65 protein-coding genes and 1 pseudogene (2 of these 66 cut by a window edge) are annotated in these 54,151 nt (G+C 68.9%); 57 read left to right on the forward strand and 9 right to left on the reverse strand.

Annotated features, from left to right (window positions below; all coding sequences use genetic code 11):
• From rpoB to truA, 37 genes are all read left to right on the forward strand, one after another.
• On the forward strand, positions 1-947 hold the end of the coding sequence (rpoB, locus tag CP975_RS20915; protein ID WP_030782595.1) for a DNA-directed RNA polymerase subunit beta. Its footprint begins 2,539 nt before the window's first position; the window shows 947 of its 3,486 coding nt (coding positions 2,540-3,486); the start codon falls outside the window, past its left edge; it ends in the stop codon at positions 945-947.
• Positions 948-1,045: 98 nt separating this feature from the next.
• Entirely contained in the window at positions 1,046-4,960 is a 3,915-nt protein-coding gene (locus tag CP975_RS20920; protein WP_030782593.1) for a DNA-directed RNA polymerase subunit beta', read from the forward strand.
• Positions 4,961-5,301: 341 nt separating this feature from the next.
• Positions 5,302-5,673 (forward strand): 30S ribosomal protein S12, encoded by a 372-nt coding sequence (gene rpsL / locus CP975_RS20925; RefSeq protein WP_003948652.1) that lies wholly within the window; start codon positions 5,302-5,304, stop codon positions 5,671-5,673.
• Positions 5,674-5,675: 2 nt separating this feature from the next.
• Positions 5,676-6,146 carry a 30S ribosomal protein S7 gene (rpsG, locus tag CP975_RS20930; RefSeq protein ID WP_003974303.1) on the forward strand — a complete coding sequence of 157 codons (471 nt, stop codon included), beginning with the start codon at positions 5,676-5,678 and terminating at the stop codon, positions 6,144-6,146.
• 39 nt (positions 6,147-6,185) lie between these two features.
• Entirely contained in the window at positions 6,186-8,312 is a 2,127-nt protein-coding gene (gene fusA, locus CP975_RS20935) for an elongation factor G (protein WP_030782590.1), read from the forward strand.
• A gap of 143 nt (positions 8,313-8,455) precedes the next feature.
• Complete coding sequence (gene tuf / locus CP975_RS20940) at positions 8,456-9,649, forward strand: elongation factor Tu (RefSeq protein ID WP_055527121.1); 1,194 nt, start codon at positions 8,456-8,458, stop codon at positions 9,647-9,649.
• A 569-nt stretch (positions 9,650-10,218) separates the two neighbouring features.
• Positions 10,219-10,527 (forward strand): 30S ribosomal protein S10, encoded by a 309-nt coding sequence (gene rpsJ / locus CP975_RS20945; protein ID WP_003948644.1) that lies wholly within the window; start codon positions 10,219-10,221, stop codon positions 10,525-10,527.
• Positions 10,528-10,541: 14 nt separating this feature from the next.
• The gene (rplC, locus tag CP975_RS20950) at positions 10,542-11,186 is read left to right on the forward strand and encodes a 50S ribosomal protein L3 (protein WP_030782583.1); all 645 of its coding nucleotides are present in this window, start codon (positions 10,542-10,544) and stop codon (positions 11,184-11,186) included.
• An 8-nt stretch (positions 11,187-11,194) separates the two neighbouring features.
• Positions 11,195-11,848 carry a 50S ribosomal protein L4 gene (rplD, locus tag CP975_RS20955; protein ID WP_030782581.1) on the forward strand — a complete coding sequence of 218 codons (654 nt, stop codon included), beginning with the start codon at positions 11,195-11,197 and terminating at the stop codon, positions 11,846-11,848.
• Positions 11,848-12,267, forward strand: coding sequence for a 50S ribosomal protein L23 (gene rplW, locus CP975_RS20960; protein WP_030782579.1), 420 nt, complete (start codon positions 11,848-11,850; stop codon positions 12,265-12,267). The genes rplD and rplW overlap by 1 nt, the downstream gene beginning before the upstream one ends.
• Before the next feature lie 39 nt (positions 12,268-12,306).
• Entirely contained in the window at positions 12,307-13,143 is an 837-nt protein-coding gene (gene rplB, locus CP975_RS20965) for a 50S ribosomal protein L2 (protein WP_030782576.1), read from the forward strand.
• Positions 13,144-13,155: 12 nt separating this feature from the next.
• On the forward strand, positions 13,156-13,437 hold the full coding sequence (rpsS, locus tag CP975_RS20970) for a 30S ribosomal protein S19 (RefSeq protein ID WP_030782571.1): 282 nt from the start codon (positions 13,156-13,158) through the stop codon (positions 13,435-13,437).
• 42 nt (positions 13,438-13,479) lie between these two features.
• On the forward strand, positions 13,480-13,827 hold the full coding sequence (gene rplV / locus CP975_RS20975) for a 50S ribosomal protein L22 (protein WP_004571827.1): 348 nt from the start codon (positions 13,480-13,482) through the stop codon (positions 13,825-13,827).
• Entirely contained in the window at positions 13,827-14,669 is an 843-nt protein-coding gene (rpsC, locus tag CP975_RS20980) for a 30S ribosomal protein S3 (RefSeq protein WP_030782566.1), read from the forward strand. The genes rplV and rpsC overlap by 1 nt, the downstream gene beginning before the upstream one ends.
• Positions 14,670-14,674: 5 nt before the next feature.
• Positions 14,675-15,094, forward strand: coding sequence for a 50S ribosomal protein L16 (gene rplP / locus CP975_RS20985; RefSeq protein ID WP_030782563.1), 420 nt, complete (start codon positions 14,675-14,677; stop codon positions 15,092-15,094).
• Positions 15,094-15,318, forward strand: coding sequence for a 50S ribosomal protein L29 (gene rpmC / locus CP975_RS20990; RefSeq protein WP_030782559.1), 225 nt, complete (start codon positions 15,094-15,096; stop codon positions 15,316-15,318). Before rplP ends, rpmC begins: the two co-directional genes overlap by 1 nt.
• Positions 15,318-15,602, forward strand: coding sequence for a 30S ribosomal protein S17 (rpsQ, locus tag CP975_RS20995; protein ID WP_030782556.1), 285 nt, complete (start codon positions 15,318-15,320; stop codon positions 15,600-15,602). Before rpmC ends, rpsQ begins: the two co-directional genes overlap by 1 nt.
• A 97-nt stretch (positions 15,603-15,699) precedes the next feature.
• Positions 15,700-16,068, forward strand: a complete 369-nt coding sequence (gene rplN, locus CP975_RS21000) for a 50S ribosomal protein L14 (protein ID WP_003974257.1) — start codon at positions 15,700-15,702, stop codon at positions 16,066-16,068.
• A gap of 2 nt (positions 16,069-16,070) precedes the next feature.
• A complete protein-coding gene (gene rplX, locus CP975_RS21005; protein WP_016645174.1) occupies positions 16,071-16,394 on the forward strand; it encodes a 50S ribosomal protein L24 in 324 nt (107 codons plus the stop codon).
• Positions 16,394-16,951 carry a 50S ribosomal protein L5 gene (rplE, locus tag CP975_RS21010; protein ID WP_030782553.1) on the forward strand — a complete coding sequence of 186 codons (558 nt, stop codon included), beginning with the start codon at positions 16,394-16,396 and terminating at the stop codon, positions 16,949-16,951. The genes rplX and rplE overlap by 1 nt, the downstream gene beginning before the upstream one ends.
• 5 nt (positions 16,952-16,956) lie before the next feature.
• A complete protein-coding gene (locus tag CP975_RS21015) occupies positions 16,957-17,142 on the forward strand; it encodes a type Z 30S ribosomal protein S14 (RefSeq protein WP_003956452.1) in 186 nt (61 codons plus the stop codon).
• Between the two features lie 219 nt (positions 17,143-17,361).
• Positions 17,362-17,760, forward strand: coding sequence for a 30S ribosomal protein S8 (gene rpsH, locus CP975_RS21025; protein WP_018528360.1), 399 nt, complete (start codon positions 17,362-17,364; stop codon positions 17,758-17,760).
• Between the two features lie 21 nt (positions 17,761-17,781).
• The gene (gene rplF, locus CP975_RS21030; RefSeq protein ID WP_055527119.1) at positions 17,782-18,321 is read left to right on the forward strand and encodes a 50S ribosomal protein L6; all 540 of its coding nucleotides are present in this window, start codon (positions 17,782-17,784) and stop codon (positions 18,319-18,321) included.
• A 3-nt stretch (positions 18,322-18,324) separates the two neighbouring features.
• Positions 18,325-18,708 (forward strand): 50S ribosomal protein L18, encoded by a 384-nt coding sequence (gene rplR / locus CP975_RS21035; RefSeq protein ID WP_030782545.1) that lies wholly within the window; start codon positions 18,325-18,327, stop codon positions 18,706-18,708.
• Between the two features lie 68 nt (positions 18,709-18,776).
• Positions 18,777-19,385, forward strand: coding sequence for a 30S ribosomal protein S5 (rpsE, locus tag CP975_RS21040; protein WP_007384078.1), 609 nt, complete (start codon positions 18,777-18,779; stop codon positions 19,383-19,385).
• Entirely contained in the window at positions 19,385-19,567 is a 183-nt protein-coding gene (rpmD, locus tag CP975_RS21045; RefSeq protein ID WP_005481207.1) for a 50S ribosomal protein L30, read from the forward strand. Before rpsE ends, rpmD begins: the two co-directional genes overlap by 1 nt.
• Position 19,568: 1 nt before the next feature.
• Positions 19,569-20,024: a 50S ribosomal protein L15 gene (gene rplO, locus CP975_RS21050; RefSeq protein WP_055527117.1), complete on the forward strand. Its 456-nt coding sequence runs from the start codon at positions 19,569-19,571 to the stop codon at positions 20,022-20,024.
• Positions 20,025-20,249: 225 nt separating this feature from the next.
• Entirely contained in the window at positions 20,250-21,563 is a 1,314-nt protein-coding gene (gene secY / locus CP975_RS21055) for a preprotein translocase subunit SecY (RefSeq protein ID WP_030782537.1), read from the forward strand.
• Positions 21,563-22,216 carry an adenylate kinase gene (locus CP975_RS21060; protein WP_055527115.1) on the forward strand — a complete coding sequence of 218 codons (654 nt, stop codon included), beginning with the start codon at positions 21,563-21,565 and terminating at the stop codon, positions 22,214-22,216. The genes secY and CP975_RS21060 overlap by 1 nt, the downstream gene beginning before the upstream one ends.
• Before the next feature lie 109 nt (positions 22,217-22,325).
• Entirely contained in the window at positions 22,326-23,162 is an 837-nt protein-coding gene (gene map / locus CP975_RS21065; RefSeq protein WP_030782531.1) for a type I methionyl aminopeptidase, read from the forward strand.
• 280 nt (positions 23,163-23,442) lie between these two features.
• Positions 23,443-23,664, forward strand: coding sequence for a translation initiation factor IF-1 (gene infA, locus CP975_RS21070; RefSeq protein WP_003948620.1), 222 nt, complete (start codon positions 23,443-23,445; stop codon positions 23,662-23,664).
• Between the two features lie 58 nt (positions 23,665-23,722).
• Positions 23,723-23,836 (forward strand): 50S ribosomal protein L36, encoded by a 114-nt coding sequence (gene rpmJ, locus CP975_RS21075; protein WP_003948619.1) that lies wholly within the window; start codon positions 23,723-23,725, stop codon positions 23,834-23,836.
• Between the two features lie 188 nt (positions 23,837-24,024).
• On the forward strand, positions 24,025-24,405 hold the full coding sequence (gene rpsM / locus CP975_RS21080; RefSeq protein WP_030782528.1) for a 30S ribosomal protein S13: 381 nt from the start codon (positions 24,025-24,027) through the stop codon (positions 24,403-24,405).
• A 65-nt stretch (positions 24,406-24,470) separates the two neighbouring features.
• Complete coding sequence (rpsK, locus tag CP975_RS21085) at positions 24,471-24,875, forward strand: 30S ribosomal protein S11 (protein WP_003948617.1); 405 nt, start codon at positions 24,471-24,473, stop codon at positions 24,873-24,875.
• A gap of 122 nt (positions 24,876-24,997) precedes the next feature.
• Positions 24,998-26,020, forward strand: a complete 1,023-nt coding sequence (locus CP975_RS21090; RefSeq protein WP_016645160.1) for a DNA-directed RNA polymerase subunit alpha — start codon at positions 24,998-25,000, stop codon at positions 26,018-26,020.
• A 112-nt stretch (positions 26,021-26,132) separates the two neighbouring features.
• Entirely contained in the window at positions 26,133-26,633 is a 501-nt protein-coding gene (gene rplQ, locus CP975_RS21095) for a 50S ribosomal protein L17 (RefSeq protein ID WP_055527113.1), read from the forward strand.
• 77 nt (positions 26,634-26,710) lie between these two features.
• Positions 26,711-27,565, forward strand: a complete 855-nt coding sequence (gene truA, locus CP975_RS21100; protein WP_055527111.1) for a tRNA pseudouridine(38-40) synthase TruA — start codon at positions 26,711-26,713, stop codon at positions 27,563-27,565.
• A gap of 30 nt (positions 27,566-27,595) precedes the next feature.
• Here the strand turns inward: truA and CP975_RS21105 are convergent, their stop codons facing one another.
• Positions 27,596-28,462 (reverse strand): hypothetical protein, encoded by an 867-nt coding sequence (locus tag CP975_RS21105; protein WP_055527110.1) that lies wholly within the window; start codon positions 28,460-28,462, stop codon positions 27,596-27,598.
• A gap of 74 nt (positions 28,463-28,536) precedes the next feature.
• Here CP975_RS21105 and CP975_RS21110 point away from each other — a divergent pair, with 74 nt between their 5' ends.
• The 4 genes from CP975_RS21110 to glmM all read left to right on the forward strand — a co-directional run bounded on the left by CP975_RS21110 (position 28,537) and on the right by glmM (position 32,446).
• Complete coding sequence (locus tag CP975_RS21110) at positions 28,537-29,742, forward strand: glycosyltransferase family 87 protein (RefSeq protein WP_150477219.1); 1,206 nt, start codon at positions 28,537-28,539, stop codon at positions 29,740-29,742.
• Between the two features lie 244 nt (positions 29,743-29,986).
• The gene (rplM, locus tag CP975_RS21115; protein WP_030782512.1) at positions 29,987-30,430 is read left to right on the forward strand and encodes a 50S ribosomal protein L13; all 444 of its coding nucleotides are present in this window, start codon (positions 29,987-29,989) and stop codon (positions 30,428-30,430) included.
• Between the two features lie 42 nt (positions 30,431-30,472).
• Positions 30,473-30,994 carry a 30S ribosomal protein S9 gene (rpsI, locus tag CP975_RS21120; protein ID WP_055534112.1) on the forward strand — a complete coding sequence of 174 codons (522 nt, stop codon included), beginning with the start codon at positions 30,473-30,475 and terminating at the stop codon, positions 30,992-30,994.
• A 93-nt stretch (positions 30,995-31,087) separates the two neighbouring features.
• Positions 31,088-32,446 (forward strand): phosphoglucosamine mutase, encoded by a 1,359-nt coding sequence (gene glmM / locus CP975_RS21125; RefSeq protein ID WP_055534111.1) that lies wholly within the window; start codon positions 31,088-31,090, stop codon positions 32,444-32,446.
• Here glmM and CP975_RS21130 read toward each other — a convergent pair.
• On the reverse strand, positions 32,443-33,414 hold the full coding sequence (locus CP975_RS21130) for a DUF389 domain-containing protein (RefSeq protein ID WP_055534110.1): 972 nt from the start codon (positions 33,412-33,414) through the stop codon (positions 32,443-32,445). The genes glmM and CP975_RS21130 overlap by 4 nt on opposite strands.
• Positions 33,415-33,449: 35 nt before the next feature.
• Complete coding sequence (coaA, locus tag CP975_RS21135) at positions 33,450-34,448, reverse strand: type I pantothenate kinase (RefSeq protein WP_425474265.1); 999 nt, start codon at positions 34,446-34,448, stop codon at positions 33,450-33,452.
• A gap of 89 nt (positions 34,449-34,537) precedes the next feature.
• Here coaA and CP975_RS21140 point away from each other — a divergent pair, with 89 nt between their 5' ends.
• From CP975_RS21140 to CP975_RS35880, 6 genes are all read left to right on the forward strand, one after another.
• Positions 34,538-34,906 carry a holo-ACP synthase gene (locus CP975_RS21140; RefSeq protein ID WP_055534108.1) on the forward strand — a complete coding sequence of 123 codons (369 nt, stop codon included), beginning with the start codon at positions 34,538-34,540 and terminating at the stop codon, positions 34,904-34,906.
• 94 nt (positions 34,907-35,000) lie between these two features.
• The gene (locus CP975_RS21145) at positions 35,001-36,440 is read left to right on the forward strand and encodes an NAD(P)H-hydrate dehydratase (protein ID WP_150477220.1); all 1,440 of its coding nucleotides are present in this window, start codon (positions 35,001-35,003) and stop codon (positions 36,438-36,440) included.
• A 272-nt stretch (positions 36,441-36,712) separates the two neighbouring features.
• Complete coding sequence (gene alr, locus CP975_RS21150; RefSeq protein WP_055534106.1) at positions 36,713-37,873, forward strand: alanine racemase; 1,161 nt, start codon at positions 36,713-36,715, stop codon at positions 37,871-37,873.
• 33 nt (positions 37,874-37,906) lie between these two features.
• The gene (locus CP975_RS21155; protein ID WP_055534104.1) at positions 37,907-39,121 is read left to right on the forward strand and encodes an alpha/beta fold hydrolase; all 1,215 of its coding nucleotides are present in this window, start codon (positions 37,907-37,909) and stop codon (positions 39,119-39,121) included.
• Between the two features lie 10 nt (positions 39,122-39,131).
• Entirely contained in the window at positions 39,132-39,644 is a 513-nt protein-coding gene (gene tsaE / locus CP975_RS21160) for a tRNA (adenosine(37)-N6)-threonylcarbamoyltransferase complex ATPase subunit type 1 TsaE (protein WP_055534103.1), read from the forward strand.
• Between the two features lie 132 nt (positions 39,645-39,776).
• Positions 39,777-39,983 (forward strand): hypothetical protein, encoded by a 207-nt coding sequence (locus tag CP975_RS35880; protein WP_150477221.1) that lies wholly within the window; start codon positions 39,777-39,779, stop codon positions 39,981-39,983.
• On the opposite strand, the gene CP975_RS21170 is transcribed toward CP975_RS35880, so the two are convergent.
• Positions 39,955-40,500 carry a hypothetical protein gene (locus tag CP975_RS21170; RefSeq protein ID WP_150477222.1) on the reverse strand — a complete coding sequence of 182 codons (546 nt, stop codon included), beginning with the start codon at positions 40,498-40,500 and terminating at the stop codon, positions 39,955-39,957. The genes CP975_RS35880 and CP975_RS21170 overlap by 29 nt on opposite strands.
• A gap of 111 nt (positions 40,501-40,611) precedes the next feature.
• Between CP975_RS21170 and tsaB the strand changes: the two genes are divergently transcribed.
• From tsaB to CP975_RS21190, 4 genes are read left to right on the forward strand one after another with little or no spacing between them, the layout of a single operon-like run.
• Positions 40,612-41,268, forward strand: a complete 657-nt coding sequence (gene tsaB / locus CP975_RS21175; protein ID WP_055534100.1) for a tRNA (adenosine(37)-N6)-threonylcarbamoyltransferase complex dimerization subunit type 1 TsaB — start codon at positions 40,612-40,614, stop codon at positions 41,266-41,268.
• A 50-nt stretch (positions 41,269-41,318) separates the two neighbouring features.
• On the forward strand, positions 41,319-41,804 hold the full coding sequence (gene rimI / locus CP975_RS21180) for a ribosomal protein S18-alanine N-acetyltransferase (RefSeq protein WP_051819517.1): 486 nt from the start codon (positions 41,319-41,321) through the stop codon (positions 41,802-41,804).
• Complete coding sequence (gene tsaD, locus CP975_RS21185) at positions 41,797-42,915, forward strand: tRNA (adenosine(37)-N6)-threonylcarbamoyltransferase complex transferase subunit TsaD (protein WP_055534099.1); 1,119 nt, start codon at positions 41,797-41,799, stop codon at positions 42,913-42,915. Before rimI ends, tsaD begins: the two co-directional genes overlap by 8 nt.
• Positions 42,912-43,214, forward strand: coding sequence for a hypothetical protein (locus tag CP975_RS21190; protein ID WP_055534098.1), 303 nt, complete (start codon positions 42,912-42,914; stop codon positions 43,212-43,214). Before tsaD ends, CP975_RS21190 begins: the two co-directional genes overlap by 4 nt.
• A gap of 380 nt (positions 43,215-43,594) precedes the next feature.
• Here CP975_RS21190 and CP975_RS21195 read toward each other — a convergent pair whose 3' ends face one another.
• The gene (locus CP975_RS21195; RefSeq protein ID WP_055534097.1) at positions 43,595-44,182 is read right to left on the reverse strand and encodes a class I SAM-dependent methyltransferase; all 588 of its coding nucleotides are present in this window, start codon (positions 44,180-44,182) and stop codon (positions 43,595-43,597) included.
• Between the two features lie 22 nt (positions 44,183-44,204).
• Positions 44,205-44,930 (reverse strand): TetR/AcrR family transcriptional regulator, encoded by a 726-nt coding sequence (locus tag CP975_RS21200; RefSeq protein ID WP_055534095.1) that lies wholly within the window; start codon positions 44,928-44,930, stop codon positions 44,205-44,207.
• Positions 44,931-45,051: 121 nt separating this feature from the next.
• On the opposite strand from CP975_RS21200, the pseudogene CP975_RS21205 reads away from it, so the two are divergent.
• Positions 45,052-46,502, forward strand: a pseudogene (locus CP975_RS21205) (MFS transporter); the annotation flags it as partial.
• Here CP975_RS21205 and CP975_RS21210 read toward each other — a convergent pair.
• A complete protein-coding gene (locus tag CP975_RS21210) occupies positions 46,495-47,769 on the reverse strand; it encodes a class I SAM-dependent methyltransferase (protein ID WP_150477223.1) in 1,275 nt (424 codons plus the stop codon). The pseudogene CP975_RS21205 and the gene CP975_RS21210 sit on opposite strands and share 8 nt — an antisense overlap.
• Before the next feature lie 82 nt (positions 47,770-47,851).
• On the opposite strand from CP975_RS21210, the gene CP975_RS21215 reads away from it, so the two are divergent.
• From CP975_RS21215 to groL, 3 genes are all read left to right on the forward strand, one after another.
• Positions 47,852-48,778 (forward strand): polysaccharide deacetylase family protein, encoded by a 927-nt coding sequence (locus tag CP975_RS21215; protein ID WP_055534114.1) that lies wholly within the window; start codon positions 47,852-47,854, stop codon positions 48,776-48,778.
• 497 nt (positions 48,779-49,275) lie between these two features.
• A complete protein-coding gene (groES, locus tag CP975_RS21220) occupies positions 49,276-49,584 on the forward strand; it encodes a co-chaperone GroES (protein WP_010471835.1) in 309 nt (102 codons plus the stop codon).
• Between the two features lie 137 nt (positions 49,585-49,721).
• On the forward strand, positions 49,722-51,350 hold the full coding sequence (gene groL, locus CP975_RS21225; RefSeq protein ID WP_055534094.1) for a chaperonin GroEL: 1,629 nt from the start codon (positions 49,722-49,724) through the stop codon (positions 51,348-51,350).
• Positions 51,351-51,535: 185 nt separating this feature from the next.
• Here the strand turns inward: groL and CP975_RS21230 are convergent, their stop codons facing one another.
• The gene (locus CP975_RS21230) at positions 51,536-52,309 is read right to left on the reverse strand and encodes an SDR family NAD(P)-dependent oxidoreductase (RefSeq protein ID WP_055534093.1); all 774 of its coding nucleotides are present in this window, start codon (positions 52,307-52,309) and stop codon (positions 51,536-51,538) included.
• Between the two features lie 111 nt (positions 52,310-52,420).
• Between CP975_RS21230 and CP975_RS21235 the strand changes: the two genes are divergently transcribed.
• Positions 52,421-53,329 carry a LysR family transcriptional regulator gene (locus tag CP975_RS21235; RefSeq protein WP_055534092.1) on the forward strand — a complete coding sequence of 303 codons (909 nt, stop codon included), beginning with the start codon at positions 52,421-52,423 and terminating at the stop codon, positions 53,327-53,329.
• 60 nt (positions 53,330-53,389) lie between these two features.
• Here the strand turns inward: CP975_RS21235 and CP975_RS21240 are convergent, their stop codons facing one another.
• Complete coding sequence (locus CP975_RS21240) at positions 53,390-53,719, reverse strand: WhiB family transcriptional regulator (protein WP_055534091.1); 330 nt, start codon at positions 53,717-53,719, stop codon at positions 53,390-53,392.
• Between the two features lie 398 nt (positions 53,720-54,117).
• Between CP975_RS21240 and CP975_RS21245 the strand changes: the two genes are divergently transcribed.
• On the forward strand, positions 54,118-54,151 hold the beginning of the coding sequence (locus CP975_RS21245) for a response regulator transcription factor (protein WP_003948568.1). 578 nt of this gene lie beyond the right edge of the window; the window shows 34 of its 612 coding nt (coding positions 1-34); the start codon lies at positions 54,118-54,120; its stop codon lies off the right edge, out of view.

Below are 54,151 nucleotides of genomic sequence, written 5' to 3' on the forward strand. Positions count from 1 at the left end.
TGCCGCCGGGCGTGAACCAGCTGGTTCGTGTCTACGTGGCGCAGAAGCGCAAGATCACGGACGGCGACAAGCTCGCGGGCCGCCACGGCAACAAGGGTGTTATCTCGAAGATCCTTCCGATCGAGGACATGCCGTTCCTCGAGGACGGAACTCCGGTCGACATCATCCTCAACCCGCTGGGTGTGCCGTCCCGAATGAACCCGGGACAGGTCCTGGAGATCCACCTCGGCTGGCTCGCCAGCCGTGGCTGGGACGTCTCCGGCCTCGCGGACGAGTGGGCGCAGCGCCTCCAGGCCATCGGCGCCGACAAGGTCGACCCCGGCACGAACGTCGCCACCCCCGTCTTCGACGGTGCGCGTGAGGACGAGCTGGCCGGTCTGCTCCAACACACCATCCCGAACCGCGACGGCGAGCGCATGGTGCTCCCGACCGGCAAGGCGCGCCTGTTCGACGGCCGCTCCGGCGAGCCGTTCCCGGACCCGATCTCGGTCGGGTACATGTACATCCTCAAGCTGCACCACCTGGTCGACGACAAGCTGCACGCCCGTTCGACCGGTCCGTACTCGATGATCACCCAGCAGCCGCTGGGTGGTAAGGCACAGTTCGGTGGTCAGCGCTTCGGTGAGATGGAGGTGTGGGCGCTTGAGGCTTATGGCGCCGCGTACGCCCTTCAGGAGCTCCTGACGATCAAGTCCGACGACGTGACCGGCCGCGTGAAGGTCTACGAGGCCATCGTCAAGGGCGAGAACATCCCCGAGCCCGGCATTCCCGAGTCCTTCAAGGTGCTCATCAAGGAAATGCAGTCGCTCTGCCTCAACGTGGAGGTGCTGTCCTCGGACGGCATGTCCATCGAGATGCGCGACACCGACGAGGACGTCTTCCGCGCGGCGGAGGAGCTCGGCATCGACCTGTCCCGGCGCGAGCCGAGCAGCGTCGAAGAGGTCTGACGGGTCTGGTCGGGGCCTCCTCGTGAGGCCCCGGCCCTGCCCCGGACCCGTACAGACCATGATTGAGACTCGACCCCGAAAGAGGGATTGACGACAAAGTGCTCGACGTCAACTTCTTCGACGAGCTGCGGATCGGCCTTGCCACCGCGGACGACATCCGACAGTGGTCCCACGGCGAGGTCAAGAAGCCGGAGACCATCAACTACCGCACGCTCAAGCCGGAAAAGGACGGGCTCTTCTGCGAGAAGATCTTCGGTCCGACCCGGGACTGGGAGTGCTACTGCGGCAAGTACAAGCGTGTCCGCTTCAAGGGCATCATCTGCGAGCGCTGTGGCGTTGAGGTCACCCGCGCCAAGGTGCGCCGTGAGCGGATGGGCCACATCGAACTGGCCGCTCCCGTCACCCACATCTGGTACTTCAAGGGCGTCCCCTCGCGCCTCGGTTACCTCCTCGACCTCGCCCCGAAGGACCTTGAGAAGGTCATCTACTTCGCGGCGTACATGATCACGTTCGTGGACGAGGAGCGTCGTACCCGCGACCTGCCGTCCCTGGAGGCGCACGTCTCCGTCGAGCGTCAGCAGATCGAGAACCGTCGCGACTCCGACCTGGAGGCCCGCGCCAAGAAGCTTGAGACCGACCTGGCCGAGCTTGAGGCCGAGGGCGCCAAGGCCGACGTGCGCCGCAAGGTGCGCGAAGGCGCCGAGCGCGAGATGAAGCAGCTGCGCGACCGTGCGCAGCGCGAGATCGACCGTCTCGACGAGGTGTGGAACCGCTTCAAGAACCTCAAGGTCCAGGACCTCGAGGGCGACGAGCTGCTCTACCGCGAGCTGCGTGACCGCTTCGGCACGTACTTCGACGGCTCCATGGGTGCCGCTGCCCTCCAGAAGCGCCTGGAGTCCTTCGACCTGGATGAAGAGGCCGAGCGGCTTCGCGAGATCATCCGTACCGGCAAGGGCCAGAAGAAGACCCGTGCGCTCAAGCGCCTCAAGGTCGTCTCCGCGTTCCTCCAGACGAGCAACAGCCCCAAGGGCATGGTGCTCGACTGCGTGCCGGTCATCCCGCCGGACCTGCGTCCGATGGTGCAGCTGGACGGTGGCCGCTTCGCGACCTCCGACCTGAACGACCTGTACCGCCGCGTGATCAACCGCAACAACCGCCTGAAGCGGCTTCTCGACCTCGGCGCGCCCGAGATCATCGTGAACAACGAGAAGCGCATGCTCCAGGAGGCCGTGGACGCCCTCTTCGACAACGGTCGTCGCGGTCGCCCGGTCACCGGTCCCGGTAACCGCCCGCTGAAGTCCCTGAGCGACATGCTCAAGGGCAAGCAGGGCCGTTTCCGTCAGAACCTTCTCGGTAAGCGTGTGGACTACTCCGCGCGTTCCGTGATCGTCGTCGGTCCGCAGCTGAAGCTGCACCAGTGTGGTCTGCCGAAGGCCATGGCGCTGGAGCTCTTCAAGCCGTTCGTGATGAAGCGCCTGGTCGACCTGAACCACGCGCAGAACATCAAGAGCGCCAAGCGGATGGTCGAGCGCGGCCGCACGGTCGTGTACGACGTCCTCGAAGAGGTCATCGCCGAGCACCCGGTTCTGCTGAACCGTGCGCCCACGCTGCACCGCCTCGGCATCCAGGCCTTCGAGCCGCAGCTGGTCGAGGGCAAGGCCATCCAGATCCACCCGCTCGTCTGCACCGCGTTCAACGCGGACTTCGACGGTGACCAGATGGCCGTGCACCTGCCGCTCTCCGCGGAGGCGCAGGCCGAGGCCCGCATCCTGATGCTGTCCTCGAACAACATCCTGAAGCCCGCCGACGGCCGTCCGGTGACGATGCCGACCCAGGACATGGTCCTCGGTCTGTTCTTCCTCACCACCGACGGCGAGCTGCGGGACACCAAGGGCGAGGGCCGCGCGTTCGGTTCCACCGCCGAGGCGATGATGGCGTTCGACGCCGGCGAGCTCGCTCTCCAGTCGACCGTCGACATCCGCTTCCCGGTGGGCACCATCCCGCCCCGCGGCTGGACCCCGCCGGTCAGCGCCGAGGGCGAGGACTTCGGCGACGAGCGTGCCTACCAGCCGGGTGACAGCTTCCGGCTGCGTACGTCGCTGGGCCGCGCGCTCTTCAACGAGCTGCTGCCCGAGGACTACCCCTTCGTCGACTACTCGGTCGGCAAGAAGCAGCTCTCCGAGATCGTCAACGACCTCGCCGAGCGCTACCCCAAGGTCATCGTGGCGGCGACGCTCGACAACCTGAAGGCGGCGGGCTTCTACTGGGCGACCCGTTCCGGCGTCACCGTGGCCATCTCCGACGTCGTGGTCCCCGCGGCCAAGAAGGAGATCGTCGCGGGCTACGAGGCCCAGGACGAGAAGGTCCAGAAGCAGTACGAGCGCGGTCTGATCACCAAGGACGAGCGCACGCAGGAGCTCATCGCGATCTGGACCAAGGCGACCAACGAGGTCGCCGAGGCGATGAACGCGAACTTCCCGAAGACGAACCCCATCTTCATGATGGTTGACTCGGGTGCCCGAGGAAACATGATGCAGATGCGTCAGATCGCCGGTATGCGTGGTCTGGTGTCGAACGCGAAGAACGAGACCATCCCGCGTCCGATCAAGGCCTCGTTCCGTGAGGGCCTGACCGTTCTCGAGTACTTCATCTCCACGCACGGTGCCCGTAAGGGTCTGGCGGACACGGCTCTGCGTACCGCCGACTCCGGTTACCTCACCCGTCGTCTGGTCGACGTCTCCCAGGACGTCATCATTCGCGAGGAGGACTGTGGCACCGAGCGCGGTCTGAAGCTGAAGATCGCGGTCAAGGGCGAGGACGGTGTGCTCCGCAAGACGGAGAACGTCGAGACCTCGGTCTACGCCCGCATGCTGGCCGAGGACGTCGTCATCGACGGCAAGGTCATCGCGCCGGCCAACGTCGACCTCGGTGACGTGCTCATCGACGCCCTGGTCGCCAACGGCGTCGAGGAGGTCAAGACCCGCTCGGTCCTGACCTGTGAGTCGGCGGTCGGCACCTGTGCCTTCTGCTACGGCCGTTCGCTCGCCACCGGCAAGCTGGTCGACATCGGTGAGGCGGTCGGCATCATCGCCGCCCAGTCCATCGGTGAGCCCGGTACGCAGCTGACGATGCGTACCTTCCACACCGGTGGTGTGGCCGGTGACGACATCACCCAGGGTCTGCCCCGTGTCGTCGAGCTCTTCGAGGCTCGTACGCCGAAGGGTGTCGCCCCGATCTCCGAGGCCGCGGGCCGTGTCCGCATCGAGGAGACCGAGAAGACCAAGAAGATCGTCGTCACCCCGGACGACGGCAGCGACGAGACGGCGTTCCCGATCTCGAAGCGTGCCAAGGTCCTGGTGCGCGAGGGTGACCACGTCGAGGTGGGCCAGAAGCTCACCTTCGGTGCCACCAACCCGCACGACGTGCTGCGGATCCTCGGTCAGCGCGCGGTCCAGGTCCACCTGGTCGGCGAAGTCCAGAAGGTCTACAACAGCCAGGGTGTGTCGATCCACGACAAGCACATCGAGATCATCATCCGGCAGATGCTGCGCCGTGTGACGATCATCGAGTCCGGCGACGCGGAGCTGCTGCCGGGCGAGCTGGTCGAGCGTTCGAAGTTCGAGACCGAGAACCGTCGTGTCGTGACGGAAGGCGGCCACCCGGCCTCCGGCCGTCCGCAGCTGATGGGTATCACCAAGGCCTCGCTGGCGACGGAATCCTGGCTGTCGGCCGCCTCCTTCCAGGAGACGACCCGAGTCCTGACGGATGCGGCGATCAACGCCAAGTCCGACAGCCTCATCGGCCTCAAGGAGAACGTCATCATCGGTAAGCTCATCCCGGCCGGTACGGGCCTGTCCCGCTACCGCAACATCCGGGTGGAGCCGACCGAGGAGGCCAAGGCCGCGATGTACTCGGCCGTCGGCTACGACGACATCGACTACTCGCCGTTCGGCACGGGCTCCGGCCAGGCCGTGCCGCTGGAGGACTACGACTACGGTCCGTACAACCAGTAAGCGGTAGTACGTCCCTTTAGGGGCGTATCAGGCGCCCACAGGGCGGTCTCTCCTCGCGGAGCGGCCGCCCTGTGTCGTATGTTGCGGGCCGGTGTGTCCCCCGCGTGGGCATTTGTTTTGACCAGAGGCGATGAGGTAGGTACGCTCAGACCTTGTGCCTGGGGTGTGCCTGGGCTCGTGCGCGTGTCATCAGCCGCATCGCGAGTCCGTCAACGGCCACCGCAATCTGCGCTTCTTCCCGCCTTGCGGCGGGAGTCCGCAGGATTCGACACACCCGACCGCGTGGGTCGGCGACGTTCCAGGTTAGCTTTACTATTCGGCACACAGAAACCGGAGAAGTAGTGCCTACGATCCAGCAGCTGGTCCGTAAGGGCCGGCAGGACAAGGTCGAGAAGAACAAGACGCCCGCACTCGAGGGTTCGCCCCAGCGCCGTGGCGTCTGCACGCGTGTGTTCACGACCACCCCGAAGAAGCCGAACTCGGCCCTCCGTAAGGTCGCGCGTGTGCGTCTGACCTCCGGGATCGAGGTCACGGCTTACATTCCGGGTGAGGGACACAATCTGCAGGAGCACTCCATCGTGCTCGTGCGTGGTGGCCGTGTGAAGGACCTGCCTGGTGTTCGCTACAAGATCATCCGCGGTTCCCTCGACACCCAGGGTGTCAAGAACCGCAAGCAGGCCCGCAGCCGCTACGGCGCCAAGAAGGAGAAGTAAGAATGCCTCGTAAGGGCCCCGCCCCGAAGCGCCCGGTCATCATCGACCCGGTCTACGGTTCTCCTCTGGTGACCTCCCTCATCAACAAGGTGCTGCTGAACGGCAAGCGCTCCACCGCCGAGCGCATCGTGTACGGCGCCATGGAGGGCCTGCGCGAGAAGACCGGCAACGACCCGGTCATCACGCTGAAGCGCGCGCTTGAGAACATCAAGCCGACCCTCGAGGTCAAGTCCCGCCGCGTCGGTGGCGCCACGTACCAGGTGCCGATCGAGGTCAAGCCCGGTCGTGCCAACACCCTGGCGCTGCGCTGGCTGGTCGGTTACTCCCGCGCCCGTCGCGAGAAGACCATGACCGAGCGTCTGCTCAACGAGCTCCTCGACGCCTCCAACGGCCTCGGTGCCGCTGTGAAGAAGCGCGAGGACACCCACAAGATGGCCGAGTCCAACAAGGCCTTCGCGCACTACCGCTGGTAGTCGCTCCCCACATCGAGACCGAGAGAAGACTGAGCCGACATGGCTACCACTTCACTTGACCTGGCCAAGGTGCGCAACATCGGCATCATGGCTCACATCGACGCGGGCAAGACGACGACCACCGAGCGGATCCTGTTCTACACCGGTGTCTCGTACAAGATCGGTGAGGTCCACGACGGCGCCGCGACGATGGACTGGATGGAGCAGGAGCAGGAGCGTGGCATCACGATCACCTCTGCTGCCACCACCTGTCACTGGCCGCTGAACGACGTCGACCACACCATCAACATCATCGACACCCCGGGCCACGTCGACTTCACCGTCGAGGTGGAGCGTTCGCTCCGCGTGCTCGACGGTGCCGTGACGGTGTTCGACGGCGTCGCCGGCGTTGAGCCCCAGTCCGAGACCGTGTGGCGTCAGGCGGACCGCTACGGCGTCCCGCGTATCTGCTTCGTCAACAAGCTCGACCGCACGGGTGCCGAGTTCCACCGCTGCGTCGACATGATCGTCGACCGCCTCGGTGCGACCCCCCTCGTCATGCAGCTGCCCATCGGCGCAGAGGCTGACTTCAAGGGCGTCGTCGACCTCGTCACCATGAAGGCCTTCGTCTGGTCCGCCGAGACCAAGATGGGCGAGGCCTACGACATCGTCGACATCCCCGACACGCACACCGAGGCTGCCGAGGAGTACCGCGGCAAGCTCCTTGAGGCCGTCGCGGAGAACGACGAAGAGATGATGGAGCTGTACCTCGAGGGCCAGGAGCCCTCGGTGGACCAGCTGTACGCGGCGATCCGTCGCATCACCATCGCCTCCGGCAAGGGCGGCGACACCACCGTCACCCCCGTCTTCTGCGGTACCGCGTTCAAGAACAAGGGCGTCCAGCCCCTGCTCGACGCGGTCGTGCGCTACCTGCCGTCCCCCCTGGACGTCGAGGCCATCGAAGGCCACGACGTGAAGGACCCGGAGCAGGTCATCAAGCGCAAGCCGTCCGACGACGAGCCGCTGTCGGCCCTCGCGTTCAAGATCGCGAGCGACCCGCACCTCGGCAAGCTCACCTTCGTCCGGATCTACTCCGGTCGCCTGGACGCCGGCACCGCGGTGCTGAACTCCGTCAAGGGCAAGAAGGAGCGCATCGGCAAGATCTACCGCATGCACGCGAACAAGCGTGAGGAGATCGACTCGGTGGGCGCCGGCGACATCGTCGCCGTCATGGGCCTGAAGCAGACCACCACTGGTGAGACGCTGAGTGACGACAAGAACCCGGTGATCCTGGAGTCCATGGACTTCCCGGCGCCGGTCATCGAGGTCGCCATCGAGCCCAAGTCCAAGGGTGACCAGGAGAAGCTGGGTGTCGCCATCCAGCGTCTCTCGGAGGAGGACCCCTCCTTCCGCGTGCACTCGGACGAGGAGACCGGCCAGACCATCATCGGTGGTATGGGCGAGCTTCACCTCGAGGTGCTCGTCGACCGCATGAAGCGCGAATTCCGCGTCGAGGCGAACGTCGGCAAGCCGCAGGTGGCCTACCGCGAGACGATCCGCAAGGCCGTCGAGCGCGTGGACTTCACCCACAAGAAGCAGACCGGTGGTACTGGTCAGTTCGCGAAGGTGCAGATCGCGATCGAGCCCATCGAGGGCGGCGACGCGTCGTACGAGTTCGTGAACAAGGTCACCGGTGGCCGCATCCCCAAGGAGTACATCCCTTCGGTGGACGCGGGTGCTCAGGAGGCCATGCAGTTCGGCATCCTGGCGGGCTACGAGATGACGGGCGTCCGCGTCACGCTCATCGACGGCGCCTACCACGAGGTCGACTCCTCCGAGCTCGCCTTCAAGATCGCCGGTTCGCAGGCCTTCAAGGAGGCCGCGCGCAAGGCCAGCCCCGTGCTGCTCGAGCCGATGATGGCCGTCGAGGTCACCACGCCCGAGGACTACATGGGCGATGTCATCGGTGACATCAACTCCCGCCGTGGCCAGATCCAGGCCATGGAGGAGCGCAGCGGCGCTCGCGTCGTGAAGGGCCTCGTGCCCCTCTCGGAGATGTTCGGCTACGTCGGAGACCTCCGCAGCAAGACGTCGGGTCGCGCAAGCTACTCAATGCAGTTCGACTCCTACGCCGAGGTTCCGCGGAACGTCGCCGAGGAGATCATCGCGAAGGCCAAGGGCGAGTAACTCACCCCAGTTAACGCTTTAGGCTTGACACCATCCGCCGGGGTTCGACCCCGTAAGGCAAGAACCCCGGCGGCTGGCTTCCCAGCAAAGATCACCTGGCGCCGATGAAGCAAGGCGTACAGAACCACTCCCAGGAGGACCCAGTGGCGAAGGCGAAGTTCGAGCGGACTAAGCCGCACGTCAACATCGGCACCATCGGTCACATTGACCACGGTAAGACGACCCTCACGGCCGCCATTACCAAGGTGCTGCACGACGCGTACCCCGACCTGAACGAGGCCTCGGCCTTCGACCAGATCGACAAGGCTCCCGAGGAGCGCCAGCGCGGTATCACGATCTCGATCGCGCACGTCGAGTACCAGACCGAGGCGCGTCACTACGCCCACGTCGACTGCCCCGGTCACGCGGACTACATCAAGAACATGATCACGGGTGCGGCGCAGATGGACGGCGCCATCCTCGTGGTCGCCGCCACCGACGGCCCGATGCCGCAGACCAAGGAGCACGTGCTCCTGGCCCGCCAGGTCGGCGTTCCGTACATCGTTGTCGCCCTGAACAAGGCCGACATGGTGGACGACGAGGAGATCCTGGAGCTCGTCGAGCTCGAGGTCCGTGAGCTCCTCTCCGAGTACGAGTTCCCGGGCGACGACCTGCCGGTCGTCAAGGTCTCGGCGCTCAAGGCGCTCGAGGGCGACAAGGAGTGGGGCCAGTCGGTCCTGAACCTGATGGCCGCCGTCGACGAGTCGATCCCGGAGCCCGAGCGCGACGTCGACAAGCCGTTCCTGATGCCGATCGAGGACGTCTTCACGATCACCGGTCGTGGCACCGTCGTCACCGGTCGTATCGAGCGTGGTGTCCTCAAGGTCAACGAGACCGTCGACATCATCGGCATCAAGACCGAGAAGACCACCACCACGGTCACCGGCATCGAGATGTTCCGCAAGCTGCTCGACGAGGGCCAGGCCGGTGAGAACGTCGGTCTGCTCCTCCGTGGCATCAAGCGCGAGGACGTCGAGCGCGGCCAGGTCATCATCAAGCCCGGTTCGGTCACGCCGCACACCGAGTTCGAGGCCCAGGCCTACATCCTGTCGAAGGACGAGGGTGGCCGTCACACCCCGTTCTTCAACAACTACCGCCCGCAGTTCTACTTCCGTACGACGGACGTGACCGGCGTCGTGACCCTCCCCGAGGGCACCGAGATGGTCATGCCGGGTGACAACACCGAGATGAAGGTGGAGCTCATCCAGCCCGTCGCCATGGAGGAGGGCCTCAAGTTCGCCATCCGTGAGGGTGGCCGGACCGTCGGCGCCGGCCAGGTCACCAAGATCAACAAGTAAGCTCCTCGCTTGCTTGCGGATCGGGGAGACCCGGTCGCTCTGAACTGAGCGCATCGCAGTACAGGCAGTACCGGGAGGGTCCGTACGACTTCGGTCGTGCGGGCCCTTTCGGCGTGTGGTGAGCAGCCCTGCCGACGCCACGCCGGGCCCGCCCCGGGTTTGACCTTCGTCACTCACCGGGTACGCTCTTCGGCTCGATTGGCCCCGAGCGTGCCTCGTATGGCAGACTGTCCTGGTTGCTCGGTTGAGTGCCGATGCTGTGCGCCTCCCGCCGGGAGGACCGGAAGCGAGTCCCACAGTACTCGTCGCCTTATCTGTCGTTCGCGGCAGCGCTTGGGCGGAAGTACGGGAATCTTTCGGGAAGTGCGGTGCGGTGGCTCGACCAGGCGCCCGGTGGGTTTCTTCCCCCGGACCCGCGGTCATCAGGGCCGCAGCCCCTGGCAGGGATTCTCCTTCGGGAGAACTGTGTGAACGGGACTGCGACACGCCCGACCGCGTGGGTCGGAGGAAGTAGAAAAAAGGGCCTTCCGGGGGCCAGAGCGTTCGAGACGAAGGACTACTAAGTAGCCATGGCGGGACAGAAGATCCGCATCCGGCTCAAGGCCTACGACCACGAGGTCATCGACTCTTCGGCGAAGAAGATCGTCGAGACGGTGACTCGCACTGGTGCGTCGGTCGCGGGCCCGGTGCCGCTGCCCACTGAGAAGAACGTGTACTGCGTCATCAAGTCGCCGCACAAGTACAAGGACTCTCGCGAGCACTTCGAGATGCGCACGCACAAGCGCCTGATCGACATCCTCGACCCGACCCCCAAGACCGTTGACTCGCTGATGCGCCTGGACCTTCCGGCCGGCGTTGACATCGAGATCAAGCTCTGAAGGGCGCGAAGAAGATGACCAAGCAGATCAAGGGCATCCTGGGCGAGAAGCTCGGCATGACCCAGGTCTGGGACGAGAACAACCGTGTCGTCCCGGTGACCGTGGTCAAGGCCGGGCCCTGCGTCGTTACCCAGGTCCGTACGAATGACAGCGACGGCTACGAGTCGGTCCAGATCGCCTTCGGCGAGATCGACCCGCGCAAGGTGAACAAGCCCCTCAAGGGCCACTTCGCCAAGGCCGACGTGACCCCCCGTCGCCACCTCGTCGAGATCCGTACCGCTGGTGCCAGCGAGTACACCCTCGGCCAGGAGCTGACTGCCGAGACGTTCGAGGCCGGTATCAAGGTCGACGTCACCGGCAAGAGCAAGGGCAAGGGCTTCGCCGGTGTGATGAAGCGTCACAACTTCCACGGCGGCAAGGCCTCCCACGGTGCCCACCGCGTGCACCGCAAGCCCGGTTCCATCGGTGGCTGTGCCACCCCCGGCCGTGTCTTCAAGGGCATGCGCATGGCGGGTCGCATGGGCAACGAGCGGGTCACCACCCAGAACCTGACCGTCCACGCCGTTGACGCGGAGAAGGGTCTGCTGCTCATCAAGGGCGCGGTCCCCGGTCCGAACGGCGGCCTCGTCCTGGTCCGTACCGCGGCCAAGGGGGCCTGAGGTAACCCATGAGCACCATTGACATCCTTTCGCCGGCAGGCGACAAGACCGGGACGGTCGAGCTCCCCGCGGAGATCTTCGACGTCGAGAAGATCAGCATCCCGCTGATCCACCAGGTCGTCGTCGCGCAGCTGGCCGCGGCCCGTCAGGGCACGCACAAGACCAAGACCCGCGGTGAAGTCCGTGGTGGTGGCAAGAAGCCTTACCGCCAGAAGGGCACCGGCCGCGCGCGCCAGGGTTCGACCCGTGCGCCGCAGTTCGCCGGCGGTGGCGTCGTCCACGGCCCCGTGCCGCGTGACTACTCCCAGCGCACCCCCAAGAAGATGAAGGCTGCCGCTCTGCGTCACGCCCTCACCGACCGGGCGCGCAACTCCCGCATCCACGTCGTCTCCGGCGTGGTCGAGGGCGAGATCTCCACGAAGGCCGCCAAGAGCCTGCTCGGCAAGGTCAGTGAGCGCAAGAACGTGCTCCTGGTCATCGAGCGCTCGGACGAGGCCTCGCTGCTCTCCGCCCGCAACCTGCCCCAGGTGCACATCCTGGAGCCGGGCCAGCTGAACACGTACGACGTGCTCGTCTCGGACGACGTGGTCTTCACCAAGGCCGCGTTCGAGTCCTTCGTGTCTGGCCCCAAGGCCAATGAGACCGAAGGGAGCGAAGCCTGATGGCTATTCGTCACCAGAGCATCGCGTCCAAGGCTGCGAAGGCCGCCAAGGCCGCGCGCGTCGCCAAGGCGAAGCGCATCGCGACCGAGGGCAAGATCGCCGTTGAGCCCACCCCGCTGAGCAAGTCCTTCTCGGACCCGCGCGACGTCCTCGTCAAGCCGGTCGTCTCCGAGAAGTCGTACGCGCTGCTCGACGAGGGCAAGTACACGTTCATCGTGGCCCCCGGCTCCAACAAGACCCAGATCAAGCAGGCCGTCGAGACGGTCTTCTCGGTCAAGGTCACCGGAGTCAACACGATCAACCGTCAGGGCAAGCGCAAGCGCACCAAGTCTGGTTTCGGCAAGCGTGCCGACACCAAGCGCGCGATTGTGACCCTTGCTGAGGGCGACCGTATCGACATCTTCGGCCAGGCCTCCTAACGGAGCGCCCTGGTCCGAATATCGGACGAGGACTGAGAAATGGGAATCCGCAAGTACAAGCCGACTACGCCGGGCCGTCGTGGCTCCAGCGTCGCCGACTTCGTCGAGGTAACGCGGTCCACGCCGGAGAAGTCGCTGGTTCGCCCGCTGCACAGCAAGGGCGGCCGTAACAACGCCGGTCGGATCACCGTTCGCCACCAGGGTGGCGGACACAAGCGCGCCTACCGCGTCATCGACTTCCGTCGTCACGACAAGGACGGCGTGCCGGCGAAGGTCGCGCACATCGAGTACGACCCCAACCGCACCGCGCGCATCGCGCTGCTGCACTACGCGGACGGCGAGAAGCGCTACATCCTCGCCCCGCGCGGCACGCAGCAGGGTGACCGGATTGAGAGCGGCCCCGGTGCCGACATCAAGCCCGGCAACAACCTGGCGCTGCGCAACATCCCGGTCGGTACGACCATCCACGCCATCGAGCTGCGGCCCGGCGGCGGCGCGAAGTTCGCCCGCTCCGCGGGTGCCTCCGTGCAGCTGCTCGCGAAGGAAGGCGCCATGGCGCACCTTCGTATGCCGTCCGGTGAGATCCGTCTGGTCGACGTCCGCTGCCGCGCCACCATCGGCGAGGTCGGCAACGCCGAGCAGTCGAACATCAACTGGGGCAAGGCCGGCCGCATGCGCTGGAAGGGCGTCCGCCCGACCGTGCGTGGTGTCGTGATGAACCCGGTCGACCACCCGCACGGTGGTGGTGAAGGCAAGACCTCCGGTGGTCGTCACCCGGTCTCGCCGTGGGGCAAGAAGGAGGGTCGTACTCGTGATCGCAACAAGGCGAGCAACAAGTACATCGTCCGCCGCCGCAAGTCGAACAAGAAGCGCTAGGAGCGGGTTTAGATGCCGCGCAGTCTCAAGAAGGGGCCCTTCGTCGACGACCACCTCGTAAAGAAGGTGGACGCCCAGAACGAAGCCGGCACCAAGAACGTCATCAAGACCTGGTCCCGTCGCTCGATGATCATCCCCAGCATGCTGGGCCACACGATCGCGGTGCACAACGGCAAGACCCACATCCCGGTGTTCGTCACCGAGTCGATGGTCGGCCACAAGCTCGGCGAGTTCTCGCCGACGCGCACCTTCCGGGGTCACGTCAAGGACGACCGGAAGTCGAAGCGCCGCTAAGGCGGGGTGGAATCGACTATGACTAACACCGAAGGGACAACCATGGAAGCCAGGGCCCAGGCGCGGTACATCCGCGTCACGCCCATGAAGGCCCGCCGCGTGGTGGACCTCATCCGTGGCATGGATGCCACGGAGGCTCAGGCGGTCCTGCGTTTCGCCCCGCAGGCCGCGAGCGTGCCGGTCGGCAAGGTGCTGGACAGCGCCATTGCCAACGCCGCGCACAACTACGACCACACCGACGCCTCTTCGCTGGTCATCAGCGAGGCGTACGTGGATGAGGGCCCGACCCTGAAGCGGTTCCGTCCGCGTGCTCAGGGCCGTGCCTACCGGATCCGTAAGCGGACCAGCCACATCACCGTGGTCGTCAGCAGCAAGGAAGGAACCCGGTAATGGGCCAGAAGGTAAACCCGCACGGGTTCCGGCTCGGTGTCACGACCGACTTCAAGTCGCGTTGGTACGCCGACAAGCTGTACAAGGACTACGTCAAGGAAGACGTCGCCATCCGTCGGATGATGACGTCCGGCATGGAGCGCGCCGGTATCTCGAAGGTTGAGATCGAGCGCACCCGTGACCGCGTGCGTGTGGACATCCACACCGCTCGTCCCGGCATCGTCATCGGCCGCCGTGGCGCCGAGGCCGACCGCATCCGCGGTGACCTCGAGAAGCTCACGGGCAAGCAGGTCCAGCTGAACATCCTCGAGGTCAAGAACCCCGAGGTCGACGCTCAGCTCGTGGCCCAGGCCGTGGCGGAGCAGCTGTCCTCCCGCGTCTCCTTCCGTCGCGCCATGCGTAAGAGCATGCAGTCGGCGATGAAGGCCGGCGCCAAGGGCATCAAGATCCAGTGTGGTGGCCGTCTCGGCGGCGCCGAGATGTCGCGCTCGGAGTTCTACCGCGAGGGCCGCGTGCCCCTGCACACGCTCCGCGCCAACGTCGACTACGGCTTCTTCGAGGCCAAGACGACCTTCGGCCGCATCGGCGTGAAGGTCTGGATCTACAAGGGCGACGTCAAGAACATCGCCGAGGTCCGCGCCGAGAACGCCGCTGCCCGTGCGGGTAACCGCCCGGCGCGTGGCGGCGGCAACGACCGCCCGGCCCGTGGTGGCCGTGGTGGCGAGCGTGGCGGCCGCGGCCGCAAGCCGCAGCAGCAGTCCGCGCCGGCTGCCGAGGCCCCCAAGGCCGACGCTCCCGCCGCCGCTGCTCCGGCTGCTGAGAGCACCGGAACGGAGGCCTGACCGAAATGCTGATCCCCCGTAGGGTCAAGCACCGCAAGCAGCACCACCCGAAGCGCCGTGGTCAGGCCAAGGGCGGTACGACGGTTGCGTTCGGCGAGTACGGCATTCAGGCCCTCACGCCGGCGTACGTGACCAACCGCCAGATCGAGGCGGCTCGTATCGCGATGACCCGCCACATCAAGCGTGGCGGCAAGGTCTGGATCAACATCTACCCGGACCGCCCGCTGACCAAGAAGCCTGCCGAGACCCGCATGGGTTCCGGTAAGGGTTCGCCCGAGTGGTGGGTCGCGAACGTTCACCCGGGTCGGGTGATGTTCGAGCTGTCCTACCCGAACGAGAAGATTGCTCGTGAGGCGCTCACCCGCGCTGCTCACAAGCTTCCGATGAAGTGCCGCATCGTCCGGCGCGAGGCAGGTGAGTCGTGATGTCGGCCGGTACCAAGGCTTCCGAGCTGCGCGATCTGGGCGACGAGGAGCTTGTCAACAAGCTCCGCGAAGCCAAGGAAGAGCTGTTCAACCTCCGCTTCCAGGCGGCGACGGGCCAGCTCGAGAACCACGGCCGGCTCAAGGCCGTCCGTAAGGACATCGCGCGGATCTACACCCTGATGCGTGAGCGCGAGCTGGGCATCGAGACGGTGGAGAGCGCCTGATGAGCGAGAACAACGTGACTGAGAACACCGAGACCCGCGGATTCCGCAAGACCCGCGAGGGTCTGGTCGTCAGCGACAAGATGGACAAGACCGTCGTCGTCGCCGTCGAGGACCGTGTGAAGCACGCGCTGTACGGCAAGGTCATCCGCCGTACGAACAAGCTCAAGGCCCACGACGAGCAGAACGCTGCCGGCGTCGGCGACCGCGTCCTCCTGATGGAGACGCGTCCGCTGTCGGCGACCAAGCGCTGGCGCATCGTCGAGATCCTCGAGAAGGCCAAGTAATTCTCCCAGGGGTATCCCTAGGAGTTCGTTCCGCCAGGCTCCCGGGGCAGTTCACTGAACTGCCCCGGGGGAACCGGCAGACAATCAGGAGATAGACGTGATCCAGCAGGAGTCGCGACTGCGCGTCGCCGACAACACGGGTGCGAAGGAAATTCTCACCATCCGTGTTCTCGGTGGCTCGGGTCGCCGCTACGCGGGCATCGGTGACGTCATTGTCGCCACCGTCAAGGACGCGATCCCCGGTGGCAACGTGAAGAAGGGTGACGTCGTCAAGGCGGTCATCGTTCGCACCGTCAAGGAGCGCCGCCGTCCGGACGGCTCGTACATCCGCTTCGACGAGAACGCCGCCGTCATTCTGAAGAACGACGGCGACCCTCGCGGCACCCGTATCTTCGGCCCCGTCGGCCGTGAGCTGCGCGAGAAGAAGTTCATGAAGATCATCTCGCTCGCGCCGGAGGTGCTGTAAGCATGAAGATCAAGAAGGGCGACCTGGTCCAGGTCATCACCGGTAAGGACAAGGGCAAGCAGGGCAAGGTCATTGCCGCTTACCCGCGCGACGAGCGCGTCCTGGTCGAGGGTGTCAACCGGGTCAAGAAGCACACGAAGGCCGGCCCGACCGCCAGCGGCTCGCAGGCCGGCGGCATCGTGACCACCGAGGCCCCCGTCCACGTCTCCAACGTCCAGCTGGTCGTGGAGAAGGACGGCAACAAGGTTGTCACGCGCGTCGGTTACCGCTTCGACGACGAGGGCAACAAGATCCGCGTTGCCAAGCGGACGGGTGAGGACATCTGATGACGACCACCACCACTCCGCGTCTCAAGACGAAGTACCGCGAGGAGATCACGGGCAAGCTGCGTGAGGAGTTCTCGTACGAGAACGTCATGCAGATCCCCGGCCTGGTCAAGATCGTGGTGAACATGGGTGTCGGCGACGCCGCCCGTGACTCGAAGCTGATCGACGGCGCCATCCGCGACCTGACCACGATCACCGGCCAGAAGCCGGCCGTGACGAAGGCCCGGAAGTCCATCGCGCAGTTCAAGCTGCGCGAGGGCCAGCCGATCGGCTGCCACGTCACGCTCCGTGGCGACCGCATGTGGGAGTTCCTGGACCGCACCCTGTCGCTCGCGCTGCCGCGCATCCGCGACTTCCGTGGTCTGTCCCCCAAGCAGTTCGACGGCCGTGGCAACTACACCTTCGGTCTCACGGAGCAGGTCATGTTCCACGAGATCGACCAGGACAAGATCGACCGCGTCCGGGGTATGGACATCACCGTGGTCACCACGGCGACCAACGACGACGAGGGCCGTGCCCTCCTTCGTCACCTCGGCTTCCCGTTCAAGGAGGCGTAAGCGAGATGGCGAAGAAGGCTCTGATTGCCAAGGCTGCTCGTAAGCCCAAGTTCGGTGTGCGTGCGTACACCCGCTGCCAGCGCTGCGGCCGTCCGCACTCCGTCTACCGCAAGTTCGGCCTCTGCCGCGTGTGCCTTCGTGAGATGGCTCACCGTGGCGAGCTGCCGGGCGTGACCAAGAGCTCCTGGTAGTCCTGCCCTTCAAGGGTTTTTAGGACTCCTGGATCTCTCGGTAAGTAAAGGGTCGGCAGATGCCCTCCCCTCCATGGCTTAGGCTAGGAGGGTTGGGCGTCTGCCGCCCTGACCGACTTACTACGCCGTAGGTCCCCGCGCCGCACCCGTCCCGCCTCTGAGTGGGGAGAGGGATGGCGCAGATAGGAAACCCCGGCGAGAGAGGCCGAAGGCCAATTCATGACCATGACTGATCCGATCGCGGACATGCTGACTCGTCTGCGTAACGCGAACTCGGCGTACCACGACACCGTGGCGATGCCGCACAGCAAGATCAAGTCTCACATCGCGGAGATCCTCCAGCAGGAGGGCTTCATCACGGGCTGGAAGGTCGAGGACGCCGAGGTTGGCAAGAACCTCGTTCTCGAGCTGAAGTTCGGCCCGAACCGTGAGCGCTCCATTGCGGGCATCAAGCGGATCTCCAAGCCCGGTCTCCGGGTTTACGCGAAGTCCACCAACCTGCCGAAGGTGCTCGGCGGCCTGGGCGTGGCGATCATCTCCACGTCCCACGGTCTGCTCACCGGCCAGCAGGCAGGCAAGAAGGGCGTAGGTGGGGAAGTCCTCGCCTACGTCTGGTAGTCGGGAACGGAGGAATAGCTAATGTCGCGTATTGGCAAGCTCCCCATCACGGTTCCCGCCGGCGTGGACGTCACCATCGACGGCCAGACGGTCGCGGTCAAGGGCCCCAAGGGAACCCTGAGCCACACCATCGTCGCGCCGATCGAGATCGCTAAGGGTGAGGACGGCGTCCTGAACGTCACCCGCCCGAACGACGAGCGTCAGAACAAGGCCCTGCACGGCCTGTCCCGCACGCTGGTGGCGAACATGATCACCGGCGTGACCCAGGGTTACGTGAAGAAGCTCGAAATCAGCGGTGTCGGTTACCGCGTCCTGGCGAAGGGCTCCAACCTGGAGTTCTCGCTCGGCTACAGCCACCCGATCCTGATCGAGGCGCCCGAGGGCATCTCCTTCAAGGTCGAATCGGCGACCAAGTTCTCGGTCGAGGGCATCGACAAGCAGAAGGTCGGCGAGGTTGCGGCCAACATCCGCAAGCTGCGCAAGCCCGACCCGTACAAGGCCAAGGGCGTCAAGTACGAAGGCGAAGTCATCCGCCGCAAGGTCGGAAAGGCGGGTAAGTAAGCCATGGCATACGGTGTCAAGATTGCTAAGGGCGACGCTTACAAGCGTGCTGCCATCAAGCGTCGTCACATCCGCATCCGTAAGCACATCTCGGGTACGGCTGAGCGTCCGCGCCTGGTCGTGACGCGCTCCAACCGCCACATCGTGGCCCAGGTCATCGACGACATCAAGGGTCACACCCTTGCGTCGGCGTCGACCCTGGACACCACGATCCGCGGCGGCGAGGGCGACAAGTCCGCGCAGGCCAAGTCGGTCGGCGCCCTGGTCGCCGAGCGCGCCAAGGCCGCCGGTGTCGAGACTGTCGTGTTCGACCGTGGTGGTAACCAGTACGCCGGGCGCATCGCCGCCCTGGCGGACGCCGCCCGCGAAGCCGGACTCAAGTTCTGAGTCCTGCCCGTTCGCGCAGCGACTCATTGATGCTGCGTAGCTAGCGGAAACAGAGAGAGGTAATTCCAATGGCTGGACCCCAGCGCCGCGGTGGCGGTGCCGGTGGCGGCGAGCGGCGGGACCGGAAGGGTCGCGACGGTGGCGCTGCTGCCGCCGAGAAGACCGCGTACGTTGAGCGCGTTGTCGCGATCAACCGCGTCGCCAAGGTTGTGAAGGGTGGTCGTCGCTTCAGCTTCACTGCGCTCGTCGTAGTGGGCGACGGTGACGGCACCGTGGGTGTCGGTTACGGCAAGGCCAAGGAGGTGCCGGCCGCCATCGCCAAGGGTGTTGAGGAGGCCAAGAAGCACTTCTTCAAGGTCCCCCGTATCCAGGGCACCATCCCGCACCCGATCACGGGCGAGAAGGCCGCGGGCGTCGTCCTGCTCAAGCCTGCTTCCCCCGGTACCGGTGTTATCGCCGGTGGCCCGGTGCGTGCCGTGCTCGAGTGCGCCGGCGTTCACGACATCCTGTCGAAGTCACTCGGTTCGTCGAACGCGATCAACATCGTGCACGCGACCGTGGCGGCCCTCAAGGGTCTGCAGCGTCCCGAGGAGATCGCGGCTCGCCGTGGTCTGCCCCTCGAGGACGTCGCTCCCGCGGCTCTGCTGCGGGCGCGTGCCGGGGCTGGTGCTGCGTAATGGCACAGCTCAAGATCACGCAGACGAAGTCGTACATCGGCAGCAAGCAGAACCACCGCGACACCCTGCGTTCCCTTGGTCTCAAGGGCATCAACACGCAGGTCGTCAAGGAGGACCGCCCCGAGTTCCGCGGAATGGTGCACACCGTCCGCCACCTCGTGACGGTTGAGGAGGTCGACTGACATGGCGGAGCAGAACCCGCTGAAGGTCCACAACCTCCGGCCCGCCCCGGGCGCCAAGACCGCCAAGACCCGTGTGGGTCGTGGTGAGGCGTCCAAGGGTAAGACCGCTGGTCGTGGTACCAAGGGCACCAAGGCCCGTTACCAGGTTCCGGAGCGCTTCGAGGGTGGCCAGATGCCCCTCCACATGCGTCTCCCGAAGCTCAAGGGCTTCCGGAACCCGTTCAAGACCGAGTTCCAGGTCGTGAACCTCGACAAGCTGAGCGCGCTGTACCCGGAGGGTGGCGAGGTCACCGTCGAGGGTCTCGTCGCCAAGGGTGCCGTTCGCAAGAACAGCCTCGTCAAGGTCCTCGGCCAGGGCGAGATCTCCGTGGCGCTGCAGGTGACGGTCGACGCCGTCTCCGGCTCCGCCAAGGAGAAGATCACCGCCGCGGGCGGTACCGTCACCGAGCTCGTCTGATTCCCTCAGACGTGTCGATGACATGAGCGATTCCCAGCCGGGGATGCCCCACAAAAGGGGCATCCCCGGTTGGTCGTTCCAAGGGGGGCACGGACGCCGGTAAGGTGGCGTGCACTGTCTAAGCTCCGTGCGGTCTGCCCGCACGGTTTTGTTGACTGATACGTATTCGTCGAACCTCAAGACCACCACCTCTGGCGCACGCGCGCGGGGGTCGCAGGAGGCACCGTGCTCACCGCGTTCGCCCGGGCGTTCAAGACGCCCGACCTGCGCAAGAAGCTGCTCTTCACGCTTGGCATCATTGTGATCTACCGGATCGGTACGCACGTGCCGATCCCCGGCGTCGACTACCGGAACGTTCAGACCTGCGTCGACAGCGCGAGTCAGAACCAGGGTCTGTTCGGCCTGGTCAACATGATGAGCGGTGGCGCGCTGCTGCAGATCACGATCTTCGCGCTCGGCATCATGCCGTACATCACGGCGAGCATCATTCTGCAACTGCTGACCGTGGTGATCCCGCGGCTCGAGGCCCTCAAGAAGGAGGGCCAGGCCGGCACGGCGAAGATCACGCAGTACACGCGCTATCTGACCATCGCGCTCGCGATCCTCCAGGGCACCGGTCTGGTGGCCACCGCCCGCACCGGCAGCATCTTCCAGGGCTGCCCGGTCGCCAGCGAGATCGTCCCCGACCAGTCGATCTTCGTCACCATGACCATGGTCATCACGCTGACCGCCGGTACGGCCACCGTCATGTGGCTCGGCGAGCTGATCACCGACCGCGGCATCGGCAACGGCATGTCGATCCTGATGTTCATCTCGATCGCCGCGACCTTCCCCGCCGCCCTGTGGGCCATCAAGGAGGAGGGCTCGCTCGCCGACGGCTGGATCGAGTTCGGCACCGTCATCGCGGTCGGTCTCGTCATGGTCGGCCTGGTGGTCTTCGTCGAGCAGGCGCAGCGGCGCATCCCCGTTCAGTACGCGAAGCGCATGATCGGCCGCAGGTCCTACGGCGGTACGTCGACGTACATCCCGCTGAAGGTGAACCAGGCGGGCATCATCCCTGTGATCTTCGCCTCTTCGCTGCTCTACATTCCGGCGCTGGTCGCCAAGTTCGCCGGTGGCAACTCGGGATGGAAGCAGTGGATCGACGCGAACCTGACCACAGGTGACCACCCGGTTTACATCACCACGTACTTCGTGCTGATCGTCTTCTTCGCCTTCTTCTACGTCGCGATCTCCTTCAACCCCGAGGAAGTCGCCGACAACATGAAGAAGTATGGTGGCTTCATCCCGGGCATCCGGGCTGGCCGTCCGACCGCTGAGTACCTGAGCTACGTACTCAACCGGATCACCTGGCCGGGTTCGCTGTATCTGGGTCTGATCGCTCTTGTGCCGACGATGGCGTTGGTGGGCTTCGGGGCCAACCAGAACTTCCCGTTCGGCGGGACGAGCATCCTCATCATCGTGGGTGTGGGTCTGGAAACCGTGAAGCAGATCGAGAGCCAGCTCCAGCAGCGCAATTACGAAGGGTTCCTCCGCTGATGCGAATCGTCCTCGTCGGGCCGCCCGGTGCGGGCAAGGGAACGCAGGCCGCGTTCCTCGCCAAGAACCTGTCGATCCCGCACATCTCCACGGGCGACCTCTTCCGTGCCAACATCAGCCAGGGCACGGAGCTGGGCAAGCGGGCGAAGGCGTTCATGGACGCCGGGAACCTCGTGCCCGACGAGGTGACGATCGGCATGGCGAAGGACCGCATGGCGCAGCCGGACGCCGAGCACGGTTTCCTGCTCGACGGGTTCCCGCGCAACGTGTCGCAGGCGGAGGCGCTGGACGTGGCGCTCAAGGCCGATGACGTGAAGCTCGACGCCGTCCTGGACCTGGAGGTCCCCGAGGACGAGGTCGTCAAGCGGATCGCCGGCCGCCGCATCTGCCGCAAGGACTCCAGCCACGTCTTCCACGTGACGTACTCGCAGCCGGAGCAGGAAGGTGTCTGCGACGTCTGCGGCGGCGAGCTGTACCAGCGCGAGGACGACAGCGAGGACACCGTCCGCAAGCGCCTTGAGGTCTACCACACGCAGACCGAGCCGATCATCGACTACTACCGGACCCAGGGTCTGGTCGTCACGATCTCGGCGCTCGGCAAGGTGGACGAGGTCACCGAGCGTGCGATGGACGCCCTGAAGGGCGACAAGTAGTCAGTAGTGACCAGTACGCTGTTTCGGCCGCGGTGCCCCTCGGGGGACCGCGGCCGTACTGTTGTGTACGTAGCCGGTTGTTGGACGGATGACGGAGAGCGGAAGCCCCATGGTGCAGATCAAGACCCCCGAGCAGATCGCGAAGATGCGTGAGGCGGGCCTTGTCGTCGCCGCCATCCACGCGGCCACGCGTGAGGCCGCGGTGCCCGGGGCCACGACCAAGGACCTCGACGACGTCGCCCGCAAGGTGATCGCCGAGCACGGCGCGAAGTCCAACTTCCTCGGCTACGGCGGCTTCCCGGCGACGATCTGCACCTCCGTGAACGAGGTCGTCGTGCACGGCATCCCCGACGACAAGACCGTCCTCAAGGACGGCGACATCATCTCCATCGACGCGGGCGCGATCATCGACGGCTGGCACGGTGACGCGGCCTACACCGCGTTCGTCGGCACCGGACACGCTCCTGAGCTGGTGGAGCTCTCCCGGGTGACCGAGGAGTCGATGTGGGCCGGCATCGCGGCGATGAAGCAGGGCAACCGCCTGGTCGACATCTCCCGTGCCATCGAGACGTACATCCGCCGCCAGCCGAAGCCGGGCGGCGGCAAGTACGGGATCGTCGAGGACTACGGCGGTCACGGCATCGGCACCGAGATGCACATGGACCCGCACCTCCTGAACTACGTCGAGCGCCGCCGCGGCAAGGGCCCCAAGCTGGTCCCCGGCTTCTGCCTCGCCATCGAGCCGATGGTCTCCCTGGGCACCCCGCGCACGGAGGTCCTGGAGGACGACTGGACGGTCATCACGACGGACGGCACGTGGTCCTCGCACTGGGAGCACTCGGTGGCCCTCACGGAGGAGGGCCCGCTCGTCCTGACGGCCCCGGACTGCGGGCGTGAGCGCCTCGCGGCGTACGGGGTGACTCCGGCGCCGGACCCGCTGGGCTGAGCCGTCCGGCTGCGCCGGGTGGGAGCCGTGGTTCTCGCGGGGCGGCGCCGTGGGCTGTGCCCACCCGTGCCGCCCTGCGGCACGCCTGCCCACAGCAGTCGGTGCGCCATGCGGCGCCGGTCGGCCAGCCGGTTGCTTAAGGATCTACGGCATGGGGCAGACTTTCTCGATTCGTCTTTCCGAGTGCACTGACGTAGACTGACGCGTCGGCTCTCGTGCATCCGTGTGTCTGCATACGGAGCATGAAGTCGATCAAGGTAGTCGATTCGAAGGGCGAAGCGTGGCCAAGAAGCAAGGTGCCATCGAGATCGAAGGCACTGTCGTCGAGTCTCTTCCGAACGCCATGTTCAAGGTGGAGCTCCAGAACGGCCACCAGGTCCTGGCACACATCAGCGGCAAGATGCGTATGCACTACATCCGTATCCTCCCTGACGACCGGGTCGTGGTGGAGCTGTCTCCGTACGACCTGACGCGTGGCCGGATCGTCTACCGGTACAAGTAGATCTTGCCCGCACTCCGTTCCGGCGGGGTGGTGGCACTGACCCGGAGAACCTCACCCAATGAAGGTCAAGCCGAGCGTCAAGAAGATCTGCGACAAGTGCAGGGTGATCCGCCGTCACGGCCGGGTCATGATCATCTGCGACAACCCGCGCCACAAGCAGCGCCAGGGCTGACGCACGACTGCAGTTCGCAGATTTTCGCGCGACGCACGTAAGTAGATACGCAGCACCCGTCCCTCTTCAGATCCATCGGTAATGGAGGGCGACACCCCCGGTCGGAGGCCGGGGACCCAGTAGGTACCTCATACGGCCGCTGGGAGTGGTACTGCTGAAGACCTCCGAAGAATCAACAGGAGCCATGAATGGCACGCGTTGAAGGCGTTGACCTCCCGCGCGAAAAGCGCATCGAGGTTGCCCTCACCTACGTGTTCGGCATCGGCCGCACGCTGGCCCAGCAGACGCTGGACGCCACCGAGGTGGACCGCAACACCCGCGTCCGCGATCTGACCGAGGAAGACCTCGTCAAGATCCGCGAGTACGTGGACGCCAACATCAAGACCGAGGGTGACCTCCGTCGCGAGATCCAGGCCGACATCCGCCGCAAGGTCGAGATCGGTTGCTACCAGGGTCTGCGTCACCGTCGTGGCCTGCCCGTCCGCGGTCAGCGCACCAGCACCAACGCCCGCACCCGCAAGGGCCCGCGTCGCGCCATCGCCGGTAAGAAGAAGCCGGGCAAGAAGTAGTCCTCGCTCAGCGGTCTATCGACAGCTGTCGCTGCAGGACCGACCACCTCCCGTAGGAGTTATAGATGCCCCCCAAGGGTCGTCAGGGCGCTGCCAAGAAGGTGCGCCGCAAGGAAAAGAAGAACGTTGCCCACGGGCACGCTCACATCAAGAGCACGTTCAACAACACGATCGTGTCCATCACGGACCCGACCGGCAACGTGATCTCGTGGGCCTCCGCCGGCCACGTCGGCTTCAAGGGCTCGCGCAAGTCCACGCCGTTCGCCGCGCAGATGGCCGCCGAGTCGGCTGCCCGTCGCGCGCAGGAGCACGGCATGCGCAAGGTCGACGTCTTCGTCAAGGGCCCGGGTTCCGGTCGTGAGACCGCCATCCGTTCGCTCCAGGCGACCGGCCTTGAGGTCGGCTCGATCCAGGACGTGACGCCCACGCCGCACAACGGCTGCCGTCCGCCCAAGCGCCGCCGCGTCTGACGCACGGTTGTCTTAGCTTTACCTGGATTCGGGCGGTACGGCTCTTCGGAGGCGTGCCGCCCGTACCCTTGAAACATCTCAGGGCATCAAATAGTGGGTGCCCCTGACTGAAGGATTCCTTCATGCTTATTGCTCAGCGCCCGTCGCTGACCGAAGAGGTCGTCGACGAGTTCCGCTCGCGGTTCGTGATCGAGCCGCTGGAGCCGGGCTTCGGCTACACCCTCGGCAACTCCCTGCGTCGTACGCTCCTCTCCTCGATCCCGGGTGCGGCTGTCACGTCCATCCGCATCGACGGTGTCCTGCACGAGTTCACCACCGTGCCGGGCGTCAAGGAGGACGTCACCGACCTCATCCTCAACATCAAGCAGCTCGTCGTGTCGTCCGAGCACGATGAGCCCGTCGTGATGTACCTGCGCAAGCAGGGCCCGGGTCTGGTCACCGCCGCTGACATCGCGCCCCCGGCCGGTGTCGAGGTGCACAACCCCGACCTCGTCCTCGCCACGCTCAACGGCAAGGGCAAGCTGGAGATGGAGCTGACCGTCGAGCGCGGTCGCGGCTACGTCTCCGCCGTGCAGAACAAGCAGGTCGGCCAGGAGATCGGCCGCATCCCGGTCGACTCGATCTACTCGCCGGTGCTCAAGGTCACGTACAAGGTCGAGGCGACCCGTGTCGAGCAGCGCACCGACTTCGACAAGCTGATCGTCGACGTCGAGACCAAGCAGGCCATGCGGCCGCGTGACGCCATGGCGTCCGCCGGTAAGACGTTGGTCGAGCTGTTCGGTCTGGCGCGCGAGCTCAACATCGACGCCGAGGGCATTGACATGGGCCCGTCCCCGACGGACGCCGCCCTCGCCGCCGACCTGGCGCTGCCGATCGAGGAGCTGGAGCTCACCGTTCGGTCGTACAACTGCCTCAAGCGCGAGGGCATCCACTCCGTGGGTGAGCTCGTGGCCCGCTCCGAGGCTGACCTGCTCGACATCCGCAACTTCGGTGCGAAGTCGATCGACGAGGTCAAGATGAAGCTCAATGGCATGGGCCTCGCGCTGAAGGACTCGCCTCCCGGCTTCGACCCGACCGCCGCCGCGGACGCCTTCGGCGCCGACGACGACGCCGACGCCGGGTTCGTCGAGACCGAGCAGTACTAAATTCTCTGCGGACCGGCTCGGGCCGGTCGCGCAGTTCCCCGCGCCCCTGTCGGGGCGCGGCCACTGACCCCGGTACCTGATACGGCCGGGGCAGACATCAAGGAGAAACACCATGCCGAAGCCCACCAAGGGTGCCCGTCTGGGCGGCAGCGCCGCGCACGAGAAGCTTCTGCTGGCGAACCTCGCCAAGCAGCTCTTCGAGTACGGCCGCATCACCACCACCGAGGCGAAGGCCCGTCGCCTGCGCCCGTACGCGGAGCGTCTGGTCACCAAGGCGAAGAAGGGTGACCTTCACAACCGCCGCCAGGTGCTGTCCGTCATCACCGACAAGAGCATCGTGCACACGCTCTTCACGGAGATCGGCCCGCGCTACGAGAACCGCCCGGGTGGCTACACCCGTATCACCAAGATCGGTAACCGTCGTGGCGACAACGCGCCCATGGCGATCATCGAGCTGGTGGAGGCCCTGACCGTGGCCCAGGAGGCCACCGGTGAGGCCGAGGCCGCGACCAAGCGCGCGGTCAAGGAAGACTCCCTCAAGAAGGACGAGGCCGTCGAGGCCAAGTCCGACGAGGCTGTCGAGGCTCCGGCCGAGGAGTCGAAGGACGCGTAAGCGTTCTGACCGGCGTAACGGACGGGCCCGCATCCCTTCGGGGGTGCGGGCCCGTTCCGCTTGAGAGGATTTTTCACGTGAGTGATGAGGCGGCGCCCGGGTTCGTGCGGGTGCGACTGGATCTGTCGTACGACGGCAGGGACTTCTCCGGCTGGGCCAAGCAGCGGGACGGGCAGCGGACCGTCCAGGGGGAGATCGAGGCCGCGCTGCGGACCGTGACGCGGTCGCAGGAGACGTACGAGCTGACCGTCGCGGGGCGGACCGACAGCGGGGTCCACGCGCGGGGGCAGGTCGCGCACGTCGACCTGCCCGAGAGCGTGTGGGAGGAGCACCGCGAGAAGCTGCTGCGGCGGCTCGCCGGGCGGCTGTCGCACGACGTGCGGGTGTGGAAGGTCGCCGAGGCGCCCGCCGGCTTCAACGCGCGGTTCTCCGCGGTGTGGCGGCGGTACGCGTACCGCGTGACCGACCACCCCGGTGGCGTCGATCCACTGCTGCGCGGTCATGTGCTGTGGCACGACTGGGAGTTGGACCTCGACGCCATGAACGCCGCCGCCGAGCGGCTGATCGGCGAGCACGACTTCGCCGCCTACTGCAAGCGGCGTGAGGGGGCCACCACCATTCGTACGCTCCAGGAGCTGCGGTGGGAGCGGCGGGCCGACGGGATCCTGGAGGCCACCGTGCGGGCCGACGCCTTCTGCCACAACATGGTGCGGTCCCTGGTCGGCGCCATGCTGTTCGTGGGCGACGGGCACCGGCCCGTGGAGTGGCCGGGGAAGGTCCTCGAAGCGGGCGTGCGGGACTCCGCCGTGCACGTCGTGCGGCCGCACGGACTCACGCTGGAGGAGGTCGGCTACCCCGCCGACGAGCTGCTGGCCGCGCGCAGCAAGGAAGCGCGCAACAAGCGGACGCTGCCCGGCGCCGGATGCTGCTGAGCCCCGGCCGCCGGACCACCGGCCGCCCGGCTACTCGGGAGCTGCGGCCGCGGCCGACGCCTGGGCCTGGCCGCGCTGGCTGATCCGCTGGAAGGCGAAGCGGGCCATGGTGTCGCCGACGTCGTAGGCCTTGCGGTCGCCGGTCGTCACGTTCTTGCCGCTGGTGTAGCCGGTGGTGGTGAAGTACGCGTAGCGGCCGTACGCGTTGTACGTCCCGCGGCATACGCCCGTCTGGCAGAAGCCCGGCACGCCCTTGCCGGGCAACGCCGTGACCAGGCCCTTGCTCACCTGCTCCTTGACCTTCGCCGCCTCGGCCGAGGTGTCGAAGACGGCGACGCCGATGGTGACCGCGAGGCCGCCCTTGACGTAGCTGACGCGGATCAGGCGCGTGCAGTCGTTCTTGGTGAGGATCGCGCCGAGGGCGGGCTGCGTGACGGACGCGCACTGCTTGGTGCTGTCCGTGGTGCCCTTCTTGTAGACCGTCTCACCCGAGGTGAACGTCTTTCCGGGGAAGAGGCCCTCGGGGGTGAGCGGCGCCTTGTCCTTCTTGGCGCTGGAGATGAAGTCCTTGGGGTCCGGCGGGGGCGGCGGCGTGGTCGGCTTGAAGGTCGGGCCGGGGTTCTCGCTCGCCCCGGGGATGTCCGCCGTCGCCGGCAGCTCGCTGGCCGGCTTGTTCGAGGCGGAGGCGTCGTCGCTGCTGGCGGAGACGACGGTGATCGCCACGGCCGCCGCGATGCCGACCGTGGCGAGCGCGCCGCCGCCGATCATCAGCCATTTGCGGCGCCGGGCGCGCGCCTCGGAGGCCTCGGCGAGCGCCGCCCAGTCGGGCGTGGGCCCGCCGCCGGGTCCGCCCGTTCCGCCCGGACCCCACTGAGGTCCCCCTTGCCCAAAGCTCATGGGGCGCATCTTAGACGGGGAGTTGGGGATGTTGAGCCGGGGTCGCGTGGGGTTCCCGCCCTAGCCTGAGGCGTATGGATACCGGCAAATCGGCTGTTAATGGATGGTTGTTGCGGCCCGCCGGATGGCATGTCCGGGCCGTGCTCGGTCTGGTGCTGCTCGCCGGGGCCGTCCGTGTGGGGCTGCGGTCGCCGGACGGGGGCATGGACAACGCCATCGTGGTGCGCGCCGCCGAGGCCTGGATCCACGGGCGCTCGCCCTACGCCGACCGGCACTTCCTCTATCTGCCGGGGGCCGTGCTCGCCGCGGTGCCGCAGGCCCTGCTCCCGACCGCCGTCGTCCGCTTCCTGGTGCCCCTGGGCGTCAGCGCCGGTCTCGTCGTGGGCTGGGCGTGTGCGCTGCGGCTGTACGAGGTGCCCTGGCGCAGCCGGTTCGCGGCGTACGGCCTGCTCGGGCTCGCCCTCGGCTTCACGCCCTTCGGGCACCTCGTCGGGCTCGGCAACTGGACGGTGGCGTCCGCGGCCGCGCTGCCGCTCGCGCTGCTGCTCGTCTCCCGCGGGCGGTGGCTCGCGGCCGGGCTCGTCATCGGCGCCGCCGTCGCCGTGAAGCCGCTGCTCGCGCCCGTGGTGCTCCTCTTCGTCTTCGCCGGGCGGTGGCGGGCGCTCGGGGCGGCGGTCGCCGTGCCCGCGGTGGCCTCGCTGGGGGCCGCGCTCGTGATGCCGGACCCCGCCGGGTTCTTCACGCGGACGCTGCCGTTCCTGCTGCGGGGCGACGACGCCTTCGTACGCCTCTACGAGGCATCGCCCGCCGCGGTGCTCGCGCGGCTCGGGGTGCCGCAGGCCGCGGCCACGCTGTTCGCGGGGTGTGCGGCGGCGGCCGGGGTGTGGTGCGCCTGGCGGCGGTGGGGGAGGGGCGACCCGGGGCCTTCGAGGGTGGTGGAGTGCGCCACGATGCTGATGCTTTCGGCCTTTCTCGTCTCCCGGCCCTCCTACGACCACTATCTGCTGGTCGTCCTGCCGCTGCTGCTCGCGGGCGCGCTGCGGGCGGGGGCGCCGGCGCGCAGTCCGTGGTTCTGGGTGGCGCTGGTGCCGCAGGTGCCGGGGTTCGTCTGGCCGTGGTTCGAGCCGGTGACGCGGCGGGCCTTCAAGGACGCGGCGACGCTGTGTCTGCTGGCGGTCACGGTCGGGCGGGCATGTGCGGCGGGGGCGCTGTGCGGTCGGTGCGGGGTGGAGCGCGCGGGCCGTTACCCTGATGAGTGCAGACCTGTCCGTGGTGTGTGAGTCGTCGGTACCGGTCTTCAAAGCTGCGTTTTGACCGGTACGGGGCGGCGCGGGTACTCTCGGGGATTGATACGTATTGGTGTCCTCGATCTCACGCGAAAGGGCCCTTACGTAGGTTCCCTGGAGCAGTTACCAGTGGCTCGCATACGGGCAGCGTCCCCGGCATTGTGGGCCCCAGCTGCATGATCGCTTCCTGGGTGCCGTGTGTCTGGACCCCATCCACTGAAGAAGCGAAGGCTACTAAGTGCGTACGTACAGCCCCAAGCCCGGCGATGTGACCCGCCAGTGGCACGTCATCGACGCCCGGGACATCGTCCTCGGTCGTCTGGCGACCACCGCTGCCACCCTCCTGCGTGGCAAGCACAAGCCGATCTACGCCCCCCACGTTGACACCGGTGACTTCGTCATCATCATCAACGCGGAGAAGGTGCACCTCTCCGGCAACAAGAAGACCCAGAAGATGGCGTACCGCCACTCCGGTTACCCGGGTGGTCTGCGTTCCGTCCGTTACGACGAGCTGCTCGAGAAGAGCCCCGAGAAGGCCGTTGAGAAGGCCGTCAAGGGCATGCTCCCCAAGAACACCCTGGGCCGTCAGATGCTCTCGAAGCTGAAGGTCTACGCGGGCGACCAGCACCCGCACGGCGCTCAGCAGCCGGTCCCGTTCGAGATCACCCAGGTCGCGCAGTAGTTCCGGCCACCCCCTAAGACGAAAAAGAATCTGAGGAGAATCGTGGCCGAGACCACCGTTGAGCAGCCGGTCGAAGAGACCGAGGTTGTTGACGTCGAGCAGTACACCACCGAGTCCGAGGCTCCCCTTGAGGGCGAGTACACCTCGGAGTCGAACGCGGCGCGCTTCGGCGACCCCCAGCCGGCCGCCGGCCTGGGCCGTCGCAAGAACGCCATCGCCCGCGTCCGGATCGTTCCGGGCACCGGCAAGTGGAAGGTCAACGGGCGGACGCTCGAGGACTACTTCCCGAACAAGGTCCACCAGCAGGAAGTCAACGAGCCCTTCAAGGTGCTCGAGCTCGACGGCCGCTACGACGTCATCGCCCGCATCGCGGGTGGCGGTGTCTCCGGTCAGGCCGGTGCGCTCCGTCTCGGTGTCGCCCGCGCGCTGAACGAGGCCGACGTCGAGAACAACCGTGGCGCCCTCAAGAAGGCCGGTTACCTGAAGCGTGACGACCGTGCGGTCGAGCGCAAGAAGGCCGGTCTCAAGAAGGCCCGCAAGGCCCCGCAGTACAGCAAGCGCTAATCGCTGCCTGCTTGTACTTTTCGTTCGCCCCGGCGGCACTCACCGTGCTGCCGGGGCGTTCGTCTATCAGGAACGAACGTTCGGAGGACAGCAGTGGGACGACTCTTCGGCACGGACGGCGTGCGTGGTGTCGCCAACGCGGATCTGACGGCCGAGCTGGCGCTCGGACTCTCCGTGGCGGCGGCGCACGTACTGGCCGAGGCGGGCACCTTTGAAGGCCATCGCCCGGTGGCGGTGGTCGGGCGTGACCCGCGCGCGTCCGGGGAGTTTCTGGAGGCCGCGGTGGTCGCGGGCCTCGCGAGCGCGGGCGTGGACGTCCTGCGCGTCGGTGTGCTGCCCACCCCCGCGGTGGCGCATCTCACCGGGGCGCTGGGCGCCGACCTCGGCGTGATGCTCTCCGCCAGCCACAACGCCATGCCCGACAACGGCATCAAGTTCTTCGCCCGCGGCGGCCACAAGCTCGCCGACGAGCTGGAGGACCGCATCGAGTCGGTCTACGAGAAGCACCGCACCGGCGCTCCCTGGCAGCGGCCCACCGGCTCGGGCGTCGGCCGCGTCAAGTCGTACGACCAGGGGCTCGACCAGTACATCGCGCACCTGCTCGGTGTGCTCCCCAACCGCCTCGACGGGCTGAGGATCGTCCTGGACGAGGCGCACGGCGCCGCCGCCCGCGTCTCGCCCGAGGCGTTCACGCGCGCCGGCGCCGAGGTCATCACCATCGGGGCGCAGCCCGACGGCCTGAACATCAACGACGGCTGCGGCTCCACGCACCTGGGGCTGCTCAAGGCCGCCGTCGTGGAGCACAAGGCGGACTTCGGGATCGCGCACGACGGGGACGCCGACCGCTGCCTCGCCGTGGACCACACCGGCGCGGAGATCGACGGCGACCAGATCCTCGCCGTGCTCGCCCTCGCCATGCGGGAGCACGGCACGCTGCGTCACGACACCGTTGTCGCCACCGTCATGTCGAACCTCGGCTTCAAGCTCGCCATGGAGGCCCAGGGCCTCTCCCTGGTGCAGACCGCCGTCGGCGACCGGTACGTCCTGGAGTCGATGAAGGAGCACGGCTTCGCCCTCGGCGGCGAGCAGTCCGGGCACGTGATCGTCCTCGACCACGCGACGACCGGTGACGGCACGCTGACCGGGCTGCTGCTCGCGGCCCGCGTCGCCGAGACCGGGCGGACGCTCGCGGATCTCGCGGGCGTCATGGAGCGGCTGCCGCAGGTCCTCATCAACGTCCCCGACGTCGACAAGTCGCGCGTGAAGACCTCCGCCGAACTCTCCGCGGCCGTCACCGACGCCGAGCGTGAGCTGGGCTCCACCGGGCGGGTGCTGCTGCGGCCCTCGGGGACCGAGCCGCTGGTGCGGGTCATGGTCGAGGCCGCCGACATCGAGCAGGCGCGGTCCGTAGCCGGGCGGCTCGCCGATGTCGTCAAGTCGGCGCTGGGTTAGGAGCCCGTCACCGAGTCCTGAGCGCGCCGCCGGGACTTGGCGGTACGTTCGCGCTGCGTGGCCCAGAGAGCCTTCTGGGCCAGCAGTGTGAGCGTGCCGGCGAGGACGATGCCGAGGAGGTTCAGCAGGAGCTGCTCGGTGGAGCCCCACGCTTGCTTGTACTCGTTGTAGCTGAAGGCGACCGCCGCGTTCGCCGCCGCCGGGACCGTCGTCACGGAGATCGCCACGCCGACCAGCGCCCCCGACTTCGCCGAGGTGAGCGAGAGCGTGCCCGCCGCGCCCGCGAGGACCGCCACCACGAACGAGAACCAGTCCGGGCGGTAGATGAAGTTCGTGTTCGGCCGCTCCGCCTTGAGGGCCTCGTGGCTGAACAGGTCGGTGGCGTCCATGAAGTAGCTGAACCCGGTCGTCACCACCATCGCCGCGAGGAAGCCCACCAGCAGCGCGATCAGTGACCGCAGGGCCAGCCGGGGCGCGCGCCGCACCAGGGCCGTGCAGAAGCCGGCGAGGGGGCCGAACTCCGGTCCGACGGCCATCGCGCCCACGATCAGGATCGCGTTGTCGAGCACGACACCGCAGGCCGCGATCATCGTGGCGAGCGTGATGAACGCGACGTACGTGATCGAGAGCGTCGACTCCTCGTGGGTAGCGTCGGTCAGATGTTCCCAGAGGACCGCGTCCGAGCCCTCTCCCGGCGCCTCGTGTTCCGCCTCGTCGGCACGCTCGGAGAGGGAGAGGTCGATGTTCTCGACCGCGATCGAGCCGCACTTGTCCAGGTCGAGGTCGCGCAGGCCGGCGATCAGCTCGTCGCCCGCCTCCCGTGCGACGTCGCACATGATGACGTCGCCCGCGGGGTCGCGGGCGGCGCCGGGGACGACGGCCAGGTGCGTGGTGCCGGTCGTCCCCTCGATCAGGCGCAGTACGTCGTCGGTCTTGTCCGCGGGGGAGATCAGGCGCAAGTGCAGCATTACGGCAGGGTAGTCGGGTGCGGAGGGTGGGATCTTCAGAGTTTGCGCAGGCTCAGGCGCTGGACCTTGTGGTCGGGGCCCTTGCGGACGACCAGGGTGGCGCGGCCCCGGGTGGGAGCCACGTTCTCCAGGAGGTTGACCTTGTTGACGGTGCGCCAGGTGGTGCGGGCGTAGTCGAGGGCCTCCTCCTCCGACACCTGCGTGTACTTGCGGAAGTACGAGGACGGGTTCTGGAAGGCCGTACCGCGCAGCTTCTTGAAGCGGTTCAGGTACCAGCGCTCGATGTCCTCCGCGCGGGCGTCGACGTACACGCTGAAGTCGAAGTAGTCCGCGAGGCCCACGCGGGTGCGGCCGTCCTTGCCGGGGAGCGCGGGCTGGAGGACGTTCAGGCCCTCGACGATGAGGATGTCGGGGCGGCGGACCGTGAGGCGTTTGCCCGGGACGATGTCGTAGATCAGGTGGGAGTAGACGGGGGCGGTGACCTCGGCCTTGCCCGCCTTGATGTCCGCCACGAAGCGGGTGAGGGCGCGGCGGTCGTACGACTCGGGGAAGCCCTTGCGGGACATCAGGCCGCGGGCCTCCAGCTCCTTCGTGGGCAGCAGGAAGCCGTCGGTCGTCACCAGTTCCACGCGGGGGTGTTCCGGCCAGCGGGAGAGGAGGGCCTGGAGGAGGCGGGCGACGGTCGACTTGCCGACGGCCACGGAGCCGGCGACCCCTATGACGAAGGGGGTTCCGGACTGGGATCCCTTCTCGCCCAGGAACGTGTTGAGGGCTCCGCGCAGGCCGTCCGTCGCGCCTACGTAGAGGTTCAGGAGGCGGGAGAGCGGGAGGTAGATGTCGCGGACCTCGTCCAGGTCGATGACGTCACCGAGGCCGCGCAGCTTCTCCACCTCCTCCGCCGTCAGGGGCAGAGGCGTCTTCTCCCGGAGAGCGCTCCACTCGTTACGGGTCAGGTCGACGTAGGGAGTCGCCTCCGGCCGGTGCCGGTGGGCGCTCCGCGGCGCCTTCGCAGGCGCGGAGACCGAAGAGATCACAGTCCATTGTTACGGCTGTTTGAACGGCGAGGGGGTTGGGCGTGTGGTGGGGTGTGTCACGCTGAGCCGGTGATTCTTGGGGTGAGCCTGTGATTATTGGGGTCGGTATCGACGTCGCCGAGATCGAGCGGTTCGGGGCGGCGCTGGCCCGGACGCCGGGCATGGCGGAACGCCTGTTCGTCGAGAGCGAGTTGCTGCTGCCGAGCGGGGAGCGCCGGGGGGTGGCCTCGCTGGCGGCCCGTTTCGCGGCGAAGGAGGCGCTGGCGAAGGCGCTGGGGGCGCCCGGGGGGCTTCGGTGGACGGACGCCGAGGTGTACGTCGAGGAGAGCGGCCAGCCGCGGGTGCGGGTGCGGGGGACGGTCGCCGAGCGGGCTTCCGTGCTGGGGGTCCGGGCCTGGCACGTGTCGTTGAGCCATGACGCGGGGGTGGCTTCTGCGGTGGTGGTGGCGGAGGGGTAGCCGGCCTCTGGCCTTGGGCGGGGTTCGCCCTCGCAGGGGCCGTGGCGGATGTTCCCGGCGCCCTTTCGCGCTGCCCGGCGGGCAGACTGGGGGCATGCGTAATGCGTATGGCGTGGAGAGTGTCCGGGCTGCTGAGCGCGAGGTCATGGCGCGGGGGCCCGAAGGGGCGCTGATGCGGAGGGCCGCGGCCGGGCTCGCCGCCGAGTGCGCGCAGCTGCTGGGCAAGGTGTACGGGGCCCGGATCGCGCTGCTGGTGGGCAGCGGGGACAACGGCGGCGACGCCCTGTACGCGGGGGCCAAACTGGCCGGACGCGGCGCGGGAGTCACCGCCGTGCTGCTCGCTCCGGAGCGGACCCACGCCGGTGGCCTCGCCGCGCTGCGGGCCGCCGGGGGCACGGTGGTCGACGGGAGTGAGGACAGGGCCGAGGGCGTCGTCGCGCGGGCCCGGCTCGTCGTGGACGGGATCGTCGGCATCGGGGGCCGCGGCGGACTTCGGGAGCGTGCCGCGCGCCTCGTCGCCGCCGTCGCGGGGGACGCCCTCGTCGTTGCCGTCGACGTGCCGAGCGGCGTCGACGCCGACACGGGCGAGGTGCACGGAGAGGCGGTGCGCGCGGATGTGACGGTGACCTTCGGGGCGTACAAGCCGGGGCTGCTGATCGATCCGGGGCGCGAGTACGCCGGTGCGGTGCGCCTGGTGGACATCGGGCTCGAACTGGCCTCGGGCGAGCGGGTCCTGGAAGCCCTCCAGTACGCCGATGTGGCGGGGCTGCTGCCTCGGCCGAGCGGGGAGAGCGACAAGTACCGGCGCGGTGTCGTCGGGGTCGTCGCGGGGTCCGCGAGGTATCCGGGCGCCGCCGTGCTCTGCGTGGCCGGGGCGCTGCGCGGGGGCGCGGGTGCCGTGCGGTACGTGGGGCCCGCCGCGGACGCCGTCATCGCGCGGTTCCCGGAGACGCTGGTGTCCGCGGGGCCGCCGTCGAAGGCGGGGCGGGTACAGGCCTGGGTCGTGGGGCCCGGCCTCGGGGACGACGGGGAGCGGCTGCGGGACGTGGTCGCCGCCGATGTGCCCGTACTGATCGACGCGGACGGCCTGCGGCTCGCGGGGGAGCGGGAGGTGCGGGCGCGGCGCGCGCCGACGCTGCTCACGCCGCATGCCGGGGAGGCCGCCGCGCTCCTCGGGGTCTCCCGCGAGGAGGTGGAGTCGGCCCGGCTCTCCGCGGTGCGGGAACTGGCGGGGAGGTACGGCGCGACCGTGCTGCTGAAGGGGTCCACCACGCTGGTCGCCTCCGGGGAGGGGCCCGTACGCGTCAACCCCACCGGCACCCCGTGGCTCGCCACCGCGGGCAGCGGCGATGTCCTGTCGGGCCTCGCGGGTTCCCTCCTGGCGGCGGGCCTGGACGCGCGGGACGCGGGGGCGGTCGGCGCCTATTTGCACGGCCTCGCCGCGCGGCACGCGTCGAGTGGGGGGCCGGTGGCGGCCCAGGACGTGGCGGACGCGATTCCGGCCGCTTGGCGGGATGTGCGGCGGACGGACTGATCCCGGCCGGTGGCAGGCCGGGCCGTCGATGGCGGGGCTGACGGCCCGGGTGAGCCCGGGTGCGCGGCGGGGTGCTCGCCGGCGCTGGCGGCGCTGGAGGCCGGCGCCGCCCGCTAGCGGCGCCTAGGACCCGCGCCGCCGCGGGCCTCGCCTGGAATGTGCCCGCCTCAGGCGGCGCCGGTCGTGCCGGAGTGTGCCCGCCTCAGGGGCGCCGGTCGTGGAGAGGGCCGCCGCAGCGGGGCAAGGGGCGCGCTCTGAGACACTTGTGCGCGATGAACGAGACAGCACCTTTCCGTGTCCGGGCCGAGATCGACCTCGCCGCCCTCCGCGCCAACGTGCGCGCGCTGCGTGCCCATGCGCCGGACGCCGCGTTCATGGCCGTGGTGAAGGCCGACGCCTACGGCCACGGAATGGTGCCCTGTGCCAAGGCCGCCGTCCAGGCCGGGGCCGCCTGGATCGGGACCGCGACACCCGAGGAGGCCCTGGCCCTGCGCGCCGCGGGACTGCCGGGGCGGATCATGTGCTGGCTGTGGACGCCGGGCGGCCCCTGGCGCGAGGGCGTCGAGGCCGGTCTCGACATGTCGGTGAGCGCGCCGTGGGCGCTGGAAGAGGTGACGGCCGCCGCCCGGGAGGCGGGGCGCACCGCCCGTATCCAGCTCAAGGCCGACACCGGCCTCGGGCGCAACGGCTGCATGCCGGCCGACTGGCCCGAGCTGGTCGCCGCGTCCCTGCGCGCCGAGGCCGAGGGGCTCGTCCGGGTCACCGGACTCTGGTCGCACTTCGCGTGCGCCGACGAGCCGGGGCACCCGTCGATCGCCGCCCAGCTCACGGTCTTCCGCGAGATGGTGGCGTACGCCGAGGGCGAGGGGATACGGCCCGAGGTGCGGCACATCGCCAACTCCCCGGCGACCCTCACGCTCCCGGAGACCCACTTCGATCTCGTACGGCCGGGCATCGCGATGTACGGCGTCTCGCCGAGCCCCGAGGTGGGCACCCCCGAGGACTTCGGGCTGCGGCCCGTCATGACGCTGACCGCCTCGCTCGCCCATGTGAAGCACGCTCCGGGGGGCCACGGTGTGAGTTACGGGCATCACTACGTCACCCCGGGTGCAACCACGCTCGGCCTCGTCCCCGCCGGGTACGGCGACGGCATTCCGCGGCACGCCTCCGGCACGGCCCCGGTCCTCGTCGACGGCAAGTGGCGTACGGTCGCGGGCCGGGTGGCGATGGACCAGTTCGTGGTCGACCTCGGCGGCGACGAGCCCGAAGTGGGCGCCGAGGCGGTGCTGTTCGGGCCCGGCGACCGCGGCGAGCCGACCGCCGAGGACTGGGCGCAGGCCGCGGGCACCATCGCGTACGAGATCGTCACCCGCATCGGATCGCGTGTCCCGCGCGTCTACGTGAATGAGCGGCCCGGCATCGGAGAGATGTGAACGAGCAGTCCGACCACTGACGAGGAGCGGCACGTGAGCGAGAGCAGCACGGGGGCTGCCGCGGCGGAAGCGGTGACGGAGGCCGCCGCCGCGGCGGGGAACTGGCGCCGGGCCGGGGTGGCCGGCGCCGCGCTCGGTGTGATCGCCGCGGGCGCGGCCGCGGGGGTCGCCATCGAGCGGCTCACCGTGGGGCGCGGCATGCGCAAGAAGGCCCGCCTCGCACTGGACGCCGCCGGGCCGTACGGCTCGCTGCGCGGCATGCCCGGCACGGCGTACGCGGACGACGGCACCGAACTCTCGTACGAGGTCGAGGAGGTCGAGACGGACGGCGAGCAGGCCGCGCGCAGGCGCCGTCTCTTCGGGCGCCGCGCCCCCGCGCCCGTCACGGTCGTCTTCAGCCACGGCTACTGCCTGAGCCAGGACTCCTGGCACTTCCAGCGGGCCGCCCTGCGCGGCGCGGTCCGCGCGGTCTACTGGGACCAGCGCAGCCACGCCCGCTCCGGGCGGGGCGTCGACCAGGCGGAGCGCGATGTGCCGGTCTCCATCGACCAGTTGGGGCGCGACCTGAGGGCCGTCATCGACGCGGCCGCGCCCGAGGGGCCGCTCGTCCTCGTCGGGCACTCCATGGGCGGCATGACGACGATGGCCCTCGCCGACCAGTTCCCCGAACTGATCCGCGAGCGCGTCGTGGGCGTCGCCCTCGTCGGTACGTCGTCGGGGAAGCTCGGTCAGGTGAACTTCGGGCTCCCGGTGGCCGGGATGAACGCGGTCCGGCGGGTGCTGCCCGGCGTACTGCGGACGCTCGGCTCGCAGGCCGAGCTGGTGGAGCGGGGGCGGCGGGCCACCGCCGACCTCTTCGCCGGGATCATCAAGCGCTACTCGTTCTCCAGCAGGGACGTGGACCCGGCGATCGCGCGGTTCGCGGAGCGGATGATCGAGTCGACGCCGATCGACGTGGTCGCGGAGTTCTACCCGGCGTTCGCCGAGCACGACAAGGCGGCGGCGCTCGAACGCTTCGCAGGGCTGCCGGTGCTGGTGCTCGCGGGGGAGAAGGACCTGGTCACGCCGAGCGAGCACAGCGAGGCGATCGCGGCGCTGCTGCCGGACGCCGAGCTGGTCCTGGTCCCGGACGCGGGGCACCTGGTCATGCTGGAGCACCCCGACGCGGTCACGGACCGGATCGCGGAGCTGCTGGCCAGGGCGGGCGCCGGGCGGGCGGCAGCCGATGCGGGGTCGTCCAGCGGCTAACGTGGACGGTATGGAAGCACCGCACCACCAGGCCCCCGCCAACGTACTCAAGATCACCGTCAACTCCCCCGAACAGATGGGCGAGTTGGGCCGCCGCCTGGCGAAACTCCTGCGCCCCGGCGACCTCGTCATGCTCACCGGCGAGCTGGGCGCCGGCAAGACGACGCTGACCCGCGGCCTCGGTGACGGCCTCGGCGTACGCGGCGCCGTCACCTCCCCGACCTTCGTCATCGCCCGCGTCCACCCGCCGCTCGGCCAGGGTCCCGCGCTGGTGCACGTCGACGCGTACCGCCTGGGCGGCGGGCTCGACGAGATGGAGGACCTGGACCTCGACGTCTCGCTGCCCGAGTCGGTGGTCGTCGTCGAGTGGGGCGACGGCAAGGTCGAGGAGCTGTCGGACGACCGGCTGCACGTCGTCATCGACCGCGCCGTCGGCGACACGACGGACGAGGTGCGCGAGGTGACGCTGGCCGGGCTCGGCGAGCGCTGGTCGGGCGCGGACCTGGCGTCGCTCGCGGCCTAGGGCGTTCCGCCGAAGGTTCCGACAAGTCGTCGGCAAATTCTTGCGTTGCGCACGCCGCGCGTGGTCACATGGGTACAGGTCCTGGTTAGGTCTACCTAACCACGTCTGTCCCCGGGAGCCCAGGAGGCATCCATGCCGGCTTCAGAACGTGACGCACAGCCGCAGCCGCACGCGCATGCGCACGGGCGGCCGGGACCTTCGGCCGTCTCGGGCCTCTCGCATCTGTCGATGAGCGATCTGCTCGCGTCGTGCGCCGCGGCGACCGCGGTCTCCACCCCGCCCAGGGACCCGGCACCCGCCGGGAAGAGGCCTACGGAACGACGACGACCTTCTTGCTGATCGTCGCGAACTCCCACATCGCGTTGCCGTGCGCGCGCGACTCGCGGATGCCGCCGGTCTTCTTCGCCGGGTCCGGCTTCGGCGTCGAGCCGTCGACCGCCGCGCTGAAGCCGATGGTGATCCCGTCGACGGTCGTGAACCGCACGACGTGCTCGATCGGCACACCGTCCGTTCCGGTGACGGTCCCGGAGCGCGAGGTGACTGCGTACGTGCCCGGCGCCGGGTCCACCGAACCCGGCGTGACCTTGAACGTGATCCGCGGCTTCCCGGACGCCTCGACCAGCCAGACCCGGTCCTCGCCCACGGAGTACACGACCCGCTCGCCCGCGCCGGACTCGGCCGGCACCGCCATCGGGTCGGCCCTGTCCTTGGGGGAGCGGGAGGCGGTGGCGCCCGCGGACTTCTCCGGCTTGGCCGGGTCCGGCGCGTTGGCCGAAGCCTGATAGGCGAGGAAGCCGACCGCGGCGAGCGCGGCCGCGGTGAGCCCGGCCACGAATCCCGAGCTGCTCCTTGACACCTTGCGCTCCCACCTCTTCGTACGGCGTACGGATACGGAGCGACGGTAGCAGCAGGCACCGCTCATCCCGGGGCGGCCGTGCGCCGTGCGCCGGAGCCGTAGGCTGTTCGCGTGCTCTTGCTCGCTCTTGATACCGCAACGCCCGCCGTCACCGTCGCCCTCCACGACGGCTCCTCCGTCGTGGCGGAGTCGAGCCAGGTGGACGCCCGGCGCCATGGGGAACTGCTGCTTCCGGCCGTCGACCGCGTGCTCGCCGACGCCGGCCTGAGACTCGACGCCGTCACCGCCGTCGTCGCCGGTGTGGGCCCCGGCCCCTACACCGGGCTGCGCGTCGGCCTGATGACCGCCGAGACGTTCGGCCTCGCCCTCGGCATCCCCGTCTACGGGCTCTGCACGCTGGACGGCCTCGCCTACGCCTCCGGCATCGAGTCCGGCCCCTTCGTGGTGGCCACCGACGCCCGGCGCAAGGAGGTCTACTGGGCGCGCTACCAGGACGTGCGTACGCGCGTCAGCGAGCCCGCGGTCGACCGGCCCGCGGACATCGCCGCCGACGTCGAGGGCCTGCCCGCCGTCGGCGCGGGCGCGCTGCTCTACCCCGACACCTTCCCCGACGCCCGCGCCCCCGAGCACGTCTCGGCGGCGGCGCTCGCGTCCCTGGCCGCCGAGAAGCTCGCCGCGGGCGAGGCGCTCCTTGAGCCCCGGCCGCTGTACCTGCGCCGCCCCGACGCGCAGGTGCCGAAGAACTACAAGGTGGTCACCCCGAAGTGACCGATGTGACCGATGCGACCGAGGCGACCGCGGCCGCCGTGCTGCGCGAGATGCGCTGGTGGGACATCGACGCGGTGTTCGCCCTGGAGAAGGAGCTGTTCCCGGACGACGCCTGGTCGCGTGGCATGTTCTGGTCCGAGCTGGCCCACGCGCGCGGGCCGCTGGCCACCCGCCGCTATGTGGTGGCCATGGACGGCGACCGCCTGGTCGGTTACGCGGGGCTCGCCGCCTCCGGAGACCTTGCCGACGTCCAGACCATCGCCGTCGCCCGCGACCACTGGGGCACCGGGCTCGGCGCCCGGCTGCTCACCGACCTGCTCCAGGCCGCGACCGCCTTCGAGTGCCCCGAGGTCATGCTCGAAGTACGGGTCGACAACACCCGGGCCCAGAAGCTGTACGAGCGTTTCGGCTTCGAGCCCATCGGCTTCAGGCGCGGCTACTACCAGCCCGGCAATGTGGACGCCCTGGTCATGCGCCGTACCGATCCCTCCACCTCCGCTCCGACTGGCGTACAAGGAACCGAGATTCATGGCTGACTCGCGCGACGAACCCCTCGTCCTCGGCATCGAGACCTCCTGCGACGAGACCGGCGTCGGCATCGTCCGCGGCACCACCCTGCTCGCCGACGCCGTCGCCTCCAGCGTCGACGAGCACGCCCGCTTCGGCGGCGTCGTGCCCGAGGTCGCCTCCCGCGCGCACCTCGAAGCGATGGTGCCGACCATCGACCGCGCCCTGAAGGAAGCGGGGGTGAGCGCGAAGGACCTCGACGGCATCGCGGTGACCGCCGGGCCCGGGCTCGCGGGCGCGCTGCTCGTCGGCGTCTCGGCCGCGAAGGCGTACGCGTACGCGCTCGGCAAGCCGCTCTACGGCGTCAACCACCTCGCCTCGCACATCTGTGTGGACCAGCTGGAGCACGGGCCGCTGCCCGAGCCGACCATGGCGCTCCTGGTCTCCGGCGGCCACTCCTCGCTGCTGCTGTCCGCCGACATCACCTCGGACGTACGTCCGCTCGGCTCGACCATCGACGACGCGGCGGGCGAGGCCTTCGACAAGATCGCGCGGGTGCTGAACCTCGGCTTCCCCGGCGGCCCCGTCATCGACCGGTACGCGCGCGAGGGCGACCCGGAGGCGATCGCGTTCCCGCGCGGTCTGACCGGCCCGCGCGACCCGGCCTACGACTTCTCCTTCTCCGGGCTCAAGACGTCCGTCGCCCGCTGGATCGAGGCCAAGCGGGCCGCGGGCGAGGAGGTGCCGGTGCGGGACGTGTCGGCGTCCTTCCAGGAGGCGGTCGTCGACGTGCTGACCCGCAAGGCGGTCCGCGCGTGCAAGGACGAGGGCGTCGACCACCTCATGATCGGCGGTGGCGTGGCCGCCAACTCGCGGCTCCGCGCTCTCGCGCAGGAGCGCTGCGAGAAGGCCGGGATCCGCCTTCGAGTGCCGCGTCCGAAGCTGTGCACGGACAACGGCGCGATGGTCGCGGCCCTCGGCGCGGAGATGGTGGCGCGCAACCGCTCGGCCTCGTCCTGGGACCTGTCGGCGGACTCGTCGCTGCCGGTGACGGAACCGCACGTGCCGGGCCACGGTCACGGCCACACGCACGACCACGACCATGTGCACGAGGTCAGCAAGGGGAACCTGTACTCGTGACCGTCGCGCTGATGTGGGAGGCCCGTGCCGTCGAGGGGCGCGGCGCGGAACTGCTCGCGTGGGCGCGGGAGCGGGCCCGCGAGCTGGCCGACGGGCCGACCGGTGGGGGAGTCGGCGGGCCGGTGCGCCGGGAGTGCTTCCGGGCGCCGCAGGACCGGGTCCTGGTCATCACCTGGTGGGACGCCGCGTTCGACGCCGAGCTTCCGGAGCTGCCGGAGCCCGCGGCGGAGCTGGTGACGCGGGCGGTGCACCGCTGGCGGTTCGAGTCGGTCGAGTCGGTCGCGGCGTCGGCCGGATAGCTCCGGTCCTGCCACGGCCGTTCCGGCAGCATGCCGCGGTGCTCCTGGTACCGGGACGTTCGCGACGCCGCCTCACCCGTGGTGTGCCGGTCGCCGCCAGTTCCGGCACATCCGGCTCCAGGAGGCACTCGCGGGGGATCCCGCGTACGCCGCCGTGGCGGCCGGCGCCACCGCCCGTGCACTGAGCGGCCGCGAGGACGAGAGCGAGGCGGTGTTCGCGGCGCCGCGCAGGACACCGATGTCTTCGTGTGGGCGGACCGCGGCGACGGCAGGTACGCGCTCGTCCGGCACGAACTCCCGGCCGGGGCCCCGGCCTCGCCCAGTGGTGCTGGATCACGTCGCCGGAGTCCAGGGTCCGGAACCGCCGCGAGCCGCTGTGATCACCCGGCGCGGTACGTCAGCAGATAGCGCCAGAAGAGCAGTTGGCGCACACGGCTGCCGGGCAGGAGGCGGGCCGCCTCGGCGCGGATCCGCGGGAGCGTCATGTCGGGCTGCCGTACGGGGGCCTTGAGCGGGGGCGCGTGCGTGCCGCGCACGCGCTCGCCCGCGTACACCGTCAGGCGCGCCAGCGCGTTGGCCGGGGCCGCCGCGAGGTCCCACCAGGTCGCCCCGGCGTAGCAGCCGAGGACGAGCAGGGTGCCGCCGGGCGCGAGGGCGGCGCGCAGCCGGGTCAGCGTGGTGAACGGCATGTGGTGCAGGCTCGCCAGGCAGGTGATGACGTCGTAGTGGCCCTCGGGGAGGTCCTCCGCGGTCACGTCCGCCCGCCGGTAGCGGGGGCCTCCACCCAGCGCTTCGGCCTCGGCGATGACCTCCGCCGACGGGTCGAGCGCGTCGACCTCGTAGCCGCGGGCCGCGAGGCGGCGGGCGAAACGGCCGGTGCCGCAGCCGATGTCGAGGGCGGTGCGGCCGTGCGGCGGCAGGTGCCTCAGGAGCAGCGGGTGGTAGTGGTCGTTGTGGTCGAAGGGCATGGCGGCGAGCCTGGCACACGGCTCACTCCGCCCGCTCCCGGCCGCCTAGGCTCTCCCGTCCCGTCCGCCCCAGCAACCCGTCGATCACCGCGCCCAGTTGGCGGGCCACGTCGTAGTCCTCGGTCAGTTCGGTCCACTGGTCCGCGAGCGCCGCGAGGTGGGGGAGTTCGGCCGCGTCCGCGTCCGTGAGCATGCCGGGGAAGTGCCGCTTGCGGTCCGGATCCTCGGCGCGGCGCTCCATCGCGCGGCGGAAGACCAGGTCTCCGTAGACGCAGTGCCACAGGGTCCGGTAGGCGCGGACCGCCTCCGCGGGGGTGAGGCCGCAGTCGACGGCCGCGCCGATCATCTCCTCGACCATCCACAGGGCGCCCCTGTCGGTGAGGTCGCCGAGGCTGAGCACCTCGACCACCCAGGGCATCCGCGCCAGCGTGCCGTGCATGTGCAGGGTCACGGCGAGGAGGCGCTCGCGCGGGTCGGCCGGCAGCTCGGGGCGCGGGACCGTGGCGGCGGTACCGGCGAGCGTGAGCATCAGCAGCTCGTCCTTGTCGCGTACGTGGTGGTAGAGCGCCATCGGCGTCGTGCCGACCTCCTTGGCGACCCGGCGCATGCTCAGGGCCGCCACGCCCTCCTCCTGAAGGATCCGGCGGGCGGTCGCGACGATCGTCTCCGGTTCCAGGCGACGGGGGCGCCCCACGCGGCGCTTCTTCGGCTCGCCGGATGTCGTCCCTGGGTCTTTCTCTGCTGCCACCCGCCCATTGTCGTGCCTGCCCGCGCGATCGGGACTTGCGGAGTTTCTATACGCGTATAGTAATGTGCCGCGCATGGTGAACAAGGTGCGGAACAAGGTGCGGAACACGGTGCGGAGCAAGGTGCGGAACAAGGGGGACTCGAACGCCTTACAAGGGCGTTGGCTCCTGCCAGTGCTGCTCACCGTGCAGTTCCTCGTCTCCCTCGACGTGTCCGTCGTCAACATCGCCCTGCCCGACATGGGCGACGACCTCGGCTTCGCCCCCGGCTCGCTGCTCTGGGTCGTCAACGCCTACGCGCTCGCCTTCGGCGGCCTGCTCATGCTCGGCGGACGCCTCGCCGACCTGGCCGGACGTCGGCGCACCCTCATCTGGGGCTTCGTCGTCTTCGGCGTGGCGAGCCTCGCGGGCGGGCTCGCCCTGACGCCGGGTCAGCTCATCGCGGCGCGGGCGGTGCAGGGCGCGGGCGCGGCCGCGCTCGCGCCCGTCGCGCTCACCCTGATCACCGTCAACTACGCGGCGGGGCCCGCGCGTTCGCGGGCGCTCGGCCTCTCTGGGGCGTCGCGGGAGCGCTCGGCGGCGCGGTCGGGATCATGGCGGGCGGACTGCTCACCGACTGGGTGGGCTGGCGCTCCGTGATGCTCGTCAACGTCCCCGTGGTGCTCGCCGCGCTCCTCACCGCCCGCCGCGGGGTGCCCGTCGACCGCCGCACCGGGCCCGCGCCCCGCCTCGACGTCACCGGCGCCCTGCTCGTCACGGCCGGGGCGGCGGCGCTCGTACTCGGCCTCGTGCGCACGGAGACGTACGCCTGGGGATCCGGCACCACGCTGGGCACGCTCGGCGTCGCGGCCGTCCTGCTCGCGGCCTTCGTCGCCGTCGAGGCCCGCAAGCGGGAGCCGCTGCTGCGGCTCGGCCTGCTCGGCACCGCCCACCGGCCCGTGCTCTCCGCGAACGTCTTCTCGCTACTGATGTCGTCGGGGCAGTTCGCCGCCTTCTACTTCACCTCGCTCTACCTCCAGCAGGTGATGGGGTACGGGCCGACGGCGGCCGGTGCCGCGTTCCTGCCGTTCTGCGCGGGCGTCGTGGCCGGGTCGACGGTCGCGGCCCACGCGGTCGGGCGGGTCGGCGAGCGGGCGCTGCTCGTGGCGGGCGGGCTGCTCGGGGCCGCCGGGTTCGGGTGGTTCGCGCTGACGGTCGAGGCGGGCGGTACGTTCCTCGGCTCGATCCTCGGACCCTCGCTGGTCGCGAGTGTCGGCATCGGCATGTGCTTCGTACCGCTGGGCACGGCCGCGACCAGCGGGGTCGCCCCCGAGGAGGCCGGCATGGCCTCCGGGCTGCTCAACAGCTCGCGTCAGCTCGGCGGCTCGCTCGGCCTCGCGGTCCTGGTCACGGTCGCGGCGAACGTCACCGGCACGGGGACCGACCGGGCCTCCCTCGCCGAGGGGCACGCGGCGGCCTTCGCGGTGTCCGCGGGACTGCTGGTGGCGGCCGCGCTGGGGACGGCCGTGCTGCACGGCCGCCGTCCGTCGTCGCCCGTGCCGCCGGCGCGGGACAGCGCCCCGGACCTCACGGGGCCGGGTGGCCGATCAGCATCGTGGGCGCCCCGGCCACCCGCGTCAGGAACACCGTCGCCGCGTTCTTCCCCCGCGGCTTCACCTTGCGGCGCAGTTCCTCCGGTTCCACCGCCGAGCCCCGCTTCTTCACCGTCAGGATCCCGACCTCCCGCTCCCGGAGCAGGGCCTTCAGCTTCTTGACACCGAAGGGGAGCCGGTCGGTGATCTCGTACGCCACCGCGTAGGGCGTCGCGTGCAGCGCGTCGGACGTGACGTACGCGATGGTCTCGTCGATCAGTCCGCCGCCGACCCGCGCCGCGACCTCGGCGACCAGATGCGCACGGATGACGGCGCCGTCCGGCTCGTACAGGTACCGCCCCACGGGCCGCACCTCGGGGTCGGGAAGCATCGCGTCGAGGGAGCTCCACAGGGAGACGTCTTGGGGCAGGAGCGTCGCGCGGTGCGAGGCGGGCGCGTCCGTGCCGAACCACAGCACGGCCTCCTTCACATCGCCGCCGTCCGAGATCCACTCGGCCTCGGTCCCCGCGGGGATCGCCTCGTGCGGGATCCCGGGGGCGATCTTCAGCGCGGCGCGCGGGGCCTTGCGGGCCGCCTGGACCGCCCAGGACAGCGGCGGGGAGTAGGACTCCGGATCGAAGATGCGGCCGCGCTTGGAGGAGCGCCGCGCCGGGTCCACGAACACCGCGTCGTACGCCGATGTGTCCACGTCCGTGACATCGGCCTCCCGGACCTCGATGAGGTCGGCGAGCCCGAGCGCCTCGGCGTTGGCACGGGCGACCGCGCAGGTCAGCGGGGAGCGGTCGACGGCGAGCACGGAGATCCCGGCCCGTGCCAGGGCGATCGCGTCACCGCCGATGCCGCAGCACAGGTCGGCGAGGGTACGCACCCCCAGGCTCCTGAAGCTCTCGGCGCGGTGCGTGGCGACGGAGGCGCGGGTGGACTGCTCGACGCCGTCCGGCGTGAAGAACATCCGGCCCGCGTCCTTCGCGCCGAACTTCGCCGCCGCCCGCCGGCGCAGCCGCGCCTGGCCGAGGGCGGCCGAGACGAGCGGCGCCGGGTGCTCGCGGCGCAGCCGGGTGGCGGCGGCCAGCTCCTGCGCGGGCTCCACGTCCCGCACCTCGTCGAGCAGGGCCCGGCCCGCTTCGGTGCGCAGGGCGGCGAAGGCGGCGAGGGGATCGTCGAGGCCGGCGTCCTCGGTGCCTCCGGTGGCGCGGTGGGCGGCAGGGGCGCTCGGCGGCGGCGTGTTCGGGTCGTTCACCCGCCCCATTGTGGGCCAGTCGGTGGATGGTGCGCGGCCGGTGGCGGTGTCGGCCCCGGGGCACGCCGGTGAGCTGCGAGGATCCGGCGCCATGCAACTCGTACGACAAAAGGAAGAATCCGCCGCACGGCGGAAGAATCAGACGCGTGCCGTCGTGGCGGTGCTGACCGTCACGGCGATCGCCTCGGGCTGCGCCTCCGCGGGCGGCTCGGACGCCGTGAAGCCCGCCCACGGCCAGCAGCCGCTCAAGGCCCCGCCCGCCAGGGCCCTCGACTCCTACGCCCATCAGCTCGCCGTCACCCAGGCCGCCCGGGTCGCGGCCGCCAAGCGCTGGCGCCTCGCCAAGACCCCGCTGGCGGCGCCCGCGCCACCCAGGAAGAAGCCGCGGCTCAAGACCCGCAAGGGCTTCGAGGTCAAGGGCCAGGCCAAGCTGCCGCCGGTCTTCACTACCATCCCGACCAAGCAGAAGGTCGTCTTCCTCACCATCGACGACGGCGCCGAGAAGGACCCGGCGCTGCTGAGGATGATGAGCGACCTGAGGATCCCGTACACCGCCTTCCTCAGTGACTACCTGGTCAAGGAGGACTACGCGTACTTCAAGAAGATGCAGTCGCGCGGGGTCACCCTGAACAACCACACCCTCAATCACCGCTACATGCCCGGCCTCTCGTACAAGAGCCAGCGCCGCGAGATCTGCGGCATGCAGGACACCATCGAGAAGCGCTACGGCAAGCGGCCCGAACTCTTCCGCCCGCCGTACGGCAACTACAACGACGACACGCTGCGCGCCGCGAAGTCCTGCGGCATCAAGGCCGTGCCGCTGTGGAACGCGGAGGTCTTCGCCGACCGCATGGAGTACCGCGAGTGGGACCGTGACCTGCACCCCGGCGACATCATCCTCACCCACTTCAGGGGCCGCGAGGACTGGAAGGGCACCATGCCCGACATGGTCCGCAGGCTCATGAAGACGGTCACGGGCAAGGGGTACGCGGTGGCCAGGCTGGAGGACTACCTGTGACCCGGCGGGCGCGAGCGCACCGCCGCCTCCTCGCCGGGGCCCTGCTGTGCGGAGTACTCGCGCCCGCGCTGCTGACGTCCTGCGCGGAATCGGTCGACCCGATCGAGCGACTGGGCAGAAAGGCGGCGGAGAAACTACCGAGCCGCGAGCCCGCGGTCACCGGCGCGCCGAACGCTCTCGACCGCTGTCCACGGGAAACGAGGCCTCCGCGGGCCGCGGGAAGGGAACCCGGCGTCACCGAGAGCCGTTGCCCCGAACGAGGGAAAACACCGCCCGCCCCGGCGGCCCGGGGCACCGCGATCCGCTGAAGCCGGACGCAGTCGATTGGCACTCCGCTTGACCGAGTGCTAATCGCCGTCCTAGTCTCGCTTCTGGCACTCCCCGTTGGAGAGTGCCAATAGCGACGGGCAGGTCCGGCACCCGCGACGACGGATCCACCTGGTCGCCACACCTAAGACTGTTAACCCCGTGAGATCTCCGAAGGGGGAGACCGGATCGTGACGACCACCAGCTCCAAGGTTGCCATCAAGCCGCTCGAGGACCGCATTGTGGTCCAGCCGCTCGACGCCGAGCAGACCACGGCCTCCGGCCTGGTCATTCCGGACACCGCCAAGGAGAAGCCCCAGGAGGGCGTCGTCCTGGCCGTGGGCCCGGGCCGCTTCGAGAACGGCGAGCGTCTGCCGCTCGACGTGAAGACCGGCGACATCGTGCTGTACAGCAAGTACGGCGGCACCGAGGTGAAGTACAGCGGCGAGGAGTACCTCGTCCTCTCGGCTCGCGACGTGCTCGCGATCGTCGAGAAGTAATTCACCGCTTCACCTGCATCACCTGCTTCACCAGCAGATTTGCTTTTTGAGCTGCGCCCCTGGTCACCCCGCTGATTGCCGGGCGGCGAGGGGCGCGGTTCGTTCACCCGAGTTTTCGAGAGGGCTGAATCGCTCCCATGGCGAAGATCCTGAAGTTCGACGAGGACGCCCGTCGCGCCCTTGAGCGCGGCGTCAACAAGCTTGCCGACACGGTCAAGGTGACGATCGGCCCCCGCGGCCGCAACGTCGTCATCGACAAGAAGTTCGGCGCCCCGACCATCACCAACGACGGCGTCACCATCGCCCGTGAGGTCGAGGTCGAGGACCCGTACGAGAACCTCGGCGCCCAGCTGGTGAAGGAGGTGGCGACCAAGACCAACGACATCGCTGGCGACGGCACCACCACCGCCACCGTGCTCGCCCAGGCCCTGGTCAAGGAAGGCCTGCGCAACGTCGCAGCCGGCGCCTCCCCGGCCGCCCTGAAGAAGGGCATCGACGCCGCCGTCGCGGCCGTCTCCGAGGAACTGCTCGCCACCGCCCGCCCGATCGACGACAAGGCCGACATCGCGGCCGTCGCCGGTCTGTCGGCCCAGGACCCGCAGGTCGGCGAGCTGATCGCCGAGGCGATGGACAAGGTCGGCAAGGACGGTGTCATCACCGTCGAGGAGTCCAACACCTTCGGCCTGGAGCTGGACTTCACCGAGGGCATGGCCTTCGACAAGGGCTACCTGTCCCCGTACATGGTCTCCGACCAGGAGCGTATGGAGGCCGTCCTCGACGACCCGTACATCCTGATCCACCAGGGCAAGATCTCCTCCATCCAGGACCTCCTGCCGCTGCTCGAGAAGGTCATCCAGGCCAACTCCTCGAAGCCGCTCCTGATCATCGCCGAGGACGTCGAGGGCGAGGCCCTGTCGACCCTGGTCGTGAACAAGATCCGCGGCACGTTCAACGCCGTCGCGGTGAAGGCCCCCGGCTTCGGCGACCGCCGCAAGGCGATGCTCGGCGACATGGCCACCCTCACGGGCGGCACCGTCATCGCCGAGGAGGTCGGCCTCAAGCTCGACCAGGTCGGCCTGGACGTGCTCGGCACCGCCCGCCGCGTCACCATCACCAAGGACGACACCACGATCGTCGACGGCGGCGGCAACAAGGCCGACGTCGAGGGCCGCGTCGCCCAGATCAAGGCCGAGATCGAGGCCACGGACTCCGACTGGGACCGCGAGAAGCTCCAGGAGCGCCTCGCGAAGCTGGCCGGCGGCGTGTGCGTCATCAAGGTCGGCGCCGCCACCGAGGTGGAGCTGAAGGAGAAGAAGCACCGTCTGGAGGACGCCATCTCCGCGACCCGCGCCGCGGTCGAGGAGGGCATCGTCTCCGGTGGTGGCTCCGCTCTGGTCCACGCCGTCAAGGTCCTCGAGGGCAACCTCGACAAGACCGGCGACGAGGCCACGGGTGTCGCGGTCGTCCGCCGCGCCGCCGTCGAGCCGCTGCGCTGGATCGCCGAGAACGCCGGCCTGGAGGGTTACGTCATCACCTCCAAGGTCGCCGAGCTGGACAAGGGCTTCGGCTTCAACGCCGCGACCGGCGAGTACGGCGACCTGGTCAAGGCCGGCGTCATCGACCCGGTCAAGGTCACGCGCTCCGCGCTGGAGAACGCCGCGTCCATCGCCTCCCTGCTCCTGACGACCGAGACCCTGGTCGTCGAGAAGCCGGCGGAGGAAGAGGCGGAGGCCGGGCACGGCCACGGCCACGGTCACTCGCACTGACCGCTGCGCTCGCTTGAACGGTGACTGAGGCCCGGCTCCCTTGCGGGGGAGCCGGGCCTCAGCCTTTTCGGGGCGCGTCTGCCGGGTTGCGCTGTCTTTGCCGGGTGCGGGGAACTGCGCGAGGACGGACCACGGCCCGCGGTCGGCGACGAGCACCGACCCGGCAGACGCGAGGCCCATAAGACCTACTGAGGCCCGTACTTCCGCCCCGTGCGGGACGTGACGCCTCCCAGGAGGGACCTCGGCGCCACCTTCGCCAGGCCCATCAGGGCCTTGTAGCGCGGATCGGGGATGGAGACGGTCCGGCCCCGCGCCAAGTCGGCCAGCGCCGCCGCCACCAGCTTGTCCGCGTCGAGCCACATCCAGTTGGGGATGTTGGACGTGCCCATCCCGGCCCGCTCGTGGAACTCCGTACGCACGAAGCCGGGGCACAGCGCCATCAGCCGCACCCCGCTGCCCGCCAGGTCCTTCGCCGCGCCCTGCGTGAACTGCACGACCCACGCCTTCGAGGCGCCGTACGTGCCGCGCGGTACGAACGCCGCGACCGACGCGACGTTCACCACTCCGCCCCGCCCGCGCTCCCGCATCGGCTCCGCGGCCGCCGACGTCAGCCGCAGCACCGCCTCGCAGTGCACCTTGAGCATGGTCAGCTCGTCGGCCATCGGGACTTCCAGGTACCGGCCCTTGTTGCCGAACCCCGCGTTGTTGATCAGCAGATCGACCGGGTCCCTGCGGTTCGCCAGCCGCTTCTCGACGGTTTCGATGCCGCCGTCGGTGGCGAGGTCCGCCGTGAGGACCTCCGCCTCGATGCCGTGCCGGTCGTGCAGTTCGGTCGCCTGCTCGCGCAGCCGCTTGGTGTCGCGCGCCACCAGGACGAGGTTGTGGCCGTCGCCGGCGAGGCGTCGCGCGAAGGCGGCGCCGATGCCGGCGGTGGATCCCGTGATCAGAGCCGTAGTCATGGACCAAGGCTAGTGAGCCCCGATGACAGGCGTGTGACACACGCACCCCACTGCCTCAAAGGAGCGTCGCGACATTTCGTGGCAGGCCCAAGCCTCGCTTATGCTCGGAGCATGATCGAGGCCCGTCATCTCCGTGTCCTGCGCGCCGTGGCCACCACCGGCTCCTTCTCGGCCGCGGCCCGCGAACTCGGCTGCACCCAGCCCGCGGTGAGCCAGCAGATGAAGGCCCTCGAATCCTCCACGGGCACGCCGTTGCTGATCCGTACCGGCCGCGAAATGCGCCTGACGCAGGCGGGGGAAGCCCTGGTCAGGCATGCCACGGGCATCCTCGCCGGGCTCACCGCCGCGGAGGAGGAGGTCGCCGCCATCGCGGGCCTGCGCGCGGGCCGGGTCCGGCTCGTCTCGTTCCCCAGCGGCAGTTCGACGCTCGTCCCCGGCGCCCTCGCGGCGCTGCGCGCGGCCCACCCGGGCACGCGTGTCTCCCTCGTCGAGGCCGAGCCGCCGCGCTCGGTGGAGATGCTGCGCGAGGGCGACTGCGATGTGGCGCTGGCGTTTCGCTACGACGGCGCGTCCGAGGGCGCGTCCGCGGCGGAGGAGTGGGACGACCTCGTCGTACGGCCCCTGCTCGCGGACCGGCTCGTCGGTCTCGTACCCGAGGGGCACCGGCTCGCCGGGGCAGAGGCGGTCACCATCGGGGAATTCGCCGACGAGCCGTGGATCGCGGGCTGCCCGCGCTGCCGCAGGCAACTGGTCGAGGTCTGCGAGGCCGCCGGCTTCGTGCCCCGGATCGATTTCGCGACCGACGACTACCCCGCGGTGATCGGCCTGGTCGGCGCGGGCCTGGGGGTCGCGGTGCTGCCCGAACTCGCGATCGAGTCGGTACGTCCCAGGGGCGCCCGCACGGTGACGGTGGAGCCCGCGGTGCGGCGGGAGATCGTCGCGCTCACGCTGCCGGACCTGGCGCAGGTGCCGGCCGTCGCCGCCACGCTGGACCACCTCGCGCGGGCGGCGGCGCGCTGACGGGCAGCCGCCGGCCCGAGCGTTTGCAGAAACGTTCCTTCAGTGGGATGACACGGCATCTCAGTGGTGCGTGACAGGTCTCCCCGCCGACGCCGCCGCCGTCACCAGGCGATTGCGCGCCCGCCCCATGAGTTCCTCGCGCTCGTCCTCCGTCAGTCCGCCCCATACGCCGTACGGCTCGCGCACCGCGAGTGCGTGAGCGGCGCACTCCGCGCGCACCGGGCACCGCATGCAGACCTCCTTGGCGGAGTTCTCTCGCGCGCTGCGCGCCGCGCCCCGCTCGCCCTCCGGGTGGAAGAAGAGCGAGCTGTCGACCCCGCGGCAGGCCGCGAGGAGCTGCCAGTCCCACAGATCTGCGTTCGGTCCGGGAAGGCGGGAGAAATCTGCCATTGCTGGTCCCCTTGAAGCCGTTCTGACGCGGATACGGTGCCCATGACCGTCATGACCGTACATCTACTGTCTAAGGAGATGAAAATATGACTCATTGCGAATCTAGCCATAGACACCGGCAAAAGGGAAGAAAAGGCGCTAAATGGGGCATAGCTTGTGATGAAACCTTGAGGGTGTGCCGCACGCTCTGCGCTGTGTCCGCGCCCTCACGTAGAGTGCCGAAGATGGCTGACTGCCCCGTAACTCTTTCGGGTGACCGTCGTTGAGAGTGCGAGGCGGTTGAAAGAACAAGCGCTCGGGCAGGTGTCCGAGAGCGTCAACCGCACAGGTGACGAATATGTACCAGCCTGGAGGCTCAAGGTGACGCGCAGCAGCTGTGAGAGCCGCGGAGGACAGTCATGACATCCGTCCTCGTCTGCGACGACTCCCCGC

It is taken from the genome of Streptomyces alboniger, assembly GCF_008704395.1.
GTDB classification, from domain to species: Bacteria; Actinomycetota; Actinomycetes; order Streptomycetales; family Streptomycetaceae; genus Streptomyces; species Streptomyces alboniger.

What these genes read in the sequence shown, in the direction of transcription:
- rpsG (WP_003974303.1), top strand. Translation starts at nt 5,676, where the DNA reads ATGCCTCGTAAGGGCCCCGCCCCGAAGCGCCCGGTCATCATCGACCCG.
- fusA (WP_030782590.1), top strand. Translation starts at nt 6,186, where the DNA reads ATGGCTACCACTTCACTTGACCTGGCCAAGGTGCGCAACATCGGCATC.
- rpsJ (WP_003948644.1), top strand. Translation starts at nt 10,219, where the DNA reads ATGGCGGGACAGAAGATCCGCATCCGGCTCAAGGCCTACGACCACGAG.
- rplC (WP_030782583.1), top strand. Translation starts at nt 10,542, where the DNA reads ATGACCAAGCAGATCAAGGGCATCCTGGGCGAGAAGCTCGGCATGACC.
- rplD (WP_030782581.1), top strand. Translation starts at nt 11,195, where the DNA reads ATGAGCACCATTGACATCCTTTCGCCGGCAGGCGACAAGACCGGGACG.
- rplW (WP_030782579.1), top strand. Translation starts at nt 11,848, where the DNA reads ATGGCTATTCGTCACCAGAGCATCGCGTCCAAGGCTGCGAAGGCCGCC.
- rplB (WP_030782576.1), top strand. Translation starts at nt 12,307, where the DNA reads ATGGGAATCCGCAAGTACAAGCCGACTACGCCGGGCCGTCGTGGCTCC.
- rpsS (WP_030782571.1), top strand. Translation starts at nt 13,156, where the DNA reads ATGCCGCGCAGTCTCAAGAAGGGGCCCTTCGTCGACGACCACCTCGTA.
- rplV (WP_004571827.1), top strand. Translation starts at nt 13,480, where the DNA reads ATGGAAGCCAGGGCCCAGGCGCGGTACATCCGCGTCACGCCCATGAAG.
- rpsC (WP_030782566.1), top strand. Translation starts at nt 13,827, where the DNA reads ATGGGCCAGAAGGTAAACCCGCACGGGTTCCGGCTCGGTGTCACGACC.
- rplP (WP_030782563.1), top strand. Translation starts at nt 14,675, where the DNA reads ATGCTGATCCCCCGTAGGGTCAAGCACCGCAAGCAGCACCACCCGAAG.
- rpmC (WP_030782559.1), top strand. Translation starts at nt 15,094, where the DNA reads ATGTCGGCCGGTACCAAGGCTTCCGAGCTGCGCGATCTGGGCGACGAG.
- rpsQ (WP_030782556.1), top strand. Translation starts at nt 15,318, where the DNA reads ATGAGCGAGAACAACGTGACTGAGAACACCGAGACCCGCGGATTCCGC.
- rplX (WP_016645174.1), top strand. Translation starts at nt 16,071, where the DNA reads ATGAAGATCAAGAAGGGCGACCTGGTCCAGGTCATCACCGGTAAGGAC.
- rplE (WP_030782553.1), top strand. Translation starts at nt 16,394, where the DNA reads ATGACGACCACCACCACTCCGCGTCTCAAGACGAAGTACCGCGAGGAG.
- CP975_RS21015 (WP_003956452.1), top strand. Translation starts at nt 16,957, where the DNA reads ATGGCGAAGAAGGCTCTGATTGCCAAGGCTGCTCGTAAGCCCAAGTTC.
- rpsH (WP_018528360.1), top strand. Translation starts at nt 17,362, where the DNA reads ATGACCATGACTGATCCGATCGCGGACATGCTGACTCGTCTGCGTAAC.
- rplF (WP_055527119.1), top strand. Translation starts at nt 17,782, where the DNA reads ATGTCGCGTATTGGCAAGCTCCCCATCACGGTTCCCGCCGGCGTGGAC.
- rplR (WP_030782545.1), top strand. Translation starts at nt 18,325, where the DNA reads ATGGCATACGGTGTCAAGATTGCTAAGGGCGACGCTTACAAGCGTGCT.
- rpsE (WP_007384078.1), top strand. Translation starts at nt 18,777, where the DNA reads ATGGCTGGACCCCAGCGCCGCGGTGGCGGTGCCGGTGGCGGCGAGCGG.
- rpmD (WP_005481207.1), top strand. Translation starts at nt 19,385, where the DNA reads ATGGCACAGCTCAAGATCACGCAGACGAAGTCGTACATCGGCAGCAAG.
- rplO (WP_055527117.1), top strand. Translation starts at nt 19,569, where the DNA reads ATGGCGGAGCAGAACCCGCTGAAGGTCCACAACCTCCGGCCCGCCCCG.
- CP975_RS21060 (WP_055527115.1), top strand. Translation starts at nt 21,563, where the DNA reads ATGCGAATCGTCCTCGTCGGGCCGCCCGGTGCGGGCAAGGGAACGCAG.
- map (WP_030782531.1), top strand. Translation starts at nt 22,326, where the DNA reads ATGGTGCAGATCAAGACCCCCGAGCAGATCGCGAAGATGCGTGAGGCG.
- rpmJ (WP_003948619.1), top strand. Translation starts at nt 23,723, where the DNA reads ATGAAGGTCAAGCCGAGCGTCAAGAAGATCTGCGACAAGTGCAGGGTG.
- rpsM (WP_030782528.1), top strand. Translation starts at nt 24,025, where the DNA reads ATGGCACGCGTTGAAGGCGTTGACCTCCCGCGCGAAAAGCGCATCGAG.
- rpsK (WP_003948617.1), top strand. Translation starts at nt 24,471, where the DNA reads ATGCCCCCCAAGGGTCGTCAGGGCGCTGCCAAGAAGGTGCGCCGCAAG.
- CP975_RS21090 (WP_016645160.1), top strand. Translation starts at nt 24,998, where the DNA reads ATGCTTATTGCTCAGCGCCCGTCGCTGACCGAAGAGGTCGTCGACGAG.
- rplQ (WP_055527113.1), top strand. Translation starts at nt 26,133, where the DNA reads ATGCCGAAGCCCACCAAGGGTGCCCGTCTGGGCGGCAGCGCCGCGCAC.
- CP975_RS21105 (WP_055527110.1), bottom strand. Translation starts at nt 28,462, where the DNA reads ATGAGCTTTGGGCAAGGGGGACCTCAGTGGGGTCCGGGCGGAACGGGC.
- CP975_RS21110 (WP_150477219.1), top strand. Translation starts at nt 28,537, where the DNA reads ATGGATACCGGCAAATCGGCTGTTAATGGATGGTTGTTGCGGCCCGCC.
- CP975_RS21130 (WP_055534110.1), bottom strand. Translation starts at nt 33,414, where the DNA reads ATGCTGCACTTGCGCCTGATCTCCCCCGCGGACAAGACCGACGACGTA.
- CP975_RS21145 (WP_150477220.1), top strand. Translation starts at nt 35,001, where the DNA reads ATGCGTAATGCGTATGGCGTGGAGAGTGTCCGGGCTGCTGAGCGCGAG.
- alr (WP_055534106.1), top strand. Translation starts at nt 36,713, where the DNA reads ATGAACGAGACAGCACCTTTCCGTGTCCGGGCCGAGATCGACCTCGCC.
- tsaE (WP_055534103.1), top strand. Translation starts at nt 39,132, where the DNA reads ATGGAAGCACCGCACCACCAGGCCCCCGCCAACGTACTCAAGATCACC.
- CP975_RS35880 (WP_150477221.1), top strand. Translation starts at nt 39,777, where the DNA reads ATGCCGGCTTCAGAACGTGACGCACAGCCGCAGCCGCACGCGCATGCG.
- rimI (WP_051819517.1), top strand. Translation starts at nt 41,319, where the DNA reads ATGCGCTGGTGGGACATCGACGCGGTGTTCGCCCTGGAGAAGGAGCTG.
- tsaD (WP_055534099.1), top strand. Translation starts at nt 41,797, where the DNA reads ATGGCTGACTCGCGCGACGAACCCCTCGTCCTCGGCATCGAGACCTCC.
- CP975_RS21195 (WP_055534097.1), bottom strand. Translation starts at nt 44,182, where the DNA reads ATGCCCTTCGACCACAACGACCACTACCACCCGCTGCTCCTGAGGCAC.
- CP975_RS21210 (WP_150477223.1), bottom strand. Translation starts at nt 47,769, where the DNA reads ATGGGGCGGGTGAACGACCCGAACACGCCGCCGCCGAGCGCCCCTGCC.
- CP975_RS21215 (WP_055534114.1), top strand. Translation starts at nt 47,852, where the DNA reads ATGCAACTCGTACGACAAAAGGAAGAATCCGCCGCACGGCGGAAGAAT.
- groL (WP_055534094.1), top strand. Translation starts at nt 49,722, where the DNA reads ATGGCGAAGATCCTGAAGTTCGACGAGGACGCCCGTCGCGCCCTTGAG.
- CP975_RS21230 (WP_055534093.1), bottom strand. Translation starts at nt 52,309, where the DNA reads ATGACTACGGCTCTGATCACGGGATCCACCGCCGGCATCGGCGCCGCC.
- CP975_RS21235 (WP_055534092.1), top strand. Translation starts at nt 52,421, where the DNA reads ATGATCGAGGCCCGTCATCTCCGTGTCCTGCGCGCCGTGGCCACCACC.
- CP975_RS21240 (WP_055534091.1), bottom strand. Translation starts at nt 53,719, where the DNA reads ATGGCAGATTTCTCCCGCCTTCCCGGACCGAACGCAGATCTGTGGGAC.